Source organism: Actinoplanes cyaneus, assembly GCF_016862095.1.
GTDB lineage: Bacteria > Actinomycetota > Actinomycetes > Mycobacteriales > Micromonosporaceae > Actinoplanes > Actinoplanes cyaneus.
In genome coordinates this window covers 1-55,274 of the sequence record NZ_BOMH01000025.1, presented here as the reverse complement: position 1 = coordinate 55,274, position 55,274 = coordinate 1, and the positions used below count along the sequence as shown (strand labels likewise).

The following is a 55,274-nucleotide window of genomic DNA, read 5'->3' as shown; positions in this document are numbered from 1 at the left end:
GCCAGCCGGACGACCACGGCCGCGCCGTCGGCCGCGGTGCGGGTCAGGCCGGGGAACGCGGTGGTGAAGTCGGTCGCACATGGCCCCGGATCGGCGGCGTTGACCAGGATGTTGCGGCTGCGCAGTTCCTTGGCGTACTGCACGGTCAGCGAGTTGAGTGCGGTCTTGGACGGGGCATACGCGGCCAACGGGGGCCGGGTCGTGAAGTAGTCCTCGGGATCGGTCATCCGGGCGAGCAACTTCTCGTGGTGCCGAGTTCGCATCGCCTCGCGGGCCGTACCCGGGTCTGCCTGAACGACCTCGCCGGTGAGCCCCTGCCGCGCTGGCCGGACGCGTCCGAGGGTGGCTCACCCGGACCCGAGGTCCATGACCTCGGGCAGCTTCTCCACCTCGTCGCCTTACGACGGATGGTCGCCGTCCTCCCCTCCTCCATCCGCGACCAGCTCCGCGACGACCTGGTCGCTGTCCCGGTCGATGATGCCGAGCCCACCACGCTCGTTCTCGCCTGGCCCGAGCACGCCACCTCCCCAGCCCTGGCCGCCTTCGTCCGCGCGGCCGCCGCCGTGGCGGACAGGGCGACGGACCACGGCGGGTAGAGCGGGGGGACCCGAACCGATTACGCGGCCGGCAATCCGAGCCGAGCCACCAGCGAGCTGCCGATCATGGAGCTCGCGAGCCGCGGGCCCTCTCCTGTTCGACGAGGGCGTCGAGGTCGGCCAGCCGGTGCAGGCCCTGCAGCGGCCGGCGCATGCGGTGGTTGCCGGCGAGCGCCTGCTCGTGGCGGGCGAGGAAACTCCAATAGCCGGCGGTGTAGGGGCAGGCGCTCTCGCCCGTCCGGGCCTTCGGGTCGTAGCGGCAGCCGGGGCAGTAGTCGCTCATCCGGTTGATGTAGGCGCCGCCGGCCGCGTAGGGTTTCGTGCTCATGCGGCCGGCGTCGGCGTACTGACTCATGCCGATGACGTTCGCCGTCATCACCCACTCGTAGCCGTCGACGAACGAGCGGTGGAACCAGTCCGCGACCGCGCCCGGGCGCCAGCCGCGCTGCATCGCGTAGTTGCCCAGGACCATCAGCCGCGGGATGTGATGCATCCAGCCGCGGTCGCGGACACCGGCCAGCACGTCCGACAGGCAGCGGGCACCGACCGCGTCCGCGTCCAGCGCCGCGAACCAGGCCGGCAGCTCGCGGCGCGCCCCGAGTTCGTTCTCCGCCCGGTAGCCGGGCTCGAAGTACCAGTACAGATGCCAGATGAAATCGCGCCAGCCGAGGATCTGCCGGATGAATCCCTCAGCGCTCGACAGGGGGACCGAGCCTTCCCGGTACGCCTTCTCGACCCGCTCGACCACCTCCAGGGGGTCCAGCAGTCCGAGATTGATCGCCGGGCTGAGCATGCTGTGCGCCATCAGCGGGTCACCGGCGAGCATCGCGTCCTCGTGCGGACCGAACGCGGGCAGCCGGTGGGTGACGAAGTGCCGCAGTCGCGCGAGCGCCTCCTCCCGGGTCGCCGGGAACAGCCGCGGCCCGTCGTTGCCGACGAACGTGATCCCGTCCTCCCGCTCCCACTTGTCGAGATCGGCGCGCACCTGCTCGTCGATCTCGTCCTCGACGATCGCGGGCGGTGGCGGGACGTCGAGCCGGGCGGCGCCGCGCGGGGGTGGCTCGCGGTTGTCGGCGTCGAGGTTCCAGCGGCCACCGGCCGGCTCGGCGCCGTCCATCAGGATGTCGTGACGCTCACGGGCGTACCGGTAGAAATCCTCCAGCCGCAGGTGGTCGCGCCCGTGTGCCCACGCCACGAAGTCCGGCGGCGCGGTGATGAAACCGCGGGGCGGCAGCATCTCGACGTCCGGCAGGCGCCGGATCAGGCCGCGGGCCGCGCGGGAGGTGGGATGGCACACCGTGAGCGGTTCGCCGGCCGCCTGGGTGTACGTCTCGGCGCGCGCCAGCCGGACGTTCCCCTCCCGGGCGCGGTGACGCAGCGCGGAGAGCACGAGGTGCGCCTTCTGCCGGTGGAACGCGCGGCGCCGGAAGACCGCCTTCGACTCGACCAGGAGCACGGGCTGATCGGGCGCGTCCAGGAAGTGCGGCCCCAGTTGGTCGGCGAACAGCCAGCGACGGCGCATGCCACCCATCCTGCCGCCGCCGGCCGGTCAGTTCCGCGGTTCGGCGGGTTCGTCGCCCGGAGAGGGACGAACCCGCCACGGCGTCACGGGTGACTCGGCAGGCACCGGCCGGCTACGGGCTCGCGCAGGTATTGCCGTCGATCGTGCAGGCTTTCGGGGCGGCGTCGATCAGGGTCGCGCCGGTGACCCCGAAGCTGATCACCGCCGAGCCGCCGGCCGGGACCGCTGACGTGCTGCTGTCCGGGACGAACGTCCACGTCGAGCCGTCCTGCGTCGCGGTGGCGCCGTTGACCGAACTGACCATCAGCGTCGGCCGGGGCAGCGTCACGGTGAGGGCCCAGCCGTCCTTCGCCGCCGCGCCCGGATTGGCCACGGTCACGGTCATCTTGTAGCCGAGCAGCCCGCCGGTGACCGACGACGTCCGGTACGACGCGGTCAGCGGCGCCGCGGCTCCCTCGGTGACCGGGGCCGACGCCGCCGGCCTGGTGGCGGTGGCCGCCACGCCCAGGCTGGATCGCGCGGACACCTTCGCCGAAACCGAAACCGAAGCCGAGGCCGAGGCCGACGCCGACGGCGAGGGCGACGCCGAGGTCGCCGCGGACACCACCGGGGAGCCCGCCGCGGCGGGCGGCGCGGAGCGGCCCGGCAGCGCTGCCGCCGGGTCGGGCGGCGCGGCGGGGTCGCCGGAGCCGCGGACCAGGATCACGACCAGCAGCGCTGTCCCGGCGAGCGCGACGACCGCGGCGGTCACCAGGGCCCAGCGTCCGAAGGCGCGGCGGCGGCCGGGCTCACGGACCTTCGGGGTCGGCGTCGGCCCGGACTGCAGAATGCTGTAGAGCCGCAGCATCCCGTCGAGCACCACGACGGACAGCGACCGCCGCCCCCGCGTACCGGTGTCATTCATCAGTGTCTCCGTGAGTTCTCAGAGCGAGTTGAGCCCGCTGAGGAGCCGTTCCAGGACGTCCGGGGACGCGTCCCGGCGGTCCGCCTCGAGCAGGCCCGCGTCGCGCAGCTCGGCGAGCATGAGCCGGGCCGGGCCGAGCGGCAGCCCGAGTCGCGCCGCCACCTCGGAGAGCGCGATCGGCCGGCGGATCAGCCGCAGCGCTCTGCTCTGGTCGGGGGAGAGGTTGTCCGGCTCGGGAACGCCCGGCACCCGGTGCAGGACCACGCTCAGGTCGAGGCCGTCGCGCTGCGCCGCGGCCCGGGCGCCGACCCGCGCGTAGAGGCGGACGATCGGGCCGGCGTCCTCGTCGTACCAGGTCTCCTCGGTGGCGCCCATCAGCCGATCACCGGTTCCAGGTCGTCGAGCGTGGTCTCGTTGTCGCCGGCGAGCGGGCCGATCAGGGTGGTCGGCACCAGCACCTCGGCGACCAGGCCGCCGTCGAAGCCGTTGGCCAGCGTTACCGCGATGCCGTGGCGGGCGGCGAACCGGCCCGCCGCGTAGAGGCCCCACCACGTGCCGCCGGTCGGTGGCTCGGGCTCGGCCATCACGCGGGCCGCGGTCGCCAGGTCGTCGGCGGTCATGCCCGGCCCGACGTCGGTGACCGTGATCCGGTAACCGTCCGCCACGTGCTCGCCGGCCACCCGGACCGTGGTCTCGGCCGGGGCGAACGTCGCCGCGTTCTCGACCAGCTCGGCGAGCAGGTGCATCAGGTCGGTCACCGCGGGCCCGGCCAGCGTGACCGGGTCGAGCCGCGCGGTGGAGACCCGGTCGTACTCGCTGATCTCCGACGCGGCGGCCCGGACCACCTCGGCGAGCGGGACCGCCTGGTGCCAGCGCCGGGCCGGGGAGCCGCCGGTGAGCGTGATCGCCTTCTCCAGGTTGCGGCGCACCCGGTTGGCCAGGTGGTCCGCGCGAAACAGGTCACCGAGCGCGTCCTGGTCCGCCTCGCGCCGCGCCAGCGTGTCGAGCAGGCGCAACTGCCGGTGGACCAGGCCCTGGTTGCGCCTCTCCAGGTCGCGCAGCAGCGGGTCGAGACCGCCGAGCCGGGCCGGCGCGGCCGGGCGGGACGTCTGCCGCCGCGGGCGCTTCAGGCCGGTCCGGGAGCGCCAAGCCAGCAGCAGCATCGCCAGGACGGCGATCAGACCCACACCCCCGACGACCCCGGCGCGTACGACGGTGAGCACCGCGTCGTTCGTCCCGGCGCCGGCGGCCGCCGTCACCCCGGCGGTCTGCTGCTCCCACAGCGCGGTGTTGGCGGTGTTGTAGGCGGTCGACCACGCCGGGCCACCGGCCGCGCCCTCCGCCGCGGTGAGGGCGGTGCCGGCCGCGATCGGCAGCTCGGCGCCGGCCGCGGACAACAGCTCGCGCCGGGCGCCGGCGAGGTTCTGCAGACGTACCCGGTCGGCGTCCGTGATCTTGTCCTGGGTGGCGAACGCGGCGAGCAGCGCGTCCTCCTCGGCGAGCAGCTCACGGGCCCGGCTGAGCGCGGAGAGCGCGGCGGCGCGGCTGCCGGCCTGGTCGGCGAAGACGGTCGGGGTCTCCAGGCCGGACGGGTCGATCAGCGCGGTGTACGCGTCGGCCGCCTTCACCCCGCGCAACTGCCCGCCGTCGACCTGCCCGCGGATCTCGGTCAGCCGCGCGGTGCGGTCGAGCAGCGCGCCGGTCTGCCGGGTGGCGTCCGACCCGGACAGCCAGCCGCTCACCGCGTCCCGGGCGGTGGCCAGCTCCTGCCGGGCGTGGTCGGTGTGCACCCGCTGCGCGGCCGTCTCGCTCGCCGAGTCGCCGGCCACCGCGATCCGGCGCTCGGTCTCCAGGGCCAGGACCAGCGCGCCGGCCGGCCCGGCGAGGTCGGTGGCGGTGGTGCGCGCCGACAGCACGCGCCGGGCCTCACCCAGCGCGGGCACGGCGGCCGCCGCCCAGAGCGCGATCAGCAGCGCCAGGCCGGTGATCACTTTCGTACGGGTGCTCATGACTTGTCCTCCGGGTCGATCAGGTCACGCAGCCGGCTCAGCAGCTCCGGACGCCCGGTGACCCCGAGACGCTGGCGGATCCGGGCCACGTGGTGCTCCACGGTCTTCGCCGAGAGGTAGAGCCGCTCGGCGATCTGCTTGTAGGTGAGTCCGGAAAGGATCAGCGCGGCGACCTCACGTTCGCGGTCGCTGAGCAGACGTGGCGAGTCCGGCGCGGGCAACTCCCCGGCCGGCCCCCGCAAGCCGCGGGCACACTCCAGCAGCAGCGTCATCGCCTTGCGGTCAGTGGTGCGGATCGCCGCCTGGCCGACCAGCCGCGCGCCCTCGCCGACCAGGCCGAGCGCGCTCAGGCCGAGCGCCGCGTCGATCACCGTCTCCGGTGCGGACCGGTCGTCCAGCACGTCGAGCCAGCGCTCGGCGGCGGCCGCGACCGCCGTCGTGTACGGGCTGAAGTCGCGCATGCCGGTCAGCGCCGTCGCGTGCCGCCCGGCCGCGTCCCGGTCCTCGGCCAGGATCGCCGCGTGCAGCCGGCTCCAGTGCAGCGGGGCGCTCCACAGCGGAGGACCGCCGAGCGCACCGAGCAGCCGGTCGGCCTCGGCCAGGTGCCCGGCGACCCGGTGGTGCTCGCCCAGCCGCGCGGCGGCCACCGCCAGCTCGCCCAGCGGGAGCAGGGTGAACAGGTCGACCGGCTGGCCGAGCAGCGCGTGACAGGCGTCCGGCCAGCAGCTGCGCAGGGCGACCAGGTCACCGGCGCGGCGGGCGAGCCCGGCCCGCAGCGCCCCGGCGAACAGGCGGTCCCGCCCGGGGCGCCCCTCCGGTGCCTCGGTGCCCTGCCCGCGCTGCATCAGGATCCAGGCCCGCAGCAGCCGGTGCCGATCGGCCAGCAGGGCGCCGCCGGTGTTCGCGCGGACCGCCCGGTCCAGCAACGCGCCGGCGGTGCCGAGGTCGGCGCAGTGCAGGGCGATCGTGGCGCCCAGCGCGGCGGGCGAGTCCGGCAGCAGGACCGCCGGACCGGCCGGTCCGATCATCGCGGCGGCCTGGACCAGGGTGGAGAGCGCGACGGCGGGGGTGCCGCCGACGGACTCGGCCATGCCGCGCGCCATCAGGGCCGCGGCCGAGCTGAGCAGGGTGGGCGGCGCGTCGCCGGGGGCTGCGGGCGCCACGTCGGTCCGCTGACCGGTACCGATCAGCGCGATCGCGCCGAACGCGGCGGCGACCGGCGACGGCGACCACTGGAACAGGGCGGCGGCCTGCGCGGTCTGGCCCCGCTGGGTGAGCACGGCGGCAGCCACGTACGCCGCCTCGGCCCGCTGCTCCGGCGGCCCGGCCTCGAGCGCCTGGTCGGCCAGCCGGGACGCCTCGTCGAGGTCACCGGCGAGCGCCGTCGCCAGCGCACGCCGGGCAGCCGTGCCCCGGCCGGCGCCGGCCGCCGCCGCGAACAGCTCGGCGGCCAGCCGCGGATCGTCGCCGAGAGCCTCCTCGCCGGCCGCCTCGTAGACCGGGCCGAGCCCGCCGACCGCCCCCGGTGCCAGCCCGCCACCACCGTCCTTGAGCAGCGGTGCGACCAGCGGCAGCACCGGCCCGCCGCGAGCCAGTTGCAGGGCGGCGAGGCGCTGCCGCACGTCGATCCGGTGCCCGATCGGCCCGAGCGCCGCGATCGCCCGCCGGGCCAGTGGCACCAGCGTGCCGTCGGCGGCCAGCAGCCCGGTCGCGCGGCCCGCGTCGACCAGCTCGGCGACCGTACCGGCATCTCGGCCCAGCAGCGCCGCCAGCAGGTCGAACGAGAGCCCGGCCCCGGCCTCGGCGGCCAGCAGCAGCGTGCGCACGTCCGGCTCCAGATCGTCCAGCTCGGGCGCGAACCCGGCCAGGGCGTCGGCCGGAGTGCGCGCCTGCGCCATCCGCGCGACGTAGCGCGGCACCCCGCCGGTCTGCTCGGCGATCATCGTGACCAGCTCGGGGGAGGGGCCGGTCAGCCGCTCGCGGATCTGGTCGGTGCTGAGCGGGGGCAGGCGCACCGGCGGCCGGATCCGGCTCAGCAGGTCGACGAGCTCCGGCAGGCCCTCCGGGCGTGGCCACGGACGGCACGCGACGACGACCCGGGCCTCCGGCTTCTCGGCGTACGCCCGCAGCTCCTGGATCCTGATCGGATCGAGCCGGTGCGCGTCGTCGGCCAGGAGCACCCGCTCGTCCGCCGGGCCGTCGGCCTGCCACGGCGTCGTGATCGTCACGCCGGCCCGCTGCCACAGCGCGGCGAGCTCGTGCAGGAGCGCGGTCTTGCCGAAACCGCCGGGCGCGACGACCACGGCGCGCAGCGGGGCGTGCGGATCCGCGGCGACCTGGGCCAGCAGGCCGGCGGCGGAGGAGGCGCCGGAGGAGGCCGCGGACGCACCGGTCAGGACGGGCGCGCTCACCGGTCGCCCGTCCGCACGGCGGGGATGGCGACCGGCGGGCGCGGCGGCCGGGCACTCGTCACCTGCGGCCAGGCGTCCGTCGCCGTCTCGGGAGGATCGGCCGGCGCCGGGCCGAGCGGCTGCTGCCGCGCGGGCCGGTGTGCCCGCGGCCGGACGGCGAGCGCGGCGCCGGCCGCCACGGTCATCGGCGGATCCTGGTCGCGCAGCACCGGCACCGGGAAGGCCGCCGCGAGCAGATCAGACACATGCGGATATACGGATGCGGAGCCTCCGGCGATCAAGACCGCGGAAAGATCACCGGGCGCGACCCGGCAGTCGCTGACGGTCTGCTCGGCCAGGTCCACAGTGGGCGTCAGGACGGCCCGGGCATCGGCGGCCGTCGCACCCTCCACGTCGAAGCCGGCGACCTCGTCGAGCTCCGCGCTGCCGAGCAGCTCGAGCCGGCCCGGCCCGTGCGGCGCCGCCACCGTGACCTCGCAGGTGGAACCGCCGATCCGGAACGCCAGGAGCAGCCCGCCGACGGCCGGCACGCGCCCCGCCGCCTGGTGACACTCGACCACCGCGCGGGCCCGGGTGACCAGCGCGGTCTGCGCGAGATCGGCCTCGGCGAGCGCGGCGTGCACCAGGTGCAGCCGGCCGTTGCCCCAGCCCGACGGGTAGGCCAGCGCGATCCTCTCGGGTGGCTCGTCCAGCTGCTGCCAGACCCGGTCGACCACCCAGCGGGCCATCGCGGCGACCAGGCCGTGCGCCGGGAACCGGGACCCGCCGAACAGCATCGGCGAGCTGTCGCCGACGCGCCGCAGATAGCCGCCGACGGCCGTTTCGGCGGGCCGCCGGCCCAGGTCACCGGGGACGACGTCGCCCTCCGGGGTCATCGCCAGCGCCGAGGAGACCATCCGGCCGCGGGCGCCGAGCGGCACCGGCTGCGGCGGGCCCCAGCCACGGCCGGTCCCGCTGTCACGGCGGCACACGGCGGCACGGGTGTGGCCGGCTCCGATGTCGATCCCCAGCACGTACGGCACGGCGTCTCTCCTCCCTCACCGTTCGGGCAGGTGAGTCGAGACGTTAGTACCAGATGTCCGAGCTGTGATCTTCCCCCAAAAACATCCCCTGTGGAAAACCCTAACCCCCTAATCCCGTACGCCGGGATCGTCCACATCGGTTGGGGGACGCAGCCCGATGTCCGCGCACCGTCGCCGCCCTAGCTTGTGTTGCGGTGCCCGATGCGGCACGGAGAATCGAAGGAGCCTCATGGACTCGTTTCCGACGTTGCAGGAATTCGTGCTGAACCTGATCTACGACCCGTCCGCCCGGTCGGCGTTCGAGCTCGACCCCGAGCAGGCGCTGCACGCGGCCGGCCTGGGTGACATCACCGCCGCGGACGTGCAGCAGGTGATCCCGCTGGTGGTGGACTCGGCCCCGGTCACCGGCCTGCACGGCCTGACCGGGGTGGACGACCTGACGACCGGGGTGGCCGACCTCGACGTGGCCGGCGCGGTGTCGCACCTGCAGGCCATCACGGCGCAGGCCGACGTCCCGGCGGCGCATCTGAACGCCGAGGTCAACGGCAACCTGACGGTCAACGCCGCGGTGCTCGGCGTGGCCGGGGAGACCGGCATCGGCTCGTCGTTCCACGTGGGCGCCGACCCGGCCCGGCACCTGGACACCCACGGGGACGCCCACGTGGACACCCACCTGGACACGCAGGTCGTCCCGGCCGTCGATCACACGGTCACCACGGTGGAGACGGTGGTGCCGACGCTCGACAGCGGACTGGACACGATCCACCACCTTCCGTCATCGGCACCCCTCGATCACGTCCCGAGCCTTGACGGGGCCGGGCTCGGCGGGGCAACCTCTTCGATCGGATCGGTGATTACGCCGGATTTGGGGCATGTGCTGTCCCCGGACCCGGTCGACACCGTGCACGACGTGGTCACCGGGGTGACCGGAACCGTCAGCGGCGTCACCGGCACCACCGGTCACGTGCTGCACGGGATCACCGGGGTGACCGGAGCGGCGGGCGACACGGTCCAGGACACGACGCACGGGCTGCTGGGCGACCTGCACCTGTAGGACGAGAGACGGAGCGGTGCGCGAATGACGACTTGGGAGACCGGACCCACGGCCTATGCGGGTCCGGTCTCTCTCGCCCCGCAACCGCGGGCCGTCGGCGCCCTGCTCTGGCTCGACGTGCTCGACTCCACCATCCGGGCGTGCGGTGAGCACGGACGCTCCGAGCTGGCCGAGTGGCTGACGCGGCGCCGCGCCCAGCTGCTGCGCCCGGAGTTGCGGGTGCTGGTCGCCGGCGCTGCCCAGCAGGGCAAGAGTCAGCTTATCAACGCGCTGATCAACGCCGAGGTGTGTGCCGGCGCCGGTGTCCCGACCGTCGTCCGGCACGCCGCCTCGCCCACAGCGCAGCTGGTCCGGCGGGGCTCGCCGGACGCCGACTGGACCGACGAGGTCGGCCTCCAGGACCGGGTGCCGCTCGGGCTCGACACGCTCGGCGCCTCGATCGCCGAGAGCACGGCCCGGTTGCCGGCCGGCGCGCCGGTGCACGCCGAGGTGGCCGTGCCGCGGTCGCTGCTGGCCGGCGGGCTCGTCCTCATCGACACCCCGCCGCTGGCCGGGCTGCCCGGCGTGGCCGAGCGCGCGGGCGCCGACGTCGTGCTCTACGCCTGCGACGCCGATCGCGGGCTCGGCGACCCCGATCTCGCCGTGCTGCGGGACCTGGCCCGTTTCCAGCCGGGGCTGCTGGTGGTGTTCACCAAGACCGACTATGCCGCCGACTGGCGGCGGACCCTCGCCGACGGCCGCGCCCGGCTGGCCCGAGCCGGGGTGCCCGCCGCGACCACCGCCGTCTCCTCGGTGCTGCGGCTGCACGCGCTGAAGACCGGCGACACCGCGCTCAACGGCGAGTCCGGCTTCCCCGACCTGATCGTCCACCTGCAGCGCACGATCGCGGCCAAGCCCGACCGGCTGGCCCGGGACACCGTCGCCCGGCTGGCCCAGGTGGTGCTGGCAGAGCTCGCCGTCCCGCTGCGCGACGACCTGGCCGCCCAGCGCGACGCCGGCGTGCCCGACGCCGTGGCCCGCCTGCACGCCACCCAGCGCCGCCTCGACGACCTGCGCAAATGCGCGGTCCGCTGGCAGAACAGCCTGTCCGACGAGATCGGCGACCTGATGTCCGACGTCGAGCACGACCTGCGCGAGCGGACCAAGGCGGTGCTCGCCCAGGCGGAGGAGTTCTTCGCCGAGGCCGACCCGGCGAAGGCGTGGGACGAGTTCGAGCCGTGGCTGCGGCAGTCCCTGCAGGAGCTCGCCGAGACCAGCACCACCTGGCTCGCCGAACGCACCGAGTGGATGGCGCACCGGGTCGCCGGTTGCTTCCCGCCCGAGGCCGGCGAGGTGCTGCCGCCGCCCGCGCTGGCCTCGGCCGTCGACGACGGCGTGGACGAGCAGGTGCCCGGTCTGGACGCGCCGCCCGTCGCCCGATTCAGCCCGGGCCAGAAACTCTTCATCGGCCTGCGCGGCTCGTACGGCGGGGTGGTCATGTTCGGCCTGGTCACCAGCCTCGCCGGGATGTCGCTGATCAACCCGATCTCGATCGGCGGCGGCGCGATCTTCGGCGGCAAGACCATCCGCGACGAGAGCAAATCCCTGCTGAAGAAACGGCAGGCGGAGGCGAAGGCGATGGTGGCGCGCCACATCGACGACGTTTTCGTGCGGCTCAACAAAGAGGCCCGCGACAGCGTACGCCGGGTCCAGCGCGCCCTGCGCGACCACTTCACCGCGGTCACCGAGGACCTGCAGGAGATCGTCATGGACTCGCTGCGCAACGCGAAAGTGGCAGCCGACCAGGACGTCGCCGCCCGGGAACAGCACAGCAGGCGCATCCAGGAGGAGTTGGCCGCGCTCGCCCGGCTGCACTCCGAGGCGCTGGCCCTGACCGGCGTCCGCGCGTGATCGACGACGAGGAGCTGGAACAGCGCACGTACCGGCTGCTCAACGACGCGGCACACGTCTACCGGGCCGTCCCGCCCGCCGCCGCGCTGCTGCGCTCCACCCTCGACGGGCTCGCTGGCCCCCTGCGGATCGCCGTCGCCGGGCCGCCCGGGTCGGGCAAATCGACCCTGGTGAACGCGCTGATCGGTGAGGAACTGGCACCGGTCGGGCTGCCCGGTGAGGTGGTCTACCGGGACGGCACCGAGCCGCGGGCGTGGTGGCAGGACACCGAGATCCCGCTGATCCGCACCGCGACCGGCCTGCGGTTGACGCCGGACGCCCGGCACACCGCGGGCACCGGGGAACGAGCGGTGATCGCCTGGCCCAGCCGGGTGCTGCGGCGCACCGAGCTGATCGACGCGCGTCTCCCGGCCGCCGACGCCGACGCGATCCTCTACGTGACCCCGCAGCTCGGCGAGCCGGAACTGCGGACCCTGCGGGCGGCACGCGGGCGGCTGGCACCACCGGTGCACATCATGGTGGTGCTGTCCCGGGCCGACGCGACCGGCGGCGGGCGGATCGACGCGCTGCTGACCGCGCGACAGCTCGCCCGGCGGCGACGGCGCGAACCGCGTACGGCCATGGTCTGTCAGGATCTCTCAGCGGTGTCCCCGCTGATCGCGGCGGCCGCGCGAACCCTGGGCGACGACGAGTTCGCGGCGATCGCCGCGCTGGCCGCCCTGCCGAAGGACGAGGCCGAGCCGCACCTGCTCTCCACCGACCGGTTCACCGCGGCCGACGCGCTGCGGCCGGTCGACGCCCAGCGGCGGGTCCGGCTGCTGCAGCGGTTCGGGCTCGGCGGCATCCGGCTGGCGCTGACCCTCGTCCGGACCGGCAGCGACACTCCGGCCGCGCTCGCCGAACGCCTTCAGGAGCACAGTGGCCTCAAGGAACTGCAGGCCGCGATCGCGAGCCTCTTCACCGCGCGCCGGCCGGTGCTGCGCGCCCGATCCGCGCTGACCACCCTGGACAGGCTGCTGCGCACCCACCGCAACCCGGCCGCCGGGAACCTGCTCGGCCAGCTCGAGTTGCTCGTCGCCGACGCGCACGAGCTGCGGGAGTTGCGGCTGCTGTCGGCCCTGCGGTCGGGCCGCGTGACCCTGCCGCGCGAGGACGCGGCCGACGCCGGCCGGCTGCTGGGCGGCGCCGGCACCAGCGTCGGGGAACGGCTCGGCATGTCCCCGGACGCCACCGCGGCGCAGACGTGGGCCGCGGCGCGGGCGGCCGGCGAGCGGTGGCGCGCGCTGGCCCACGGCCGCACCCTGACCCCGGCCGCGCGCCGGGCCGCCGAAACCGTCCTGGCCAGCTGCGACCTGATCGTCAACCGCCTGGACCGCCTCGCCGCGCCGATCCCCTGATCCCTCCCGCGGTCGCCTCCACGTTGTCCACCTGCAGGCACTGCCCCGCCGGCCGGTACACGCTCATGCCGATGTGAGTGCGCTCGCGGCACTCTTCATCGAGCCTCGTCGCGGTAACGCAGCCACGTCGCGAACGTCCGCACCTCGGCCTCCTGGTCGGTCGTCAACCCGGATGTGGCGGCCGACAGGCTAGTGGTGACCTGCGGCGCGCTGACCCGGTACGGCCGGGCCGGCAGCTTCAACGCCGCACGTGCAGCCGCGTCTACCCGCTGGAGCGTGGCGCGGGCGTCGTCGTCCGGCAGGTCGAGGTGCTCGGCGAGCCGCTGCTGCGCGATGACCAGCGCCGGCAGCGCCGCGTCGTACACCGCGCGTCCCTGCTCCGTCAGTTCCACCAGCGTGCTGCGCCGGTCAGCGGCGTTGGGCGTGCGCGCCAGCTCGCCGCGCGCCTGGCAGCGGCGCAGCATGGCCGACAGCGTCGTGGGGGACATGCCGGTCCACTGGGACAGTTGCGTGGCTGTCACCGGGCCAAGGTCGCTGACCAGGCCGTAGAGCGCGAACTCGTCGACGGACAACGGACTGTCGGCGAGCTCCTCGGCGACGAGTGCGGTGGCCACCGAGGAGAGCAGCCAGATGTCGACGAGAACGTTCTTGGGGCCCGGCATGGGGAGCAGCATACCAATCAGTTATTGCATTATCGCAGTAACTAGTGCGAGACTGCATCAACTGATGCGCCTACCCTCTCGGAGGACTCACCGTGGTCACCACCGCACCCGTGCGGCTGTCATATCCCCTGCAGCGGCTCGCCGGCGTCGCCGGCCTGCTCGGCGCCACCGTGCTCGTGGTCAACGCGGCCAAACGCGCGCACCTCATTCCGACATCAGCTCTGACGCAGTTACTCGCACCGATGGCCGAGGTCTTCGCCCTCGCCCTGATCACCGCTCTTTACCTGCTGTGCGAGGGCCGGATCGGCTGGATCGGCCGGGTGACCTTCGCAGTGAACTACGTCGCGCTGGCTCTGCTCGTCGGCGTCGAGTTCGCCATCAACCTGGTGTTCTCGCGGCTGAGTACGGACCAGGTAGCCGACCTGCGCGCCGGCCCGCTGGGCGCGGCGCTGACCGTCGCGTCCGTCCTGTTCCTGCTGGGATCGGTGGGCTTCGCCGTCACCCTGGCCGCCACGGCCATCCCACCCCGAGGTGGCCTGGCGCTCTACGCCCTCGGGTCGGTGCCGGTGGCGCTGCGCGCCTTCGTGCCGGAAGTGGTCCTCGACGTGTCACTGGTCGTGCTGGCGCTCGGGGTGGTCTGGCTGTCGCTGTGGCTGGTCGGCACCCGTCACGCCGAGAACTGAAACCGGGGGCCACTGCTCTCTTGCCGCAACTGCTGACGCGGTCAGCCTGACAGCGCCGGTCACGGCCACCGGAGGCCGTGGCCGGCGCTTGGCACACCGGAGATCGGCTGACTGCGCTGGACGGGCTCGCCACCGGATCGCAGGGGCGGGCGCGCCGCGGTGACCGACCACGTGACCCTCCGGTGGTCGTCCCTTCGGCCGCGCTGTCGGCGCCGTTCGGTGCAAGTGAAAACTCTCTTGCAGGTGCACGTGCATTTGCTCTTGAATCTGCGCTGACGGCGCGGCAGGGTGACTGCAGTACACACGGGGAGGTCGCGGACGTGCGCAACTGGAGGATGCTGCCCAATCAGGGGCCCCGCCGGCCGGTGATGACCCTCGCCGAGCCGGACTACCGGCCCGGATCGGGTCCACTGCGCCTGGCTGTCCTCCATGTGCGGCGCAACCGGCCACACCGCGAGGGCGCGGAGGTCTGGTACGAGGTCGAGGGCATCGAGATCGGCGACGACGGCCGGGAGCGGGGGAGCCGGGCGGTGCTCGTCCGGGGCAGCCGCCTGCACGCCCTGCCCGACAACACCGGTCACCATCACTGACCAGGCTGATCGCGGCCCGGCCGGATGCCCAGCGGGGCGGGAGCGGTGGTCCGGGCGTCATCGCCGGTCGTGAGTGGGTTCCCCGTCGCCGTAGTCGACGAACCCGGCCGTCCGGTACGCGGCCGCCGTCGCGTCCGGGGCCGGCCCTCCGTAGCCGGGCACATAGGACGATCGCGCCGTTGCGGGGAGCCCGGCGGCGAGGGCGGCATGGGTTTGCGCCAACTGGGTCAGCACGCCCATCCACTGCACGTCTCCGGCATCGACGCCGTCGCCGCTCCTGCGGCGGCTGTCCAGCGTGGCGAAGAGCTGCTCGGCGTCGGCGGTGAGTTGTTCGGCACGGGCCCGGTGTCCATCGGTATCCATCGCTGCATGTTGGCATGTCGGCTGCGAGTTGTCTCCCGTGGCGCTCCGCATCCGCGCCGGTGGGAAAGCGCGCGCGGGCTCATCCGGGTGGTGGCGGCAGGGTGCCGTTCTTCAGGACGTGCGCGTAGACGCGTTCCAGCGAGTCCGCCAGCGCGGGCAGCTCGGCGCCCGGGAGGTCGCCGAAGAACAGGTTCTTGACGAGGGCGGCGTGGCCCGGTGCGGCGCTCCGCAGCACGCCGAGGCCGTGGTCGGTGAGGGTCACCTCGGTCACCCGGCGGTCGGTCTCGGCGGCCGCCATCGCGACCAGGCCGCGGGTCGCCATCCGCTTCACGTGGTGCGACACCCGGCTTCGCTCCCAGCCCAGATGGTTGGCGAGCGCGCTGATCGGGAGGCGACCGGCGGCACTCGCGCTCAGCCCGGCCAGCACGTCGTAGTCGGCCATCGACAGGGCGCTGTCCGCCTGCAGCTGACGATTGATCTCGTACGTCATGCGCAGCTGCAGGCGGATCCAGGCGAGCCAGACACGTTGTTGGCCGGCGTCCAGCCACGGGCTATCGGTCACCAGTTCTTTATAGTGGCCGCGGTCGCGGAGTCAGACCTGACGCTCGCCGCCGTCGACGTACAGCTCGGCGCCGGTCATGAAGCTCGACTGGCCGGACGCGAGGAACAGCACCGCGGCGGCGATCTCCTCGGGGCGGCCCAGGCGGTTCATCGGCACGTTCTCGCTCAGGCTCTTGAAGACCGCCTGGACCTGTGACGGGTCCGCGGCGAGCCCGGCCAGCCCGGGCGTCTCGGTCGGGCCGGGCACGATCGTGTTGACCCGGATGCCGCGGCCGACGAGCTCGGCGGCCCAGGTGCGGCCGAACGACCGGACCGCCGCCTTGCTCGCGGCGTACATGCCGAACGCCGGCGTGCCGCCGGCGGCCGCCGTGGATCCGGCCAGCACGATCGCCGCGCCCTGGTTCAGCAGCGGCAGGGCCTTCTGCACGGTGAAGATCGTGCCGGCCACGTTGCGGTGGAAGGTCTGCTCGTAGTGCTCCCACGTGGTGTCTTCGAGTGTCGCGAAGCCGCCGCCACCGGCGTTCGTGAACAGCACATCCAGCCCGTTGCCGCGTTCCGCGATCGCGGCGAACACCCGGTCCAGGTCGGCCGGGTCGCTCACATCGCCGCGGATCGCGACCAGGCCCCCGGCCGCCGCCGCGTCCAGTTTCGCCTGGTCGCGGCCGGTCACGAAGACCGTCGCGCCCTCGGCCGCCAGTCGTTGCGCGGAGGCCAGTCCGATGCCGCTGGTGCCACCGGTGATCAGTGCCGTCTTGCCGTCGAGCTGTCCCATGGTCGTCTCCCTCTCGTTTTGCGTGACATGTCATGTATAGCTCATGAGTCCATTGGATGACATGTCACGCTCGTCACGGTGACGGAGGCGCCCATCCCGTCGATCTGATAGGAGTAGACGATGAAGGTCTTGGTGGTTCGCGGGGGATGGGAAGGGCACCGGCCCGTCGAGGCGACGGAACTGTTCCTGCCGTTCCTCGCTGATCGTGGCTGCGAGGTGCGGATCTCCGACTCGGCGGCCATCTACGGTGACGCGTCGGTGATGGCGGAGACCGACCTGATCGTGCAGTGCGTCAGCATGGGGACCATCGAGCCCGGGGAGATCGCCGGCCTGCGGGCGGCCGTCGCCGCCGGGACCGGGTTCACCGGCTGGCACGGCGGCATCGCCGACTCGTTCCGGGCCTCGTCGGACTACCTGCAGCTGGTGGGCGGCCAGTTCGCGAGTCACCCCGGCAAGGAGCCGGGCGCCTGCGGTGGCGACGAGACGGACAACTTCCTGCCGTACGAGGTCACGCTGACGGCGCTGGGCAGAGAGCATCCGATCACCGCCGGTCTCGGCGACTTCGAGCTCACCACCGAGCAGTACTGGGTGCTGCACGACGACCTCATCGACGTGCTCGCCACCACCACCCACCCGGTACGACCGTGGCATCCGTGGCACCGGCCGATCGTCTCCCCGGCCGTCTGGACCCGGCAGTGGGGCGCCGGCCGGATCGTCGTCAGCACACCGGGGCACAGCCTCGACGTCCTGCGGAACCCCAGTGTGCGTACCGTCATCGAGAGGGGCATGTTGTGGGCCGCCCGCACCGGATCGGCGTCGTAGGAACCGGGTACATCTCCGCGGCGTACCTCTCGACCCTCGCCGGTCATCCCGGCGTGGCGGTCACGGCGGTCGCCGACCTCGACGCCGCCCGTGCCGCGTCGGTGGCCGCCGGCATCGACGGGTGCCGTGCCCTGCCGGTCGAGGAGTTGCTGCGGGACCCGCACGTCGACACGGTTCTCAACCTCACGGTGCCCGCGGCGCACGCCTCCGTCGCGCTGGGTGCCATCGACAATCACAAGCAGGTGTACGGCGAGAAGCCGCTCGCCGCCGGCCTGGCCGCCGCGCGGTCGGTGCTCGACCGGGCGGCCGCCGTGGGCGTGGCGGTGGGCTGCGCTCCCGACACCGTTCTCGGCACCGGCGTCCAGACCGCCCGGGCCGCCGTCGACGCCGGGCTGATCGGCCGCCCGCTGTCCGCGGTGGCCGTGATGGCGACCCCCGGCCACGAGCGCTGGCATCCCCACCCCGACTTCTACTACCTGCCCGGTGGCGGCCCGCTGCTGGACATGGGGCCCTACTACCTGTCCGCCCTCATCCACCTGCTCGGCCCGATCGTGGCGGTGACCGGCGCCGGCTCCCGCCTGCGCGGGTCCCGGGTGATCGGGACCGGTCCGCGTTCCGGTGAGCGGATCGGGGTCTCGGTCGACACCCACGTGACGGGCGTCCTGCACCACGCCGGCGGCGCCCTGTCGACGATCACCACCAGCTTCGACGCCGTCCGCACCACGGCGGCCCCCATCGAGGTCCACGGCGAGACCGGCACCCTGGTCGTCCCCGATCCCAACCGCTTCGACGGCGACGTGCGCCTCGCCGCGCTGGGCGCCGACGACTGGCGCACGCTCGAGCCGTTCGCCGGCTACCGGGAGGCGGCCCGCGGGATCGGCCTGCTCGACATGATCACCTCGGCGGAGCCGCGGGCCGGCGGAGCCCTGGCCCTGCACGTCCTCGACGCGATGACGGCCCTGCTCCGCTCGGCGGAACAGGGCCGCCGCGTCGACCTCACCACCACGGCCGAGCGGCCCGCCCCCGTCCCGCTCACCCCGCCGGAGGAGTGGCGCCTGCGCTGAGCCGGCCGGCTCGTGGTCCCCGGGCGGGCGATCAGCCTCCGGTGCAGGTGACCGTGGCCCCGCCGCCGGTCCCGGTGCCCTGGAAGCCGAAGGTGGTGCCCTGTCCGGCGGCCAGTCGTCCGTTGTAGCTCTGATTGGTGACGGTGACAGTGCCGCTGGAGCCGCTGGCGACGCCGTTCCACAGCGAGGTGACGGATGCTCCGGCCGGCAGGCCGAGGGAGACCCGCCAGCTGGTGAGCGCGGTGGACCCGGCGGTGACGCTGACGGAGGCGACGAAGCCGCCGTTCCACTGGTCCTGCACGGTGTAGACCGCGGAACAACCGGAACCGTGGTCGCTGGACGGCGAAGTGGACGGCGAACCGGACGGCGGGACCGGGGGCGTGCTCGGCGACGTGCCGCCGTCCAGGATCAGGTTCTTCTGCTGGACCTGCCATTGGCTGTGGCACAGGCCGCAATCGGCGCCGGCGAACGCGGTGCCGGCGGTGCGGTCGCCCTTCAGGCGCCACTTGAGCCAGAGCACCGCCACGCGGCCGAACTCGCCGCCGTTGACCTGGTCGTAGGTGCCGCCGTGCCCGACGTTCAGGTTGCCCATGAAGGCGGGCAGCCCGGACGGCAGTTTGCCCCAGTCGTCGATCGCGTTCGGATAGGCGATGTCGCCGGGGCCGCCGATGAAGTAGGCGATCGGCTTGGTCAGCCGCCGCAGTTGATAGTCGTCGGCGTCATTGAGCAGCCCGCTGCTGAAGATCGTCGTCGTGGTGACCCGCGGGTCACCGGAGACGGCGTAGGCCTCCAGGCCTCCGCACGACCAGCCCCCTGCCGCGACCTGGGTGACGTCGAGCCTGCCGTAGTACTTGCCGCCTTGCCGGGAGTTCTCCGCGACGGCCCAGTCGATGGACTGGGTGAGCATCTGGGACGTGGTCGAGCCGGAACCGTTCGGGGCTCCGCTGGCGATGACGAGGAAGCCGTGGGAGGAGATCTCCCGGAGGAAGTTGATCTGGCCGGTGCCGTTGGCCGCGCATCCCCCGTTGCCCCACACGAAGACGGGCAGGCGCTCGGAAGGGAGCGTCTGCGGCCGGTAGATGGTGTGGTTGGGCAGGGTGGCGGAGGTCTCGTAGTCGGCGGGGTAGGGCCCGGAGCCGCCGACAGCGGCATCGGCCGGGGTGGCGCCGACCGCGATGAGTCCGGCGGCGAGCGACACGACCGCGGCGGCCAGCCCCGCGCTGAGCCGCACTCTCCTTCGGGCCACCGGCGCCGGGGCGTCCGGCGCCGATCGGGGTCTCGTCATGGCTTCTTCTCCTGACACGAATGGCGGAGGGAATTCACGAGCGACAATGCCGAACGGGGACTGGGGGTGCCCTGTCAGCATGTTACGGGAGCGCTCCCAAATCGTCCAAGGAAGGAAAGGGCGCACGTGCCGACGCCCGGAGGACCGCCATTCGGGCACGGCCCGAGTGGTCATGACGCGGCGGCCGTCACCACCCGCGGGTCGAGGCGACCGTTCAGTGGGAGGTCGTCCAGATCTCGGCCGCCGAGCCGGAGGCGACGACGACCCGGGCGGGGGTGCCCTCCGGCAGGGCAACCGCGGTGATGTCCGACAGGCGGCTCGAGGTGATCGGTGGGGCGGCCTGGCGGCAGGATGCCGTCCGGCAGCGGCCCGGCTCCGGCGTGGGCGGCTACCAGATGGGCGAGCCAGTCCCCGACCACCATCGACACCAGGTAGAACGGTGGAAGTGTGAGTGTCACCACGACGGCCGCCGCGGCCGCGCCGGCGAGCGAGGAGCGCCGGTCGTGGACGAGGAAGCGCTGCGGGCTGGGCCGGGACGAGCGTTCCGGCGGGGCGCTGAGCCAGGCGTCCGCGGCCAGCCCGGCCGCGAGCACACAGCCGGCCGCGAGGATCGCCACCGCGCTGCCGATGAGAGTGTGGACCGACTCGTACGTCCAGTTGTCGATCAGTGGCTGGACGCCGATGATCGCGAGCAGCACCGCGGCGCCCGGCATGACCGGGATGGCGAACCCGACGAGCAGCGCCCGCTGGATCCGCCGCCACGATCCGGCGAACGACCAGGACAATCAGCCGGGCAGGCGCGTCGGTACGGCGTACCAGGTGAGAACGAACAGCACGGCGAACGCGCCGCCGGCGACGCCACCCGCGGCCAGCGATTCGTCGGTTCCGCCGTCGGTCTCGCCGAGCAACGCCGCCACCGGGGGCGTCAGGAGCGCGCCGAGGACCATCATCACCAGGCCGAGCAGGAGCGCGAACGCCGGCACCGCCAACCGGGGCAGCAGGCGCTCGCTCATCCGCCACCAGGCGAGGTCACGCTCGCGGTGCTGATGCAGGTAGGTGGCGAGGAACGTGAGGCGCGCGGCGGCGCGGCCGTCACCCCCGAACCGGACGATGACGGCGTGGTCGAGCAGATGGTCCTCGACGGTGTGCCGCGCCTCGGTGACCTCGGCGGCCAGCAGTTCCCCGGGGTGTGACCCGGGCTCGCCGTAGACAGCGGCGGCCAGTGAGATCATCATCGGCCGTTGTCCACCCGCCGGTACTCCTTGGCGATCTCCTCGGCGGCGGTGGTGAAGTCGCCGTTGAGCATGCCCATGCCGACCGTCTGCCACGGGTTGTCCGGCTGGTCCGCGTCGGCGACCTCGGAAACCTCGACATTCCAGGTCACCGGCAGGATGGCGGCGCTGCCCACGGAGCGGGCGGTCGCCTCGTCGAGCCACTGCTGCCGGATGTCGTCGCCGAGTTTGGCCGCCTCCGCCACGGCGGAGACCTTCGGCGCGGATGGCGTCTGCAGCAGCTGCATGATGCCGACGGCCAGCGAACCCGCGCCGATCAGCAGGCCCGCTGTCGCGGCGACGGTGTCGGAGAGGTCCGTGTCGGCGGTCGTCGTCCAGGCGATGAACCCGACGGACACGAGCGCCAGCACGGCGAGGACGCCGGTGCGCCACCGGGCTTTCGTAGGCATCCGCGCATTGTTCGGGCATCCCGGATCCGGGACTGTCGACGACCCGACTGAGCGTAAGTCGTTCGGGTGACCGGATCCGGCGGGGGAGTGACGGGCGCATCGAGTTGCGGGCCGGCCGTGTCGCCGCCTACGGTCGGGGTGGCCGGTTGAGAGGCGCTGCGACGGACGGGGTCCGCCACGCTCAGCCGGTTTCTCCGACCGAAGGGCGCCTCCTGACCAGGGAGGCGCAGATGACGCGTTCCACCACCGTGACCCGGGGCCGGTCGCTCACCGGGCTCCTCACGCTGACCGGGGCGGCGTTCCTGTCGGTCACCTACGAGATGCTGCCGACCGGGCTGCTGCCGGCGATCAGCGACAGTCTCGACGTGCCGGTGTCCCGGGCGGGTCTGCTCGTCACGGCGTACGCGCTGATGGTCGCTCTTCTCGCGGCGCCGCTGGGCGCCTGGACCGCCCGGTTCGCGCGCCGCCCGCTGCTCGTCGCGGCCCTCTGCGGCTACGCGGTGAGCGCCGCGATCAGCGCGCTGGCGGGTGACTTCGCGGTGGCGCTGGCCGCGCGGATCGCCGGCGGGGTCATGCACGGGCTGTTCTGGGCGATCGCGGTCGGCTACGCGGTGCGCCTCGTTCCGCCGGGCAGCACCGGTCGCGCGGCCACGTTCGTCTTCGGTGGTGGCACGATCGCGTTCGTGGCGGGTGTTCCGGCCGGCACGTCGCTGGGCGAGCTGGTCGGCTGGCGGCCCGCGTTCGGGCTGCTCGCCGGCCTGTTCGCGCTGCTGGCGGTGGCCGTGCGGTGGCTGCTGCCGGCGTTGCCGGGCACGCCCGCCGGGGTCTCGGCCGGTCTCGCCCGGGTGGTGCGCGCGCCCGGCGCGACGACGGTCGTCGCCGCGACCGTCGTGCTCTGCCTCGGGTTCTACGGGTTCTACACCTACGTCGCCACGTTCCTGCGCGACGCCGGGGTCCCGGAGGGCGCGATCGGGCCGTCGCTGCTGGTCTACGGCGTGACCAACGGCGCCGGGATCTTCCTCGGCGGGGTCCTCGCCGACCGCCGGCCGCGGGCGTCGATGCTGATCGCGACCGGTGGCCTGATCGCCGCGCTCGCCCTGGCGGCCGTTGCGAGCGGTGCGGTGCCGGCCGTGCTCGCCCTGGCGGCGTGCGGGCTGGCGTTCGGCACGATGCCGGTGTTCCTGCAGGCGGCGGCGTTGCGGGTGGCGCCCGAGGCGCCCGACGCGGCGTCCGGGCTGACCACGTCGGCGTTCAACATGGGCATCGGCGGTGGCGCGCTGTTCGGCGCGACCGTTCTTGATCACGCCGGGGTGAGTGCCGTCCCGGCCGCCGGCGCGGCTCTGGCCGCCTGCGGCCTGGCCGTCGTCCTGCTCGGCAGCCGGGCCGCTTTCCCCGCGGCACAGACCTCTTCCCGTACGGGGTGAGCCCGAAGCCGTGCGGGGACGCTGTATCGCCGGGCACAGATCGGGCCGGAGCATGGACGGGCCGGACAACGCGTCATATCGTTGACGTGTCAATCAGGGAGGCGTGCATGGCCGGGACACGGAAGCTGCCCACACGTGACGAGCTGCGGGTCTGGCGCGACTTCGTCGAGACGACCGAGGCGCTGCGCGGCAGCCTCGCCGGGCGCTTGCAGGGCGACACCGGCCTCTCCACCGGCGACTACACGGTGCTGCTCGCCCTCAGCGAGGCCGACGGCGGCCGCCTGCGCTCCTCCGATCTCGCGGTGCGCATCGGCTGGGAGCGCAGCCGCCTCTCGCACCACCTCGGGCGGATGGAGCGGCGCGGGCTGATCCGGCGCGAGGAGTGCGCCACCGACAGCCGCGGCGCCGAGGTCGTGCTCACCCCCGAGGGGAACGACGCCTTCCGCGCGGCGACCGTCCCGCACCTGCGGGCCGTGCGGGAGCTGTTCGTGGACGCGCTGACACCCGCACAGCTCGCCGCCGCCGGGGAGATCGCCGCCGCGCTGCGCGAACACCTCGGGCGGGCCTGATGCGCCGCGCGTCGGTGGTGGTGATCGGCGGCGGCCAGGCCGGGCTCTCCGCCGCCTACCACCTCAAGCGCCGCGGCTTCGCCGACGCCACCCAGAACCAGGATTCCGCGCGTACGTTCGTGGTCCTCGACGCGGCCCCGGCCGCCGGCGGCGCGTGGCGTCATCGGTGGGAGTCGCTGCGGATGGCGACCGTCAACGGGATCTTCGACCTGCCGCGGTTCCCGAAACCCGCGATCGACCCCGAGGAGCCCAGCCGGACGGCGGTGCCGCGCTACTTCGCCGGCTTCGAGCGCTCGGCGGGGCTGCCGATCCTGCGGCCGGTGACGGTTCACGCCGTACGGGAAGCGGGTCCTGATCTCGTCGTTGAATCGGACGCGGGGGAGTGGCTCACGCAGGCGGTGATCAACGCGACCGGCACGTGGACGAACCCGGTGCTGCCGCACTATCCCGGGCAGGAGACGTTCGCGGGGCGGCAGGTGCACACGCGCGACTACGTGTCGGCGTCGGAGTTCGCGGGCCGGCGCGTGGCCGTCGTCGGCGGCGGGATCTCCGCGGTGCAACTGCTCGAGGAGATCTCCCGGGTCGCCACGACGTTCTGGTACACGCGGCGCGAGCCGTTCTTCCGCACCGACGGGTTCGAGCCGGAGGTGGCCGGGCGCGAGACGATCGCCAAGGTCGTCGCGGATGTCGAGGCGGGCCGGCCGACCGGCAGCGTCGTCTCCTACACCGGTCTGGCGTGGACCCCCTACGCGATCGCGGCCAAGGAGCGCGGCGCGCTGGAGCGCCGGCCGATGTTCACCAGGATCGAGCCGGACGGGGTGCGCGAGGCGGACGGCTCGTTCACCCCGGTCGACGTGATCCTGTGGGCGACCGGCTTCAAGGCGGCGCTCGCCCACCTGGACCCGCTGCACCTGCGGAACGAGTCCGGCGGCATCCGGATGGCGGGCACCCAGGTCGCCGATGAGCCACGGGTGCATCTGATCGGTTTCGGTCCGTCCCAGTCGACGGTCGGCGCGAACCGCGCGGGGCGGGACGCGGTCGCGGCGCTGATCAAGCACCTCTCGGCGGAGCCGGCCGGGAATCGCCGGTGACCGGCCCGCGCCACCCCGTCGCCTGTCATTGATCCGTCACGGCTGCCAGCAGGGACGACGCGCCCCGCGACCGGACTGCCGACGCCGGATGGTGCGAGGACGGCAGGCCGGAGGAGGATGAGGCGATGCTCGCGTCAATGGAGGCCGTCCGGCGGCTGATGGATCTGCGGCACCGTGGCCGCGCCGAGGATCTGCCCGACGTGCTCGCGGCGGCCGCCCCGCTGTTCGACGCGGAATCGGCGACGGTGCTGCTCGTCGACTACGGACAGGTGGGGCTGCACCCGCTGCGGCCGGGCTCGGCGGCCTCACTGGTGGTGGAGGAGACGCCGGCCGGCCGCGCCTTCACCACCGCCCAGCCGCAGTGGAGCGACGGCCTGCTGTGGATTCCGCTGCTGCACGGGGCCGAGCGGCTCGGCGTCCTGGAGCTGCGGTTGAAGGCGTACCCGTCCGAGGAGGCGCTGCACGACCTCACGGTCATCGCCGCTCTCATCGCCGAGCTGATCGCGAGCCGGCGCTTCTACGGCGACGCGGTCGAGCACACCCGGCGGCGGATGCCCATGCAACTGGCCGCGGAGATCATCTGGAACCAGTTGCCGCCGCTCACGTTCGCCGTGGACGGGACGCTGGTGACCGCGGTGCTCGAGCCCTGCTACGAGGTCGGTGGCGACGCGTTCGACTACGCGTCCAACGGCGACCTGCTGCACGTCGCGCTCTTCGACACGGTCGGGCACGGGATCAGTGCCAGCGCACTCACGACCCTCGCGTTGAACACGTACCGTAATGCCCGCCGTTCCGGTCTGACGCTGCTCGACACGTGCCGGTCGATCGACAAGTGGATCCGCTCGCAGTACCCGGGGTCGTTCGTGACCGCGCTGCTGGCCGAGCTGGAGATGGACACCGGGGCGTACCGGCGGATCAGCGCAGGCCACCCCGCCGAGCTGTTCCTGCGCGACGGCCAGGCCCTGCCGCAACTGCCCACGCCGAACACGCTGCCGCTCGGCCTCGGGCACATGCTCTCCCGGCCGCCACGGATCATCGAGCAGCAGCTGGAGCCGGGGGACACGCTGGTCTTCTACACCGACGGGATCACCGAGGCGCGAGACGTTTCCGGCGCGCTGTTCGGTGTCGACCGGCTCAGCGAGTTCCTGCTCGGCGGCCTGCGCGAGGGCGCGCCCGCCCCGGAACTCATGCGCCGGCTGATCCAGGCGATCGTCTCCTACGAGGAGGGCGAGCTGCGCGACGACGCCACCGCCGCCATGCTGCAGTGGCGCCGTCACTGACCGTTGTCAGCGGGGCAGCAGGGAGGTGGCCAGCACCTCCCGCGCCACACCCCGGCCGATCGACTGGCCGGCCGCGTCGCTGAACGGGAAGTGCTGACCGCCGTACACCCGGGATCTGCCCGCCTCGTCGGCCGCGGCCGAGAAGCCCGGATAGGTCCGCGGCACCCCGCCCGGCGCGGAGTCCGTGGCGTGCGTGAACGTGATCCGGTCGGTCCGGAAGAAGCCGGCGAGCACGGTCGCGCCCGCCCGGCTGTATGCACTGTGCCCGGACACGTACTCGGGAGTGCCGCCGACGCTGCCGGCCCGCGCGGTCCACGCCGGATCCGGCCCGGTCGCCGGGTTGCCGTCGGTGTCCGCCTCCCGGATCGCGGTGGTCGGACGCCAGTGCCGGTACGTGTACTTGGCCGCCACCGTGGGAACACCGGTGTCGGCGAGCGCCATGGTCAGCAGCGCGGTGAGCCGGGCCTGCTCGCCGAGACCCAGTCGCCGGTCGGCGGCCACGGTCAGCGCGATCCGGAGCCACTCGCCGGGCGGCTGCACGGACCCGGCCGGCAACGACCAGAACTGGTAGGTGGCGAGCAGGTCGGGCGCCTCCACGCGGCCGTCACCGAGGCTTTTCACCTCGTCGAAGGCCCGCGCGTACGCCGTCGAAGTCAGCGCCGGGGGAGGACCGGGCACGTGGCCGGCCGGGTCGGCGACCGCGAACGGGCGCACCTGGCGGTACTGCGTGCCGGGCCACTCGGCGCGGAACACCCCGGGCCCGGCCCCGGCCGGCTGGGTCGTGACGGGTCGCGACCCGTCCCCGGCGCGGGCGTCGACGACGGCCGCGCCGACCCGCCCGCCCCACGCGGCGCCCCGGGCGACGGACGTGCCGGAGCCCAGCCGGGCGAGGTCGGCGGCGAGCCGCGCGTCGTAGGTCGCGGCACGGTCCGCGTCGGCGCGCACGAGCACCGCGTGCGCCGCGCCGGCCGCTGCGGCCTGCGGGTCGGCGCCGTGCGGCCCGGCGTCGCCGACCAAGGCGGGCGTGCGGCGCTCACGGCTCGGGCGCAGGCCGTTGACCGCGTCGAAGACGGCGACGCCGAGCATGGCGTAGAGGCGCGCGGCGTCGGCGTCGCTCGCCCGGGTCACGCGGACCGCGGAGAGCGCGAGCTCGTTCCAGCCGCGGACACTGTCGATGTCCGGTCGCGCCCCATGCGCGGCCGCCGGTGTGCCGGCTGTGATCCCGGCCAGCACCATGGTGGCGATGAGCAGCAGCTTCTTCACCGCCTCACGGTCGCGCACCCAGGCCGGACCGGCGCCGATGTGTAGTCAATCGGACCCAGACCGGTCGACCTCCCGGGCCGGCCGGTTCCCTCCGGATCAGCCGTTGGCGCCCTGGGCCTCTACCGAAACCGGCTGCCACGCGCGCCACTCGGCGAGCCGGGACTCGTAGTCGGCCGTCGCGATGCCGATCGGCGCGGTGCCGAAGAAGACCCGCAGCGGCGGGTTGTCGGCGTCCACGATCTTCAGGATTGCCGACCGCGTCGCCGCGGGATCACCCGGATTCGACGTACGGCCCTTGCGCGCCTCCGCGGCCTGCGCGCGCACCGCCTGGTACACCGGCAGCGCCGTCGCGTGACTGGCCGACGAGCCACCCCAGTCGGTGTCGTAGCCACCCGGCTCGACCAGCGTCACCTTGATGCCGAACGCGGCGACCTCCTGCGCGAGCGCCTGACTGAAACCTTCGAGGGCCCACTTGGAGGCGTTGTAGATGCCGATGTTGGCGAACGCCGAGATCCCGCCGATCGACGACACCTGGATGATGTTGCCGCCGCCGCTGTCCCGCAGGTAGGGCAGCGCCCCCTGAGTGATCCACAGCGCCCCGAAGACGTTCGTCTCGAACTGCGCGCGCGCCTCCTGCTCGCTGATCTCCTCGATCATCCCGAACTGGCCGTAGCCGGCGTTGTTGACGACCACGTCGAGACGACCGAAGTGCTCGTACGCCCGCTCGAGCGCGGCCAGGCCGGCGGCGCGGTCGGTCACGTCGAGGGCCAGCGGCAGCACGCGGTCGCCGTACTTGGCCGCGAGGTCGTCCAGCGAGGAGACGTCCCGCGCCGTCGCGGCGACGCGGTCCCCGCGGTCGAGGGCGGCTTCCGCCCATTCGCGGCCGAAACCACGTGACGTGCCGGTGATGAACCATGTCCTGGCCATGAGTTGTGCCCCTTCTCCGGTAGACATGCCTGCAGCCTTACCCGCATTCCGCCCCATGCCGACCCACTGAGTCGATCACCACTGACCCCGGCCCGGCTGTCCTGCTGCGCCGCCGCAGCGGATCGAACGGGCGACAGCCCGCCCGTGGCCGGTCACCACGGTGGTTGTCGCGACCGCGGCTGGTGATCAGGGGTGTATTTGAGGCTGGATACACCCCTGAGTTCCAGCTGCGGCGACTCGGCTGGTCTCCAGAGGTCCGTCAGCCGCTCGATACACCCGTGGACGCCAGCTGCGGCGACTCGGCTGGTGGCGCTCGTGGTGCGGCGGCTAGGAGACGATCATGGAGTCCGGTCCGGTGGTGCTCGCGGCGAGGTGGCGGACGGCGTCGGCGACCGGGATCGGCTCGGGCCGGCGCGGGTTCGCCTCCGCGTGCCGGAAGAAGTGACTGGCGTGCCCGGCCGCGATCGGCAACGTCGGATAGCGGCCGGCCACCAGGCGGTCGACCAGGCCGGTGCGGCGGGCGAAGGCGGCGACCGAGCGCCAGTGGGTCAGCGAGGCCAGGTGTTCGTGCGGCGTGCCGGGAGGTTCGGGCAGCACGCTGATCCGGTCGAAGGGGCGGCTGCCGGCCAGCCACAGTTCCGCGGCCAGGGCCGCTGCCCGGGACGAGGACTCGCACCAGTAGGGCACCAGACCGGCGTCGAGCACCTGCCACGGGTCGGTCATCCGGCCGGTGCCGACGACGGCGTGCGAGCCGCCGTGGGACTTCGCCTGCCGGCTGCGGTACAGGTCGGCCACGGCGGCGCTGAGCGCCTGAGGGTCGGTGTAGAGGACCCGGTGGGCGGTCGATCCGCTCTCCCCGGCGAGCTGGCGCAGTTGCGGCTCCAGGCCCGGTTCGCCGCTGGTCTCGGCGTAGTGCTCGAGCAGGTCCGCCCGGGGGTCGGTCCATTCCCGCGCGCCGATCGCGCGCAGCAACCGGCGGAAGGCCTCGTTGTCGCGGGAGTGTTCGGCCGGGCTCCAGCCGCTGGTCGGCGTGCCGATTTGGAAGCTGTATCCGGGCGGCCCGCTCAGGGCCGGCCAGGTGCGCAGGTCGCGCACCAGGACGGAGGCGCCCCCGGGGACCACACGGGAGCGCAGGAAGGCCCGGTACGCCTCGGGCAGGCTCCGCCAGCTCACGTGCAGGGAGACGGTCGTGCCGCACAGCGGGCCGCGCAGCACCGGGTCGTGCACCTGCCGCACGGTGACGCCGGGGTTGGCGGCCATGATGCGTCGTGCCAGCCGTGTTCCCCAGGCCATGGCCGCCGCCCAGTCGCCGGTGGCGCCGCCGGGCCACGGCGCGGTCACGGTGAACGTGGTGGGCAGCCAGGCCGCGCCGCACGCCGCGGCCAGCTGCACCGCGGCGCCGTGCGGCGAGCCGAGCACCACGGCCGGCCAGGTCGAGCCCGGGTGGTGCCCGACCATCCAGCGGGCGACGGCCTCGGCGTCGATGCGGTCGAGGTGGTCCAGCGGCACGGCTTCTTCGAGGGCGTCCGCGGCGAGGGCGGCCGGGCGCAGCGGCTCGGGCAGTTCGCCGCGGCGGCCGAGCAGCGGGACGCGGGAGAGCACGTCACCGCGGCGCTGGACCGGCGGCACCGCCATGGCCAGCAGCGCGCGGCCGAGGCTGTCGGGGCACACCACCCGGCCCGCGCGGGGCACCGGCGTGCGGGCGAGATCGAAGTTCGAGGTCATGCCGGGGCACCGCCGTAGGGAGGTCGGGATTCTGCGGCTACCCGTGTTCGCCGCCGGCAAACGAGCGTCAGTCGCCGTCATGCGCTACCCACCGGAATCGTCTCCAATCCGGCGTTCCGCGGTCCCGCCCCGCGGGGTCACGGGCCGGGCGCGCAGGCCGCCGCGGAGCAGCAGCACGCAGAGCACGATCAGGGCCGGCACGACAGCAAACCCGCTGGTCAGTCCATAGCTGTCGGCCAGGGTGCCGAGCAGGTACGGCGAGGCGGCCGCGGCCAGGCCGAGGATCAGCTGGGTGCGGGCGTTGGCTCGGTCCTCGCGGCCGCCGGACGCATCGAGGGTCAGCGCGAGCCCGAGCGGATAGAGGTTCGCGATGCCCGTCCCGCACAGGAACAGGCCGGCAACGGCGAGGACCGGGGAGTCCGAGAGCCAGAAGAGGGCGAAGCCCGCCGCGGTCACGGCCAGGGAGAGCGAAAGGATTGCCACGGTACGGCCTTCCGCGCGCATGATCCGTGCCCCGCCGAGCCGTCCGAGCAGGATGCCGAGGTAGTTCGCGCTCAGCGCGGTGCCCGCCGCGGTGGCCGTCATGCCGGTGTGCACCAGCAGCTGCGGCGCGAAGTAGACCAGGCAGAACTCGATCGCCGAGCTGACCGCGGTGAGCACCGCGAACAGCACACAGGCCAGGGGCAGCCGCCCGGCCCGGCCGGTCCCGGGCGGCTCGGGGGACGCGGCGGGGAGCGGCTGCCGCCGGTAGCGCAGGAAGAGCACCAGCAGTACGACGGCGGGTAGCGCGAACGTCGCCCGCCATCCGAGCACGGTGGCCGCGAGCGCCCCCAGCAGGAGCGGCGCGAGCACCGCTGACGCGCCCGCGCCGATGTTCGCCTCGGTCAGCGCACGGTCGCGCCGGCCGCCGTGCCGGTCGGACAGGACCGCCTGGACCACGGTGAGCAGCGTCGCCCCGGCCACCCCGAACAGCGCGGTCGCGACCAGGGTGCCCGGCACGGTCCGGACGAGGGTGAACAGTCCGGTGCCGGCGACCGTGGCCAGCGCCGAGGACCAGAGCAGGACGCCGCGGGACAGCCGCCTGGCGAACCACGCGAAGCTCGCCCCGGCCACCGCGGCACCCAGGGAGATCACCACCTGGTAGACGCCGAGCAGCGTGTACGAGAACCCCAGCTCGGCCCGGAGCAGCGTGACCGCGGGCCCGAACGCGTACAGCCAGAAGGAGAAGCAGCCCAGAGCCGCGTAGGACAGCACCGTCGGCGCGTCCCGGACGAAGGTTTTCTCTGTGTAACGGTACACAAGTAAAGTCTGTGCGTGACCCGCCCCGCCCGCAACCCGAAACCGCGGCCGACCATGCGCGAGGTGGCCCGCGCGGCCGGGGTGTCCCCGATGACCGTCTCGTACGCCTACTCCCAGCCCGACCGCGTGTCGGCCGAGGCCGCCGAGCGGGTCCGTGCCGCCGCCGAGCAGCTCGGTTACCCCGGCCCGCATCCGGCCGCCCGGTCGCTGCGCCGCGGCCGGATCGGCTCGCTCGGCGTGGTGCTCGGCGAACGGCTCAGCTACGCGTTCGACGACCCGCAGGCGGCGCGCTTCCTGGCCGGCGTCTCCGACGTCTGCGCCGCGCGGGGTGTCGGGCTGACCCTGCTGCCGATCACCGGCGGCCCCACCGACGCGCAGCGGGTGACGCAGGCCGCCGTCGACGGTTTCGTGGTCTGGACCACCAGTGACGACGACCCGGTGCTGGCCGCGGTCGCGGCGACCGGGCTGCCGGCGGTGGTCCACGCCGGCCCGGCGATCCCGGGCGTGCCGGTGATCGGCATCGACGACCGGGCCGCCGCCGCCGCGATCGGCGAGCTCGCCTTCGCCCGGGCCAGACGGCCGGTGGTGCTCGGCTTCCCGCTGGATCGCGGTCGCGCCCGCCGGCTGCTGACCGCCGCCGAGGAGCCGGAGATCAGGTTCCCGGTCACCCGGAACCGGTGGGCCGGGTTCCGCGACGCCTGGACCGGCACCGGGAACCTGGCCGCCGCGCTGCGCCTAGCCGTCTGCCCGGTCAACCACATCGCCGAGGGGGAGAGGTTCGCCGCCGAGCTGCTGCGCGGCCCCGGCGCCCCGGACGCGATCGCGGCGATGAGCGACGAGCTGGCCCTCGGCGCGCTGCGGGCAGCCGCGAACGCCGGGCTGCGGGTGCCGGCCGACCTCGCGGTCACCGGCTGGGACGACACCGACGCGGCCGGGCCCGCCGGGCTGACCACCCTGGCCCAGTCCCTGCGGGAGCAGGGGGCGGACTGTGCCCGTACGGCGCTCGGGTCTCCTGAGGTCTCGTCCGTGACACACCGGTGGCAGGTTGTCGAACGCAGGAGCACGAACCACGCCCGCGAAGCGGACGGGTGACCGATCATGCGAGAGTGACCCTTCTCAACCAGGTCCGGCTGGGCTCGCGGCTGGCGACCGCCTTCGCGGTGGTCGTGGCACTGCTGCTGGTCGTGATGGCGACCGCCCTGACCACCTCGCAGCACCAGGGGGACGCCGCCGACCGGATGGCCGCGGCACAGCGGTTCGTCGCGCTGACGAAGGACGCCAAGTTCAGCTCCGCCGACTTCAACGGCTGGCAGACGGCGTACGCCTTCGACGTCCACCGCGGGGTCGGCGACGCCGCCCAGGACACCGGCGACTCCCGCGCGTCCTTCCTCGCCTCGATGAAGACGTTCCGGGCCACCGTGGCCGACGCGTCCGCCGCCGCCACCAGCGCCGCGGAACGGGACGCCCTCGGACAGATCGGCACGCTCGCCGAGGACTTCCTCTCCGTCGACACACAGGTCGCCCAGCTCTACGGCACCGGCACACCGGCCGCGATCAAGCAGGCCGACGCTCTCGTGATCGGCCGGGAGATCGAGATCTTCGAGCAGATCGGCACCGCCCTCGACGGCCTCGTCACCACCGCCGTCGCCGACTTCACCACCGCCCGCGACAGCGCCGACCGTTCGCAGCGCAACGGCACCCTGCTGATCTGGATCGCCGGCTCGGCCGCGGCCGTCATCGCGATCCTGCTGGCGGTCGCCGTGACCCGCTCGGTGACCGGGCCGGTCGACCGGGTGCGCCGGCGCCTGGTCCTGCTCGCCGGTGGCGACCTGGCCACGCCGGTGGAGGTCACCGGGCGCGACGAGATCGCCGGGATGGCCACCGCGCTGCGCAAGAGCCTGGACTCGCTCGGCGCGGCGATGCACACCATCGACGACTCGGCCACGTCGCTGGCCGCGGCCGCCGAGCAGATGACGAACACGTCCGCGCAGATCGCCGCGTCCGCCGAGGAGTCCGCGGTCCAGGCGCAGGCGGTGGCCAGCGCGACCGGCCAGGTGTCGCTGAACGTGCAGACGGTCTCGGCCGGCAGCGAGCAGATGGGCGCGTCGATCCGCGAGATCTCGCACTCGACGACCGAGGCCAGCGCGGTGGTCGGCTCGGCGGTTGAGGCCGCGCGGGCCGCGAACACCACGATCGCGGCGCTGGGCCAGTCGTCGCGGGAGATCGGCGAGGTGGTCGAGGCGATCACGTCGATCGCCGAGCAGACCAACCTCCTGGCACTGAACGCGACGATCGAGGCGGCCCGGGCCGGTGAGCTCGGCAAGGGCTTCGCCGTGGTGGCCGGCGAGGTGAAGGAGCTCGCGCAGGAGACCGCCCGGGCCACCGAGGACGTCACCCGCCGCGTCGACGCGATCCGCGACGGTACCGGCAAGGCGGTCGCCGCGATCGGCGAGATCGCCGCGATCATCGCCCGGGTCAGCGACTACCAGACCACCATCGCGTCGGCGGTCGAGGAGCAGACCGCCACCACGGCCGAGATGAACCGCAGCATCTCCGACACCGCCGTCAACGCCGAGCAGATCGCGTCGAACGTCGCCACTGTCGCCCTCGCCGCGCAGCAGACGACGGAGGGCATCACCCAGGCGCAGGAGGCGACCGCCGAGCTGGCCCGCATGTCGAGCGACCTGCGCAACCTCGTCTCGCAGTTCCGCTACGTGGCGTGAGGCCGCGACCGCACGTCGTCGGGCCGGCGCTGGCTCGCGGCGGCGGCCGGCGGCGCGAGCGCTCGTGGACGCGTACGTCGCCGCGGCCCTGACATAGTTTCGGCCATCCGGGGAATGCGGGCGCCCATGACGACGACCGAGACTTCCCGGGCCAGGACGAGCGCGCGGACCGGGGCCGCCGACGAGGCGCTGATCGAGCTGGGCCAGGCCCTGCGCGACAGCGGATACCACTTCACGACGGTGACACCGGCGACGCACGCGCGGGTCAACGGCCGTACGGGCAACGAAGTCGCTCGGGATCTGCGGGACGTCTTCGGCTGGAGCCGCCCGTTCGCGGCGGACCTGCTGCCGCTGGGCTTCATGGCGCTGCTGGAGGTGGCGGACGCGCTCGAGCCCCGCGGTGACCTGTGGCGCAGCCGCGTGCGCTACTCGTCCTACGACGACGAGATCTTCGTGCACTCGGCGTTCCCGACGGACGCTCCCGACTCGGTCTTCTTCGGCCCGGACACCTACCGGATGGCCGACGCCGCGGTCGCGCACGTCCGGGGCCGCACGGATCAGGTCCGCCGGGCCGTCGACATCGGCTGCGGCACCGGCGCCGGCGCGATCGCGGTCGCCAAGCGGGTCCCGGGCGCCGAGGTTCTCGGGGTGGACATCAACGACAAGGCGCTGCGCTACACCCGGGTCAACGCGGTGCTGGCCGGCACCGATCGGGTCCGGCCGGTGCGCAGCGACCTGCTCGACGGCGCCGACGGCGAGTTCGACCTGATCGTCTCCAACCCGCCGTTCATGATCGATCCGGCCGGGCGCGCCTACCGCGACGGCGGCGGCCCGGACGGCAACGGCCTGTCCCTGCGGATCATCGACGCGGCAGCGAAGCGGCTGGCGCCGGGCGGCTCGCTGGTCCTGTTCAGCGGCACCGGCATCATCGACGGCCGGGACCCGCTGCGGCAGGCCGCCGAGCAGCGGCTGGCCGGGACCGGGCTGGCGTGGTCGTACCGGGAGGTCGACCCGGACGTCTACGACGAGGAGCTCGACGGCCCGGCGTACGGCAGGGCCGAGCGCATCGCCGTGGTGCTGCTGACCGCCTCCCGCTCCCGGTGACCGCCGGCCTGCCCGACCGGCTGACCGTCGGCGTCGAGGAGGAGTTCCTGCTACTCGAACCGGGCAGTGGGGAGAACGCGCCGGTCGCCGAGAAGACCCTGGCCGCGCTGCCGGAGGAGTTACGGCCGCGCAGCCGCCGCGAGTTCCGCCCGAGCATGATCGAGATGGTCTCGGACGTCTGCACCGACGCCGCGGATCTCGCCGGGCAGCTGCTGGCCAACCGTCGCGGGACGGCGGACGCGGCGTTCGCGGCCGGGGCGATGCTGGTCCCGGTCGGTGCGACGCCGGTCGCCGAGCGTTTCCCCGAGCCGGCCGACGACGCGCGGTTCCGGGCGATCGCCGCGCACTACGGGCCGATCGCGCGTGACCCCTCGGTCTGCGGCTGCCACGTGCACGTCGGGGTGCCCGGCGAGGAGCTGGCGGTCGCGGTCTGCACCCGGCTGCGCGGGGACCTGCCGGTCATCCAGGCGCTGGCCGCGAACTCGCCGATCTTCGAGGGCGCCGACACCGGGTTCGCCAGCTGGCGGTCGGCGCAGCTGGAGCGGTGGCCCAGCCTCGGGCCGTGGCCGCATCTCGACGGGCCGGCGGACTATCGCCGTACCACGCAAGCCTTGATCTCCTCGGGCGCGATGATGGACGCCTCGATGGTGCTGTGGTGGTCCCGGCCGTCGGCCACGTTCCCGACCGTGGAGATCCGGGTGGCCGACGTCTGCCCGCGCGTGGGGGACACCGTGCTGATCGCGGCGCTGGTCCGGGCCCTGGTGGACACCGCGGCACGGGAGGCCGTCGCCGGCCGCCCCGCGCCGGTGCTCCCGGACGTGCTGGTCCGTGCCGCCCACTGGAACGCCGCCCGTTCCGGACTGGACGGCGACCTGCTCGACCCCGGGACCGGCCGGGCGGTCCCGGCGTGGGACGTGGTCGCCGCGCTGCTCGACCGGGTCACCCCGGCACTGCGCCGCCACGACGACCTCGACCTGGTCACGGCCGGTCTGGACCGGATCCGGCGGGAGGGCACCGGCGCCCAGGTGCAGCGCCGGCTCCTCAGTTCCGCGACCGTCCCCTGGATGCTCGACCGGCTGGCCGCGCTCGCTAGAGAGTGACCTGCGCCGGCGTGCCGCGGTTGGTGGTCGTCCCGTCGCCGAGCTGGCCGTTCGCGTTGTTCCCCCAGCACCACAGGCTTGCGTCGGTACGGACGGCACAGGTGTGATATCCGGTCACGAGATCGCTGGTCCAGGTCGTCGCGGTGCCGACCCTGGTCGGGGTGCTCCGGTTGACGGTGGTGCCGTCGCCGAGCTGGCCGGTCAGGTTGTTGCCCCAGCACCACAGGCTGCCGTCGGTGCGTGACGCGCACACGGTGTTGAACCCGGCGTCGGCCCGCGTCCAGCTGGTCGCGGTCCCGACCTGCACCGGCGCGGTCTGGTAGGTGGTGCCGGTGCCGAGCTGACCGTACCCGTTGTCGCCCCAGCACCACAGCGAGCCGTCGGTGCGGGTGGCGCAGTTGAACGCGTAGCCGGCCGTCACCGAGGCCCAGGTGGTTCCGGTCCCGACCTGCGCGGGCGCGGTGGACGCCAGCCGGCTGCCGAGGCCGAGCTGCCCGTCGCCGTTGTCGCCCCAGCACCACAGCGTGCCGTTGGTGCGGGTGGCGCAGGTGTGCCCGAAGCCGGTGGAGACGCTCGCCCAGGTGGTGCCGGTGCCGACCTGTCGCGGGGCGGTGGCGGTGTAGACGGTGGACGGGTCGGTGCCGAGCTGCCCGAGCCGGTTGAAGCCCCAGCACCAGAGCGTGCCGTCGGTACGGGTGGCGCACGTGTGCGCGTCGCCGGTGCTCACGCCCGCCCAGGTGGTGCCGGTGCCGACCTGCGTCGGGGAGGTCTTCCTGGCCGTGGTGCCGTCGCCGAGCTGGCCGCGGCTGTTGGCGCCCCAGCACCACAGTGTCCCGTCGGTCCGGGTGGCGCAGGTGTAGCTGGTGCCCGCGTCGACGGCGGCCCAGGTGCTGACGTCGCCGATCCGGGCCGGCGTGGTGCGGCTGGTGGTGGTGCCGTCGCCGAGCTGGCCGCTCGCGTTGCCACCCCAGCACCACAGTGATCCGCTCCGGACCACGCAGGTGTGGGAGTAGCCGGCGCCCGACGCGGCGGAGGCGGGGCCGGTCATGCCGACCAGTGCCAGGGCGGCGGTGAGCGCCGCCAGGAGCAGAGCTTTCACGTGGCAAGTCCCCCTTCTCAGATGTGGGAGCGCTCCCACCCGCTCTTCCTATCATTGACGGCTGTAATTGGCTAGAAACATTCTTGTGTTGTAGCGTCAGTTGGGAGCGCTCCCAGTCCCGAAAGGAGCTCCCCCATGAGACGTTCGCTCCTCGTCCTCCTCCTCGCCCTCGTCAGCGGCCTCGTCGTCGCACAACCGGCCCGGGCCGACACCCGCATCTGCGAGCAGTACGGATCGACCACCGTCGGTGGCCGGTACGTGGTGATGAACAACCGCTGGGGCACCAGCGCCGAGCAGTGCATCAACGTCACCAGCAACGGCTTCTCGATCGTCAGCCAGCAGGGCGTCGGCAGCACCAGCGGCGCTCCGGTGTCCTACCCGGCGATCTTCTACGGCTGCCACTACACCAACTGCTCGCCCGGCACGAACCTGCCGATCCAGGTCAGCGCGATCAGCAGCGCCACGAGCAGCATCAGCTACAACTACGTCTCCGGCGCAACGTACGACGCGGCGTACGACATCTGGCTCGACCCGTCGCCCCGGAAGGACGGCGTCAACGCGCAGGAGATCATGATCTGGTTCAACCGGCAGGGATCGATCCAGCCGATCGGCTCGGTGGTCGGCACCACGACCATCGGCGGCCGCAGCTGGCAGGTGTGGCAGGGCAGCAACGGATCCAACGCCGTCGTCTCCTACGTCGCGCCGTCACCGATCACCAGCTGGAGCTTCAGCGTCCTCGATTTCATCAACGACGTGAAGAACCGCGGCGCGATCACCAACTCCTGGTACCTGACCAGCATCCAGGCCGGGTTCGAGCCGTGGATCGGCGGCACGGGACTGGCCGTGACCAGCTTCTCCGCCGCGGTCAACGGTGGCGGGACCACCACGCCGCCGGTTCCGTCGAGCTCCTGCAAGGTCACCTACGCGACCAACGTGTGGAACAACGGCTACACCGCGACGGTGACCGTCGCCAACACCGGGAGCAGCGCGATCAACGGCTGGGCGCTCGGCTTCACGCTGCCCGGCGGGCAGTCCGTGACCGGCTCGTGGAACACCACCCTGAGCGGCACGTCGGGCGCGATCACCGCGCGCGACGCCGGGCACAACGGCAGCATCCCGGCCGGCGGCAGCACGTCGTTCGGGTTCCAGGGCACGTACAGCGGCTCGTTCGCGAGCCCGTCCGCGTTCACCCTCAACGGCACGACCTGCACCCGCGCCTGACCGATTCGGCCGGCCGGTGTCGTGACGACCCGGCCGGCCCCGGCCTCCCCGGCCCGGCTTCCCGGGTGAACAGAAGGTGAACCCGATTTCAGAACCGGCCTCGGACCAGCGTATCGTCTCCGGCCGATATTGATCTAGGTCCGGGGGTTCTGTATGTCCATACCTGCACGCCTGCTGCGGGCTGCCGTGGCGCTCGGGGTCACCGTCTCGGCGGCGCTGGTCGCGGGCAGCCCGGCCCAGGCCGCCGCGGCGCCTACCGCGCTGAACGCCGGGCAGTTCACGCTCAGCGCCAACTACACCAAGTACAACGCGCTGAACACGGCGCTCGCCTCGAAGCTGCCCGCGGTGACGGTGTCCGACGTGATGGACAACGCCAACCACGATCGGCAGGCGATCACCGACTCGCTGAACCTGCCCGGGTACAGCACCGGGTTCCAGTTCGACGACACCGACGTGGGCGACTGCAAGAACTTCCCGCAGGGCATCACCACCAGCCGGGACGCCGTGGGCACCGCGAACAGCGGGAACTACGACGGGCACCAGCTCATCCTGGTCAGCTGGTACACCAAGGACGCCTGCGACGGGGACTCGACGCGCAGCCGGATCACGCTGGTCGACTGGGACGCCACGTACCCGAACAAGTACCGGAAGATCCTGCTGGTCGAGCCGACCGGAACCGCTGCCGCGCCCAGCTTCAAGGACGTGGTGGTGCACGCCGGCGGCGTCTCCTGGTACGGCGACTACCTCTACGTCGCCGACACCGGGCACGGCATGCGCGTGTTCAACATGGCGAAGATGCTGCAGACCAGCACCGGTGGCACCGCCGACCAGATCGGCCGGCAGAACGACACCACCTACTACGCGCACAACTACGCGTACGTGCTGCCGCAGGTCGGCACGATCACGGCGGCGACCACGTCGGGCACCTCGCTGGCCTGGTCGTCGATCTCGCTGGACCGGGCCGACCCGTCGATCGTGATGACCGAGTACACCTGCTCGTCCGGCTGCACGTCGTACCCGAACCGGGCGCCGCGGGCGGTCCGCTTCCCGTTCGCCTCGGGCCTCACCACGTTCGCGGCCAGCACGACGGCCACCGAGGCGCTGCAACTGCCCTGGTACAAGCTGAACGGGGTCGCCTCGCACAACAGCCGGTGGTGGTTCAACTCCTCCGGCGACAAGAAGCTGTACTACTGGACCCCGGCCGCGGGCCCCTCGTCCTACGCCTGGGTGAGCGGCGGCGAGAGCATCAGCTACTGGGAGGACACCGACGAACCGGACCTGCTGTGGTCGCTGCAGGAGCCGGTCGGTCACCGCAACGTCTTCGCGGTGAACCAGGCCAGCTACGACGGCTGACCTTTCCGGCGGGCGGGGTCGAGGCCCCGCCCGCACGGTCATCTCAGCCGGCCAGGCCGTTGTCGGCCAGCCACTGCGGATCCGGTGCGACCGCTTGCAGGACCTCCACCAGCAGCCCGTCCGGCCCGGCGACCTGGAACCGGCGCTGGCCCCACTTCTCGGTCACCAGCGGCATGACCACCCTGAGGCCGGCGGCGCTCAGCCGCTCGAACTCGGCGTCGACGTCGGCGACCAGGAACGCCAGCATCGTCCCGACGATGGTCCTGCCACGGGTCGCCTCCGGCCACGACTCGTGATCACGCTGCACGAAGTCCAGCGTGACGTTCTGGTGGCCGGCGTGCTGGGTGTTGACGTACCACCCCAGATCGATGTTGATGGTGAATCCGAAGTGCTCGGCGAACCAGGCCGCGGCGGTCGCCGGCTTCTCGGCGGCGACGGCCATCCCGATCAGTGCGAAATCCATACATCCCCCTCGTCGTCCGCGAAATCCTGCGCGATCGACGTGCCCGGATCAAGGGCCGTGTCCTCAACACGCCGTCACGGCGATTGCCGGGCGTCCGGCCGTCGTACGCCTAGATTGATTCTTGAGTTTTTAAATTCTGGGCTGTTCGGGTAAAGGTGCGGCATGCGAATCCTCCTGGCCGGCGCGTCCGGCTTCCTCGGCACGAGGCTGGCCGACCGTCTGACCGCGAGCGGCCATGACCTGACCCGCCTGGTGCGGCGCGCGCCCCGGAGCCCCGGCGAGATGTCCTGGCAGCCCGGCCGGGGCGAGCTGGACCCGGCCGTCGTCGCCGCGGCGGACATCGTGATCGATCTGGCCGGCGCCGGCGTAGGTGACCGGCGGTGGAACGCCGCCTACAAGGAGACGCTGCGCGCCAGCCGGATCGACAGCACCGGCACGATCGCCCGGACGATCGCCGCCCTGCCCGAAAGTGATCGGCCGCGCGCGTTGCTGCAGGCGTCCGCCGTCGGCTGGTACGGCGACACCGGCGACCGCGCCGTGACCGAGAACGAGCCGCCCGCCGACACGTTCCTGGCGCAGCTGTGCCGCGACTGGGAGGCGGCGGCCCGTCCCGCCGCGGACGCCGGCACCCGCGTCGTCCTGCTGCGCACCGGTCTGCCGCTGGCCCGCGACGGAGGTTTTCTTCAGCCACTGCTGCCGCTGTTCAAGCTCGGCGCCGGCGCGAAGCTCGGCTCGGGCCGCCAGTGGACCCCGTGGATCGCCCTCGCCGACTGGCTCGCCGCCGTCGAGTTCCTGATCGAGCACGAGGAGGTCGCCGGGCCGGTCAACCTGGTCGCGCCGAACCCGGTCACGAACGCCGAGCTCACCCGCGCCCTGGCCCGCACGCTGCACCGCCCCGCCCTGTTCGCGGTGCCGGGCTTCGCGCTCGACCTGGCGCTCGGCGAGTTCGGCGGCGAAGCCCGCGCCAGCCAGCGGGTCGTGCCCGCGGTGCTGGAGAAGGCCGGCTTCCGCTGGCAGTGCCCCGACGTGGAGTCCGGGCTGGCGTCGATCGCCTGACGGCCCGGCGCGGAGCCGGCGCTACCGTTGATCGTGTGACGGCGCGACGGATTCTGATCACCGGCTCCGCGGACGGGCTGGGCCGCCTCACGGCGGAGACCCTGCTGGCGCAGGGGCACGACGTCGTGGTGCACGCCCGCAACCAGGCGCGTGCCGCGGCCATCGATCAGCTGGTACGCCGTGGCGCGCACCTGGTCGTCGGCGACCTCGAGGACCGTGCCGCCGTCCTGCGGATCGCGGCCGAGCTCACCGGCGCGCCGCCGCTCGACGGGGTGATCCACAACGCCGGGGTGTACAGCGGCAGGGCGGTCATGCCGGTCAACGTCATCGCGCCGTACCTGCTCACCGCCCTGGTGCCCGCGCCGCGGCTGGTCTACCTGAGCAGCGGCATGCACCTGGGCGGGCGGCCGGTGATCCGGTGGGACGGCTCCTACTCCGACAGCAAGCTCTACGTCTCCACGCTCGCCGCGGCCGTCGCGCGCCTGCGTCCCGGCGTGCTCAGCAACTCCGTGGACCCGGGCTGGGTCCCGACCCGGATGGGCGGGCGCGGCGCCCCGGACGATCTGGAGCTGGGACACCATACCCAGGAATGGCTTGTCACCAGCGACGACGCCGACGCGCTGACCAGCGGCGGTTACTGGCACCACCGGCAGCGCCGCGAACCGCATCGCTCGGTGCACGACGAGAAGTTCCAGGATCTCCTCCTCCGATCGTTGAAGGAGGAGACCGGGGTCGAGCTTTAAGAGCCCGGCTTGCGACGGTACGGCGTTGTCGTGCCCAGCACCTCGAACCCGAGCCGCTGCAGGATCGGGCGGCTCTGATCCGACGCGTCGACCTGCAAGAACTCGTAGCCGAGGCCGGCGGCGATCCGGGCGCGATGCGCCACGAGCGCGCGATAGATCCCGCGGCCCTGCCACGCCGGCACCGTGCCGCCGCCCCACAGGCTCGCGAAGGCCGTGCCCCGGTTGAGCTCCATCCGCGCCCCGCACACCGGCTCGTCCCCGGCCATCGCCACGAACGCGCGGATGCTCTCCGGATCGTCGGTGAGCTGCGCCAGCACCTGAGCGCGCAGGTGGCCGCTCGGCTCCTCGAACGCCTGCTCACTGGCCCGGAACATCAGATCGACCCCGGCCTCGTCGGTCACCGGGACCAGTCGCACCCCCTCCGGCGGGGACACGGCGAGGTCGAGCTCGCCGATCTGCGCGACCATCAGCGTCTCCCGATCGTCCGGCACGAAACCGGCCTTGACCAGGCGCTCACCGAGGTCGGCAGGGCGGTCGTGGCCGTAGAGCTTCCACTCCACCTCGACCCCGAGCCCGTCGAAGAACCGCACCTGCTCGGCGATCACCGCGTCGGCGTCGGCCTCGTCCAGATCCGACCACAGGACGGCGTTCCAATCCTCCGCCGCGCCGACGTGCCGGACGACCCTTCCCTCCCGCTCGACGCGCGACGACGGGCCGCCGGCCCGGACGTCACGACGCATCTGCCGGTCGAACAGCGCAAGCACTTCTTCTCGATTCACGCGCCCACCCCAGCAGGCTCCGCCCGCACCGGCAACGGGTTTTCCGCCGCCCTCCGCCCCGGTCGCAGCCCTCCGCCCCGGTCGCCGCTCACCGCCGCCGATCACCATGCGTGCCGGCCACCACCGCGCGAGCCCTGCGCCCTGCGGCCGGTCGCTGTCCGCCATGTGGACGCCGGTCCCGGCATCCGGGCGTGTCTCGGCCCGGCTGGCGCTGAGGGTTGCATCAAGGCCGTTCAACACCCGTGAGCACCAGCCGGCGACCCCGCGCCCTGCCCGCGAGACCCGCCCCGGCCGGCCCGCCCGACCGGACGCGTCGGCGTCGAGCCGGCCAAGGGCCGAACGGCGCGGATCGGGCCGCAGCCGGACGACATCGCGGACGCGGTCGCCGGGCCGGCCGAGCGGATCCGGGCACCGCTCGGCGGCGAGCCCGGGCGCGATCGGTGCAGCGACTGCTGTCAGGGGCGGAACGTGACGAGTCGGCCCTTCGCGGAGACGTGCACCAGGCCGTGTGCGCCGGGCAGAAGCCGGTCGATCATCGCCCGCATCCTGATCAGCGGCCTGGTCTCCCCAGCACGATCCACGGCGATCACCGAGCCGTCCGCGAAGCCGAACAACGCGGTGCCGGACGTGCGAGTGGCGGCGCAGACCGGGCCGTTCCGCCGGTGATCGATCGTCGTGACGGCACCCCGGACGGTGTCGACGACCGCGATGCCCGCGTCGTCCACCAGCCACAACGTCCGTGCGTCGAACATGGGTGCCCGCGGGACGAGATCACGGTCGTGCCGCCAGAGGACCCGTGGACCGTCGCCGTCGCGCAACGCCATGACTATGCGCCGCCCGCTGAGAAAGGTGACCGACCCATCGTCGCCCGCGCTGAAACCGGGGCCGCCATCGGCGAAAGCGATCGGTTCGGGGAGCGGCCACTCGTCCAGCAAGGTCCCGGAGGCCGCCAGCAGCACGAGCGCCGGCCGGTCGGCGCCGGCGAGGAGCACCGCGCCTGACAGCAGCGGCATGGGCGCGGCGAGCGGGCCCAGCGGCACTCCGGCGAACGGCAGCGGCTCCCCGTCGGACAGGGAGAACCGGACCAGCGGGTGATAACCACGCCAGCCACCCACGAAGATGACGTCGCCGCAGACGCTGACGTGCCGCCGGAGCGGCAGACCGGGACGCGCCCACAACGGTTCCCCGGAGCCGAGCGCGAAACAGTGCAGCACGCCCGACTGGCTCAGGTAGAGGCACCGGTCACCGGCGAGGACCAGGGTGCCCCAGCAGTCCTCGACCTGCCGATCCCAGCGCTGCCCGCCGTCGTGGGCCCGCAAGGCGACCAAGCGCCGGTGGCGCTCGGCCACGACCACGGAACCGCCTGCCGCGGCGATCGCGGACGACCGGAGGTGCAACGAGCGCGCCCATTGAGTCAGCACGCCGCATGATCGCACGCGGATGTGGACGGCTTAGGCTTGGTGGATGCGGGTGGCGTTCGCGAGCGACGACGAGAACGAGACGACCCGGGCGGTGGTCGCGGCCCTGGTCGAGGACGGTCACGAGGTGATCCGGCCGGACACTGCGGAGAGCTGGCCGGACCTGGGCCGGTTCGTCGGGCAGGCGGTCGTGGACGGACGGGCCGACTACGGCGTGGTCATGTGCTGGACCGGCACGGGGACGGCGATCGCGGCCAACAAGGTGGTGGGTGTGCGGGCGGCGTTGGCCTGGGATCCGTGGATCGCCCGCGGCGCCCGCCTCTGGAACGACGCGAACGTGCTGGCCATGAGCCTCAAACGCCTCGCCCCGGACGTCGCCGTCGAGGTCCTGCGCGCCTTCCTGGACGTTGCCGAGCCGGACCCGGACGAGGCCGCCAACATCGCCGCACTCGAATGAGCCCGGCCGCCGGTGTCACCCTGGTCGCGCAATCCGCCCGAATCCGTAGAGTTGGCGCATGGGTATCGACTTCGCCCCATCGGTCAGATCGCGTCTAGGGATCGAGTGGGAGATAGCCTGTGTCGATCGGCGCAGCGGGGAACTGACCGCCGCGGCACCGGAACTGCTCGCCAAGCTCGGCGCCGCGGACGGCTTTCCGCACGTCACGAACGAGCTGCTGACCAACACCGTGGAAGTCGTCAGCGCGCCGCATCACCGGGCGCGCGACGCCGTGGCCGACCTGGTGCGGCTCGTCGAGCGGGTCGCCGCGGTCGCCGAGCCGATGGGGGTGGACCTGATCTCCTCCGGCACGCATCCGTTCAGCCAGTGGTTCCGGCAGCAGGTGACGCCGGACAAGCCGCGCTACGACACGCTGATCGACCGGACCCAGTGGTGGGGACGGCAGATGATGATCTGGGGCGTTCACGTGCACGTCGGGGTCGAGGACCGGCGCAAGGTGCTGCCGATCATCGACGGGCTGTTGACGTACCTGCCGCATTTCCAGGCGCTGAGCGCGTCGAGCCCGTTCTGGGCGGGGGAGCGGACCGGGTACGCCTCCAACCGCGCCCTGATGTTCCAGCAGCTCCCCACGGCGGGGCTGCCGCCGCAGCTCACCGAGTGGTCCGAGTACGAGTCGCTCGTGGCCGACCTGCAGCACATCGGCGTGATCGAGGAGCTGAACGAGCTGCGCTGGGACATCCGGCCGTCGCCGAAGTGGGGGACGATCGAGATCCGGACGTTCGACGGGATCTCCTCCCCGTGGGAGATCGGCGCGATCGCGGCGCTCGCGCAGTGCCTGGTCGAGCACTTCTCCCGCGAGCTGGACGCGGGGCGCGACGTGCCGCGGATGCAGCCGTGGTTCGTGCGGGAGAACAAGTGGCGGGCCGCGCGATACGGCCTCGACGCGATCATCATCCAGAACGCGGCCGGGGACGAGCGCCTGGTCACGCAGGATCTGGCCGAGCTGGTGCCGCGGCTCGCGCCGGTGGCCGAGGCGCTGGGCTGTGCGGCCGAGCTGGAGCGGCTGCGCGACATCGTCGACGGGGGAGCGAGCTACCAGCGCCAGCTCCAGGTCGCCGCCGCGCATCACGGCAGCCTGAAGGCGGTCGTCTCGTCCCTGGTCCGGGAGCTCCGGGACGGTTGCTGACGCGCGGTGATCCGCGAGTCGCGGTGAGGCGTGCTCATGGCCGTACGGGAGAATGAATGTGATCTTGAGGGGGTCGGATGGCCGACGGGGGCGCTGCCGACGAGGTGGTCGGGCTCGCGAGTGAGCTGATCGCGATCGACACCACCAACGCCAGCGACAGCGGCGGCCCGGGCACCGAGCGGCCGGCCGCCGACTACGTCGCCGGGAAACTGGCCGACGTGGGCTACGACGTCACCTACGTGGAGTCCGGCGCCAGGGGCCGCGGCAACGTGATCGCCAGGCTGACCGGATCCGATCAGTCACGCGGCGCCCTGCTCGTGCACGGGCATCTCGACGTCGTGCCGGCCGACGCGACCGAATGGTCGGTGCACCCGTTCTCCGGCGAGGTGCGCGACGGCTTCGTCTGGGGGCGCGGCGCGGTCGACATGAAGGGCACCCTCGCGACGACCCTGGCCGTGGCGCGGCAGCTCAAACGGGAGGGCGTCGTCCCGCCCAGGGACATCATCTTCGCGTACGTCGCCGACGAGGAAGCCGGCGGTTTCAACGGCGCCCGCTGGCTGACCGACAACCGGCCGGAGCTGTTCGAGGGCGCGACCGAGGCGATCAGCGAGGTCGGCGGCTTCTCCGTCACGACCGGCGACGGCGCCCGGGCGTACCTGGTGGAGACCGCCGAGAAGGGCGTCGCGTGGCTGCGGCTGACCGCGCGCGGGACGGCCGGGCACGGCTCGCTGCTGCACGACGACAACGCCGTGGCGAAACTCGCCGCCGCGATCACTCGACTCGATCGGCACCGGTTTCCGCTGGTGCTGACCGGTCCCGTGCGGGAGCTGCTGGAGGGGTTCGCCGAGCTGACCGGGATCCCGTTCGACCCGGACGACCCGGAGGCGGCCGTGGCCCGGCTCGGGCACCTGTCCCGGCTGGTCGGGGCGACGTTGCGGGACACCGCGACGGTGACCATGGTCGAGGCCGGTTACAAGGCGAATGTGGTGCCCTCCACCGCCCGGGCGACGATCGACGGGCGGATGCTGCCGGGGCGCGAAGCGCTGTTCGAGGCCGAGCTGGCGGAGGTGCTCGGGCCGGAGATCGAACGGGAGTACTTGTTCATGCCGGGGGTGGAGACTTCCTTCGACGGGTCACTGGTCGACGCCATGGCCGCGGCGATCGGGGCGGAGGATCCGGGGGCGCGACTGCTGCCCTACATGCTGTCGGCGAGCACCGACGCCAAGTCGTTCCAGCGGCTCGGGATCCGGCACTTCGGGTTCTCGCCGCTGCGGCTGCCGCCCGACCTCGACTTCACCTCGCTGTTCCACGGTGTGGACGAGCGCGTCCCGGTGGACGGACTGCGATTCGGTGCCCGGGTCCTGGATCGGCTGCTGCGCTCGGCATGATCCGGGCTCTATCCTGTGAGCGTCCTCCGTCTCAGCTGTCGTCAGACGCTGAGCTGCGTCAGCACAAATGTTAGCGTTCACACTCCCATCTCCCGTCCGCGCTTGAGGTAGAAACATGACCATGACGGAAACGCGTGCAGCGATCGAGCAGGGGCGCACCGCGCTCGGCATCGAGTTCGGATCGACCCGCATCAAGGCGGTGCTGATCGGGCCGGATCACGCGGCGATCGCCACCGGCGCCCACGACTGGGAGAACCAGTTCGTCGACCGCGTCTGGACCTACTCCCTCGACGCGGTCTGGGCCGGCGTGCAGGACTGCTTCGCGGCGCTCGCCGAGGATGTCCGGAAGCGTCACGGCGTCGAGCTGACCTCCGTCGGCGCGCTCGGCGTCTCCGCCATGATGCACGGCTACCTCGCGTTCGACGCCGCCGGCGAGCTGCTCACCCCGTTCCGCACCTGGCGCAACACCAACACCGGCGCCGCCTCCGAGCAGCTCAGCGAGCTCTTCGGCTACAACATCCCGCACCGCTGGAGCATCGCCCACCTCCACCAGGCCGTGCTCGACGGCGAGGAGCATGTCGCCCGCCTCGCCCACCTCACCACGCTCGCCGGTTACGTGCACTGGAAGCTCACCGGCCGGCAGGTCCTCGGTGTCGGCGACGCCAGCGGCATGTTCCCGATCGACGTCACCACCGGCTATTACGACGAGGGCATGCTCGACCGGTTCGACGAGCTCGCCGCCGGCCGCCTGCCCGTCAAGCTGGAGCAGCTGCTCCCGGCCGTGCTCCCGGCCGGCGAGTCCGGCGGCACGCTCACCGAGGCCGGCGCCAAGCTGCTCGACCCGAGCGGAAAGCTCCAGCCCGGCGCGGTCGTCTGCCCGCCCGAGGGCGACGCCGGCACCGGCATGGTCGCCACCAACTCCGTCGCCCGCCGCACCGGCAACGTCAGCGCCGGCACCAGCATCTTCGCCATGATCGTGCTGGACGGCCCGCTGAGCCGCATGCACCCCGAGGTCGACCTGGTCACCACCCCGGCCGGCGACCTGGTCGCGATGGTGCACTGCAACAACGGCGCCAGCGAGCTGAACTCGTGGGCCGGCCTGTTCGCCGAGTTCGCCACCGCGCTCGGCTCCACGGCGGACACCAACACCGTCTTCGAGACGCTGTTCCGCTCCGCGCTGAGCGGCGCTCCCGACGGTGGCGGCCTGATGGCGTTCAACTACCTGTCCGGCGAGCCGATCACGAAGCTGCACGAGGGCCGCCCGCTGTTCCTGCGCGAGCCCGGCAGCACGCTGAACCTCGCCACGTTCATGCGCGTCCAGCTCTACTCCGCGCTCGCCACGCTGCGCCTCGGCATGGACGTGCTCCAGAAGGCCGAGAACGTCCAGCTCGACCGCATGTTCGCGCACGGCGGCCTGTTCAAGACCAAGGGCGTCGCCCAGAACCTGCTGGCCGCCGCGATCAACACCCCGGTCTCGGTCGGCGACCTCGCCTCCGAGGGCGGCGCCTGGGGCATCGCGATCCTCGCCGCGTACCTCACCGGCAAGCAGCCCGGCCAGACCCTCGACGACTTCCTGACCAGCACGGTCTTCGCCGGCGCCGAGCTGGAGACGGCCACTCCCGACCCGGCCGACGTCGCCGGTTTCGACGCGTTCATCCAGCGCTACGTGGCGGCCCTGCCGGTCGAGCAGGCAGCGGTCGCCAACAGCTAAGAGCAAGATCTTCATTGCCCATCTCCGCTGTGGTCCGGATCGTCGCTCCCGCGGGGACCCTTCCGGGCTGAGCAGGGCCGTGACCGGCCCAGAACGCTCAGCCCGCAAGGGCGGCCTCCGCGGCGGGGCACGGTCAAGGCACAACCCCCGTCGTCCCACTCGAGCCGCTCGCACACGCCCACTTGCCGGAGCCCGCGACGAGTCGGACTCGAGTGGGCCGCACGCGCCCACCCGCCGGAGCCCGCGACGACGCCGGTGGTCCAGGTCGCGACGCGGCCCCAGGTCCCGGCTGGTCCTCATGGGCGTTATTCGTCCCTCATAACGCCCATGAGGACCAGCCGGGAAGGGCGAGTCGCGCGGCTGGCCGGGCCCGAGCGGAGTTCGCGGAGCATCACGCACGGCGGATGCCGCTAGTCAGGAGGCCTGTTTCAGCACGTGGTGAGGGCCGTCGGCGGTGCGGTCCCGGCCACCCTCCTTGGCGGCGTAGAGGTGCGTGTCGGCGAGCCGCAGCAGCGCCTCCTGCGTCCGGCAGCTCTCCGCCGACGTGGCCACGCCGATGCTCGCGGTCACCGGCACGGCCCCGGTGATCGGACGCCAGTCGTGCGACCGGATCGCGACGCGCAGCCGTTCCGCCCACGCGTACGCCGTGGACGGGTCCGCACCCGGCTGCACCAGCAGGAACTCCTCGCCGCCGAGCCGCGCCGCGAACGCGTCCCGCCCGCTCGCCGCCGAGTCGGTGAGCAGCTCCGCGACCCGCCGCAGCACCTCGTCGCCGACCTCGTGCGAACACGTGTCGTTGATCCGCTTGAAGTGGTCGAGATCCACGATCGCGACCGACAGCGGCGTGTGCGCCTCCAGGGCCTGACCGATCAGGACGGGCAGTTCGACATCGACGAAGCGGCGGTTGAACAGGCCGGTCAACGGGTCGCGCAGGGACAGCTCCTGGGCGCGTGCCCCGGCTCGGCGGGCCTCGTCCGCCTCGTACATCGCATGAAGGGTCTTCGCCCGGGCATCGCGCTCGCTGGAGGTCAGCGCCATCGCGGCGGCGTGGAACGCCTTGTACTCGTCGAGCGCCTCGGCGAACCGTCCCGCCGCGGCCCAGATCTCCGCCTGCTCGCGGCGGACGTCGACGGCGACCCCGAACAGGCGGCGGTCCTCGCAGAGCAGGCGGCAGCGGTCCACGGCGTCCTGCGCGCCCGTCAGGTCCCCGGCACGGCGGTGCACCTCGGAGAGCGTGACCAGGCACTGCGCGCGGGAGCCGACCTCCTCGTAGGCGATCGCGTACTCGTCGTCGAGCGCCGGCAGCAGCGTCGTGATCGCGTCCTGGTACCGCCCGGCGCCGAGCTGCACGTGCGCGACGGTGTCGAGCGTGTTGTAGTCGAGGGTCAGCCCGTGCTCGGCGGCGAGCTGCAGGATCCGCTCGACGGCATGCTCGGCCTGCGCGCTGTCCCCGACGTCGTGCTCGGTGAAGGCCAGGTTGTTGAAGACCCGGATCCGCGCCCGGATGTCACCGAGCGTGACCGACAGTTTGCCGGCCTCCGCATAACGCTGGCGGGCGCCCTCGATGTCCTCGACGTCGGCGAGCGCATCCGCGAGCGCCATCACACACCGCCATCGCAGGTACGGCGAAGCCGCGTCCCCCATCCGGGACAGCGCCTCGAGAGCGCCGAGCGCGTGCTCCAGCGCTGTCGGATAGTCGCCGAGCTGACCGAAGTACGGCGACAACCGCAGATGACTCAGCACCAGCAGCAGCTGATGCTCGTGATCGGTGGCCCACGCGTTCACCTGCCGGCAGATCTGCCCGCTGGTGATCACATCCCCGCGGCGCCCGACGATGTCCGCCCGCAGCAGCTGTGCCCGAAGCTCCAGGTCGGTGGCTCCGAGCTCGGCCGCGGCCTTCTCGAGGGCGGTGGCACGGGCGAACCACTCGTCCAGGTCCATGCCGTAACGCGGATGTTCCTCGAGCGCGGTGAGCTCCGCGTTCAGAGTCCTCGGATCCATGTACGCGCTCATCGTCCGATTGATCGTAGTCCTGAGTGGTCCTCGTGATCGGCATGGGTAAACTCCGCCCGATGCCGGCAGAGGGGGCACAAGTCGACATGAGCATGCCGTTACGTCCGGGCGACGAGACCCGGCTCGGCCGGTACGAACTGATCGGCAGGCTCGGCGAGGGCGGCATGGGAACGGTGTTCCAGGGCCGTGACCAGGACGGGCGCCTCGTGGCGATCAAGATGGTGCGGTCGGAGTTCGCCCACGAGTCCGAGTTCCGCGCCCGTTTCCGCAGCGAGGTGAACCGGGCCAAGCAGGTGCCGCCGTTCTCGACCGCCGAGGTGCTCGACGCCGACCCCGATCATGAGCCGCCGTACCTGGTGGTCGAGTTCGTCGACGGCCCGAGCCTGGCCGCCGAGGTGCGGGAGAACGGGCCGCTGTCCGGGGCGGCGCTGCACGGCGTGGCTGTCGGCATCGCGACAGCGCTGACCGCGATCCACGGCGCCGGCGTGATCCACCGCGACCTCAAGCCGGGGAACGTGCTGTTCGCGCGCGGCGGGATCAAGGTGATCGACTTCGGCATCGCGCGCGCGTTCGAGGCGACGAGTCAGCACACGCGGACCGATCAGATGGTCGGGACCGTGGCGTACATGGCGCCGGAGCGGTTCGACCCGGCCGGCGGGCGGCCGGTGACGCCGGCGGCGGACATCTTCGCGTGGGGTGCGGTGGTCGCTTACGCCGCGACCGGGCGGACGCCGTACGCGGCGGACTCGGCGGCCGCGACGGCGATGCGGATCCTGACCCAGCCGCCAGATCTGTCGGGGATACCGGAGCCGCTGCGCGGGGCTGTGGAACGGGCTCTGGACAAGGAGCCGGACGCGCGGCCGACCGCGCGGGAACTGCTCGACGTGCTGCTGGCGGGGTCGCCGGCCGCTCCGGTCTCGTCGCCGGCTCCGGCTCCGGTCGAGGCGGACACCATGCTGGTGCCGGCCGTGCCGAAGCGCCGCCGCTCACGACTGCTTCCGATCACCGCCGTCGCCGTCCTGCTCCTGGCCGCCGCCGGTGTCGCCCTCGCCAGATTCCTGCCGAAGGACGACGGCGCCGTCCCCGACGTGGCAATCAGCAGCGCGCCGGTCGTCGCGTCGTCGGCGCCGGCGGCGAAGGAGCCGTCACTGTCACCGGCCCAGAAACTGTCGTCGATCATGCTCGGCAACCGCCGCGCGCTGATCCACATCGCCGAGGCCGACCGTGACCTGGCCCTGGACGTCACCGACGCGGAGGTTCAGGGCGGTGACGGCACCGGCACAAAGTCGGAGTTCGTCCTGGACCCGGTCGGCGTCGAGTTCATGATCCGTTCCCTGCGTGACCCGGGCGCCAAGCGGCAGACCTGCCTCGGCGTGAAGATCGTGCTGGACGAGTCGGCGCGCCTGGTCCCGACGACGTGCGAGGCGACCAAGGCGACCCTCTTCTCGATCGAGCCCGCCGAGGGCACCGACGACAAGAAGCGCCCCACCTACTACATCTCCAACGAGACGTACGGCTTCGTGCAGTGGAGTCCCGGCGACAAGGTCCTCTTCGTCGAGGTGCTCGGCGACGCCCCGCCACTGTCCTCGTTCAGCTTCGTCGACCGGGGACCCCTTTAAGCCGGCCCTCGCCCGTTCGGTGTGCCGTTTGTGCGATATCCACTGCTTTCGCCTGCTGCAATGAGGTGCGGGCGCCCAGCCGGGGCGTGCGGACCAGGAGGGCGAATGAGACGAGCGGTCTGGCCGCCGTGGGTCTGGTACCTGATTGCCCTGGCGGTCGCGGTGGTCGCGTACTTCGGCACGCCCGACACCTGGCTGCAGACCATCAGCTACGACGCGATCGCGGTGTCCGGCGCGGTCGCCATGATCGTCGGCGTGCGCGGGAACAGGGCGGTCTCCGCGCGGTTGTGGGTGGCCTTCGCGGCCTGCCAGCTCCTCGTGGTCGCCGGGGACTTCACGTACGCCTGGTATGCGCGCCACCTGCACATCTCGGTCTACCCGGCGCCAGCCGACGTGGTCTACCTGAGCGCCGGCTTCCTGGAGGCCATGGTGCTGGTGCTGATCCTGCGGCGCCGGCTGCCCGCGCGCGACTCCGCCGGGGTCATCGAGGCGGTCATCCTCGCCGGGGCGTTCGCATTGATCGCCTGGGTGTACCTGATGAAGCCGGTCACCCGGTCCACCGAGCTCACCTCGGCCGGGAAGCTGGTCGCGATCAGCTATCCCGTGCTCGATCTGCTGCTGCTGGCGCTCCTGGCCCGCATGCTGGTCGGCGGCGGCGCCCGCAACGGCGCGTTCCGGCTGCTCGCCGCCGGGATGACCAGTTACCTGGCGGCGGACTACGCCTGGGCGCTGAGCGACCATTTCGAGTTCGAGGCCGGCACCTTCGTCAGCCATCTCATGGACGCCGGTTACCTGATCGCCTTCGGCCTGTTCGGCGCTGCCGGGCTGCACCCCGGTATCCGTGACCTGGCCGCGCCGGTGCAGGTCGTCGGCCGGCGCTTCTCGCGATGGCGGCTGGTGCTGCTCACCACCGCCACGATGATCGCGCCGCTGCTGCTCGCCGCGCAGGCCTGGCACGAGCACAACCACGTGGCCGACGCCCCGGCCATCGTGGTGGGCTGCGTCGGGATGTTCCTGCTGGTGGTCGCCCGCATGGCGGTCCTGATCCGGCAGGTCGAGGGGCAGGCGTCGGTGCTCGAACGCCAGGCCGAGGAGCTCACCGAGCTGGCCCAGCGCGACACGCTGACCGGCCTGGCCAACCGGCGCGCCTGGGAGCTGGCGTTGCCGCTGGCGCTGGACCACGCTCGCCGCGACGGGAAGTCGCTGGCCCTTGCCGTTCTCGACCTCGACCACTTCAAGCGGTTCAACGATCAGTACGGCCATCAGGCCGGCGACCGGCTCCTCAAGGAGGCCGCCGCGGCCTGGGCCGCCGGTCTGCGCTCCGGCGACCTGCTGGCCCGCTACGGCGGCGAGGAGTTCGCCCTGCTCATCCCGAACTGCGGGGGTGCCGCGGCAGCCGAACTCCTGGACCGGCTGCGCCCGCTGACACCGTCCGGGCAGACCTTCTCCGCGGGCATCGCGGTCTGGGACGGCCAGGAATCGTCGGTCGCGCTCTTCGCCCGTGCGGATGCCGCCCTCTACCAGGCCAAGGGCGCGGGCCGCGACCGCGTGGCGCTCGCCGCGGTGTGACGCCCCGTCTCAGACGGAGGCGAAGCGGGCGGCGAACGCCACCGCGCCCACGTCCCCCTCGCGCAGCCGTACGGCGATGTCGGTCTCCCCGATCGCCTCGAGGGTCCGCGCCGCCGAGTTGATCGCCGCCGGCTCGCGGCGCAGCAACTGCCGGGCCAGTCGTGACTGCGTCGAGCGCAGCGTCGCGAACGCGCACAGGTCCAGCGCGGCGACGAACTCATCGGTCAGGGTGCCGGCCACGGCGTGCTCGACGACCAGGTCACGCAGCCAGTCGGGCCAGTAGCCGTACTTACCGACGATCTTGCCAGCGTAGATGGCCTCGGACGGGGTGCGCCCGGCGTTCAGCAGGTGCGCGGTCACGTTCACGTCGAGCGCGGAGACCCGCAGCGCCGAGACGAAGATGCGCAGCAGCCGGACCGCGCCGACCCGGGGCTCGATCTCCGCGGCGGCCCGCGCGTAGTCGCCGTCGAGAATCCAGGACACCACCTCCGCCTCGGCGAGCGCGGCCGGGTCGACGTCGCGGTCCGCGAGGCGGGCGATCGTCTCCCGCAGCCGATGCCGGGCGCCGTTGTACCTGTCCAGCAGGCCCTCGCTGTTCGGCTTGTTCCGGTACAGGATCGCGATGTCGGCGGCGATGTCGGCCTCCCGCTGCAGCAGCTGCGAGGTGATCTTCGGCAGCAGCAGCTCGGTCAGGCCGGTGGTGACGATCGCCTCGTCGAACCGTTCGGTCGCGGTCTGGAACTGCCGCCACCAGTCGACGGGGTGAGCAGCGGTGCGCTCAGCCAGCATGAGGACCTCCCGGATCTCGATGCCACTCCATCGACCGGCGGACGGCGCGGTTGCGAATTCCGCTCAGTTCTCGTCGTCGCGCTGCTTCTTGTCGTGCTTCTCGGCCTCGCGCTCCATCGCCAGGTCCAGCGCGAGCACACTGCAGAGGATCAGGAGCGGATCAACCCCCGACTTCAGCTGTACGGCGTACGTGTCCCGCACGGTCAGCCAGCGCTTGGAGACCGCCGCCACCTCGTCGCCGTCGAGCTCGATCACGTACTCGTGATCCAGCAGATCACCCTTCATCGTCAGGTCGTCGTGACCCGGCACGTCGATGGTGAACTTGTCCCGGAACGGCGTGAACAGCTTCTTGCGCACCTCGGCGGCCTCCTCGCCACCGATCCGGATCTCGTACGTCGGCCGGAGCGCGACCAGGTGACGGTGCACGGTCGCCACCTCGTTCCCGTCCGGGTCCTCGATGACCAGCTTGTCCCGGACACTGAACGCCTTGCCGTCGACGCGGTAGACCTTGGTGCCGTTCTCGTCCAGCACATCGAAGTCGTCCCCGATGGCAAAGAACCGTTCCCTGATCAGATACATGATCCCCATTCTCCGCCACCACCCCCCCCACCCCCCCC

Annotated in this window: 52 protein-coding genes (1 of these 52 running past the window's edge); 26 read left to right on the top strand and 26 right to left on the bottom strand. The window is 72.8% G+C overall.

The window, feature by feature from the left end; translation table 11 throughout:
• Positions 1-263 carry the 5' portion of an SDR family NAD(P)-dependent oxidoreductase gene (locus tag Acy02nite_RS16405; RefSeq protein WP_203741474.1) on the bottom strand. The gene continues 64 nt to the left of window position 1, outside the view, so 263 of the gene's 327 nt are visible here — the first part of the coding sequence; the start codon lies at positions 261-263; its stop codon lies beyond the left edge, outside the window.
• Between Acy02nite_RS16405 and Acy02nite_RS16400 the strand changes: the two genes are divergently transcribed.
• The gene (locus Acy02nite_RS16400) at positions 249-596 is read left to right on the top strand and encodes a LysR substrate-binding domain-containing protein (RefSeq protein WP_203741472.1); all 348 of its coding nucleotides are present in this window, start codon (positions 249-251) and stop codon (positions 594-596) included. The two genes, Acy02nite_RS16405 and Acy02nite_RS16400, sit on opposite strands and share 15 nt — an antisense overlap.
• A 64-nt stretch (positions 597-660) precedes the next feature.
• Here Acy02nite_RS16400 and Acy02nite_RS16395 read toward each other — a convergent pair whose 3' ends face one another.
• From Acy02nite_RS16395 to Acy02nite_RS16370, 6 genes are all read right to left on the bottom strand, one after another.
• Positions 661-2,118, bottom strand: a complete 1,458-nt coding sequence (locus Acy02nite_RS16395) for a cryptochrome/photolyase family protein (protein WP_203741470.1) — start codon at positions 2,116-2,118, stop codon at positions 661-663.
• Between the two features lie 112 nt (positions 2,119-2,230).
• A complete protein-coding gene (locus tag Acy02nite_RS16390; protein ID WP_203741468.1) occupies positions 2,231-3,022 on the bottom strand; it encodes a cellulose binding domain-containing protein in 792 nt (263 codons plus the stop codon).
• An 18-nt stretch (positions 3,023-3,040) separates the two neighbouring features.
• Positions 3,041-3,397 carry a DUF742 domain-containing protein gene (locus Acy02nite_RS16385; RefSeq protein WP_203741466.1) on the bottom strand — a complete coding sequence of 119 codons (357 nt, stop codon included), beginning with the start codon at positions 3,395-3,397 and terminating at the stop codon, positions 3,041-3,043.
• The gene (locus Acy02nite_RS16380; protein WP_203741465.1) at positions 3,397-5,031 is read right to left on the bottom strand and encodes a sensor histidine kinase; all 1,635 of its coding nucleotides are present in this window, start codon (positions 5,029-5,031) and stop codon (positions 3,397-3,399) included. Before Acy02nite_RS16380 ends, Acy02nite_RS16385 begins: the two co-directional genes overlap by 1 nt.
• Positions 5,028-7,442, bottom strand: a complete 2,415-nt coding sequence (locus tag Acy02nite_RS16375) for a helix-turn-helix transcriptional regulator (RefSeq protein ID WP_203741464.1) — start codon at positions 7,440-7,442, stop codon at positions 5,028-5,030. Before Acy02nite_RS16375 ends, Acy02nite_RS16380 begins: the two co-directional genes overlap by 4 nt.
• Positions 7,439-8,464 (bottom strand): Hsp70 family protein, encoded by a 1,026-nt coding sequence (locus Acy02nite_RS16370; protein ID WP_203741463.1) that lies wholly within the window; start codon positions 8,462-8,464, stop codon positions 7,439-7,441. Before Acy02nite_RS16370 ends, Acy02nite_RS16375 begins: the two co-directional genes overlap by 4 nt.
• Before the next feature lie 229 nt (positions 8,465-8,693).
• On the opposite strand from Acy02nite_RS16370, the gene Acy02nite_RS16365 reads away from it, so the two are divergent.
• The 3 genes from Acy02nite_RS16365 to Acy02nite_RS16355 are packed head-to-tail and all read left to right on the top strand — an operon-like array spanning position 8,694 to position 12,805.
• Positions 8,694-9,518, top strand: a complete 825-nt coding sequence (locus tag Acy02nite_RS16365; RefSeq protein ID WP_203741462.1) for an IniB N-terminal domain-containing protein — start codon at positions 8,694-8,696, stop codon at positions 9,516-9,518.
• Between the two features lie 24 nt (positions 9,519-9,542).
• Positions 9,543-11,408: a dynamin family protein gene (locus Acy02nite_RS16360; RefSeq protein ID WP_203741461.1), complete on the top strand. Its 1,866-nt coding sequence runs from the start codon at positions 9,543-9,545 to the stop codon at positions 11,406-11,408.
• Positions 11,405-12,805 (top strand): P-loop NTPase family protein, encoded by a 1,401-nt coding sequence (locus tag Acy02nite_RS16355; protein WP_203741460.1) that lies wholly within the window; start codon positions 11,405-11,407, stop codon positions 12,803-12,805. The genes Acy02nite_RS16360 and Acy02nite_RS16355 overlap by 4 nt, the downstream gene beginning before the upstream one ends.
• 95 nt (positions 12,806-12,900) lie before the next feature.
• Here the strand turns inward: Acy02nite_RS16355 and Acy02nite_RS16350 are convergent, their stop codons facing one another.
• Positions 12,901-13,467, bottom strand: coding sequence for a MarR family winged helix-turn-helix transcriptional regulator (locus tag Acy02nite_RS16350; RefSeq protein ID WP_203741459.1), 567 nt, complete (start codon positions 13,465-13,467; stop codon positions 12,901-12,903).
• Between the two features lie 92 nt (positions 13,468-13,559).
• Between Acy02nite_RS16350 and Acy02nite_RS16345 the strand changes: the two genes are divergently transcribed.
• Together Acy02nite_RS16345 and Acy02nite_RS16340 are read left to right on the top strand one after the other, a co-directional pair.
• Positions 13,560-14,150 carry a hypothetical protein gene (locus tag Acy02nite_RS16345; RefSeq protein ID WP_203741457.1) on the top strand — a complete coding sequence of 197 codons (591 nt, stop codon included), beginning with the start codon at positions 13,560-13,562 and terminating at the stop codon, positions 14,148-14,150.
• A gap of 320 nt (positions 14,151-14,470) precedes the next feature.
• Positions 14,471-14,740, top strand: coding sequence for a hypothetical protein (locus tag Acy02nite_RS16340; protein WP_203741455.1), 270 nt, complete (start codon positions 14,471-14,473; stop codon positions 14,738-14,740).
• A 57-nt stretch (positions 14,741-14,797) separates the two neighbouring features.
• Here Acy02nite_RS16340 and Acy02nite_RS16335 read toward each other — a convergent pair whose 3' ends face one another.
• The 3 genes from Acy02nite_RS16335 to Acy02nite_RS16325 all read right to left on the bottom strand — a co-directional run bounded on the left by Acy02nite_RS16335 (position 14,798) and on the right by Acy02nite_RS16325 (position 16,436).
• Complete coding sequence (locus tag Acy02nite_RS16335; RefSeq protein WP_203741453.1) at positions 14,798-15,103, bottom strand: hypothetical protein; 306 nt, start codon at positions 15,101-15,103, stop codon at positions 14,798-14,800.
• 79 nt (positions 15,104-15,182) lie between these two features.
• Positions 15,183-15,665, bottom strand: coding sequence for a MarR family winged helix-turn-helix transcriptional regulator (locus tag Acy02nite_RS16330; protein WP_239174916.1), 483 nt, complete (start codon positions 15,663-15,665; stop codon positions 15,183-15,185).
• 30 nt (positions 15,666-15,695) lie between these two features.
• Positions 15,696-16,436 (bottom strand): SDR family NAD(P)-dependent oxidoreductase, encoded by a 741-nt coding sequence (locus Acy02nite_RS16325; protein ID WP_203741451.1) that lies wholly within the window; start codon positions 16,434-16,436, stop codon positions 15,696-15,698.
• Positions 16,437-16,556: 120 nt separating this feature from the next.
• Here Acy02nite_RS16325 and Acy02nite_RS16320 point away from each other — a divergent pair, with 120 nt between their 5' ends.
• Positions 16,557-17,258 (top strand): ThuA domain-containing protein, encoded by a 702-nt coding sequence (locus Acy02nite_RS16320; RefSeq protein WP_203741448.1) that lies wholly within the window; start codon positions 16,557-16,559, stop codon positions 17,256-17,258.
• Positions 17,228-18,322, top strand: a complete 1,095-nt coding sequence (locus tag Acy02nite_RS16315) for a Gfo/Idh/MocA family protein (RefSeq protein ID WP_203741446.1) — start codon at positions 17,228-17,230, stop codon at positions 18,320-18,322. The genes Acy02nite_RS16320 and Acy02nite_RS16315 overlap by 31 nt, the downstream gene beginning before the upstream one ends.
• Before the next feature lie 31 nt (positions 18,323-18,353).
• Here the strand turns inward: Acy02nite_RS16315 and Acy02nite_RS16310 are convergent, their stop codons facing one another.
• The 4 genes from Acy02nite_RS16310 to Acy02nite_RS16295 all read right to left on the bottom strand — a co-directional run bounded on the left by Acy02nite_RS16310 (position 18,354) and on the right by Acy02nite_RS16295 (position 21,288).
• Entirely contained in the window at positions 18,354-19,607 is a 1,254-nt protein-coding gene (locus Acy02nite_RS16310) for a cellulose binding domain-containing protein (RefSeq protein WP_203741444.1), read from the bottom strand.
• Between the two features lie 170 nt (positions 19,608-19,777).
• On the bottom strand, positions 19,778-20,392 hold the full coding sequence (locus Acy02nite_RS16305; protein WP_203741442.1) for a hypothetical protein: 615 nt from the start codon (positions 20,390-20,392) through the stop codon (positions 19,778-19,780).
• A complete protein-coding gene (locus Acy02nite_RS16300; RefSeq protein ID WP_203741440.1) occupies positions 20,393-20,842 on the bottom strand; it encodes a hypothetical protein in 450 nt (149 codons plus the stop codon).
• Positions 20,839-21,288, bottom strand: coding sequence for a hypothetical protein (locus tag Acy02nite_RS16295; protein ID WP_203741438.1), 450 nt, complete (start codon positions 21,286-21,288; stop codon positions 20,839-20,841). Before Acy02nite_RS16295 ends, Acy02nite_RS16300 begins: the two co-directional genes overlap by 4 nt.
• 230 nt (positions 21,289-21,518) lie before the next feature.
• Between Acy02nite_RS16295 and Acy02nite_RS16290 the strand changes: the two genes are divergently transcribed.
• The 4 genes from Acy02nite_RS16290 to Acy02nite_RS16275 all read left to right on the top strand — a co-directional run bounded on the left by Acy02nite_RS16290 (position 21,519) and on the right by Acy02nite_RS16275 (position 25,652).
• The gene (locus Acy02nite_RS16290) at positions 21,519-22,712 is read left to right on the top strand and encodes an MFS transporter (protein ID WP_203741436.1); all 1,194 of its coding nucleotides are present in this window, start codon (positions 21,519-21,521) and stop codon (positions 22,710-22,712) included.
• A gap of 107 nt (positions 22,713-22,819) precedes the next feature.
• On the top strand, positions 22,820-23,281 hold the full coding sequence (locus Acy02nite_RS16285) for a MarR family winged helix-turn-helix transcriptional regulator (protein ID WP_203741434.1): 462 nt from the start codon (positions 22,820-22,822) through the stop codon (positions 23,279-23,281).
• The gene (locus Acy02nite_RS16280) at positions 23,281-24,372 is read left to right on the top strand and encodes a flavin-containing monooxygenase (protein ID WP_203741433.1); all 1,092 of its coding nucleotides are present in this window, start codon (positions 23,281-23,283) and stop codon (positions 24,370-24,372) included. The genes Acy02nite_RS16285 and Acy02nite_RS16280 overlap by 1 nt, the downstream gene beginning before the upstream one ends.
• Before the next feature lie 125 nt (positions 24,373-24,497).
• On the top strand, positions 24,498-25,652 hold the full coding sequence (locus Acy02nite_RS16275; RefSeq protein WP_203741431.1) for a PP2C family protein-serine/threonine phosphatase: 1,155 nt from the start codon (positions 24,498-24,500) through the stop codon (positions 25,650-25,652).
• A gap of 6 nt (positions 25,653-25,658) precedes the next feature.
• Here the strand turns inward: Acy02nite_RS16275 and Acy02nite_RS16270 are convergent, their stop codons facing one another.
• The 4 genes from Acy02nite_RS16270 to Acy02nite_RS16255 all read right to left on the bottom strand — a co-directional run bounded on the left by Acy02nite_RS16270 (position 25,659) and on the right by Acy02nite_RS16255 (position 30,866).
• On the bottom strand, positions 25,659-26,915 hold the full coding sequence (locus Acy02nite_RS16270; RefSeq protein WP_239174914.1) for a vanadium-dependent haloperoxidase: 1,257 nt from the start codon (positions 26,913-26,915) through the stop codon (positions 25,659-25,661).
• A 96-nt stretch (positions 26,916-27,011) separates the two neighbouring features.
• Entirely contained in the window at positions 27,012-27,842 is an 831-nt protein-coding gene (locus tag Acy02nite_RS16265; RefSeq protein ID WP_203741429.1) for an SDR family oxidoreductase, read from the bottom strand.
• Positions 27,843-28,169: 327 nt separating this feature from the next.
• Positions 28,170-29,567 (bottom strand): hypothetical protein, encoded by a 1,398-nt coding sequence (locus Acy02nite_RS16260; protein WP_203741426.1) that lies wholly within the window; start codon positions 29,565-29,567, stop codon positions 28,170-28,172.
• A gap of 84 nt (positions 29,568-29,651) precedes the next feature.
• Complete coding sequence (locus tag Acy02nite_RS16255; protein ID WP_203741424.1) at positions 29,652-30,866, bottom strand: MFS transporter; 1,215 nt, start codon at positions 30,864-30,866, stop codon at positions 29,652-29,654.
• Between the two features lie 15 nt (positions 30,867-30,881).
• Between Acy02nite_RS16255 and Acy02nite_RS16250 the strand changes: the two genes are divergently transcribed.
• The 4 genes from Acy02nite_RS16250 to Acy02nite_RS16235 all read left to right on the top strand — a co-directional run bounded on the left by Acy02nite_RS16250 (position 30,882) and on the right by Acy02nite_RS16235 (position 35,793).
• Entirely contained in the window at positions 30,882-31,958 is a 1,077-nt protein-coding gene (locus tag Acy02nite_RS16250) for a LacI family DNA-binding transcriptional regulator (protein WP_203741422.1), read from the top strand.
• 14 nt (positions 31,959-31,972) lie between these two features.
• A complete protein-coding gene (locus tag Acy02nite_RS16245) occupies positions 31,973-33,589 on the top strand; it encodes a methyl-accepting chemotaxis protein (protein ID WP_203741420.1) in 1,617 nt (538 codons plus the stop codon).
• 126 nt (positions 33,590-33,715) lie between these two features.
• The gene (locus tag Acy02nite_RS16240) at positions 33,716-34,693 is read left to right on the top strand and encodes a methyltransferase (protein ID WP_203741418.1); all 978 of its coding nucleotides are present in this window, start codon (positions 33,716-33,718) and stop codon (positions 34,691-34,693) included.
• Entirely contained in the window at positions 34,690-35,793 is a 1,104-nt protein-coding gene (locus Acy02nite_RS16235) for a carboxylate-amine ligase (protein ID WP_203741416.1), read from the top strand. The genes Acy02nite_RS16240 and Acy02nite_RS16235 overlap by 4 nt, the downstream gene beginning before the upstream one ends.
• On the opposite strand, the gene Acy02nite_RS16230 is transcribed toward Acy02nite_RS16235, so the two are convergent.
• Positions 35,783-36,841, bottom strand: coding sequence for an RCC1 domain-containing protein (locus Acy02nite_RS16230; protein WP_203741616.1), 1,059 nt, complete (start codon positions 36,839-36,841; stop codon positions 35,783-35,785). The two genes, Acy02nite_RS16235 and Acy02nite_RS16230, sit on opposite strands and share 11 nt — an antisense overlap.
• A 186-nt stretch (positions 36,842-37,027) precedes the next feature.
• Between Acy02nite_RS16230 and Acy02nite_RS16225 the strand changes: the two genes are divergently transcribed.
• Positions 37,028-38,113, top strand: a complete 1,086-nt coding sequence (locus tag Acy02nite_RS16225) for a glycoside hydrolase family 12 protein (RefSeq protein WP_203741414.1) — start codon at positions 37,028-37,030, stop codon at positions 38,111-38,113.
• A gap of 153 nt (positions 38,114-38,266) precedes the next feature.
• Positions 38,267-39,466 (top strand): hypothetical protein, encoded by a 1,200-nt coding sequence (locus tag Acy02nite_RS16220; RefSeq protein ID WP_203741412.1) that lies wholly within the window; start codon positions 38,267-38,269, stop codon positions 39,464-39,466.
• A 43-nt stretch (positions 39,467-39,509) separates the two neighbouring features.
• Here Acy02nite_RS16220 and Acy02nite_RS16215 read toward each other — a convergent pair whose 3' ends face one another.
• A complete protein-coding gene (locus tag Acy02nite_RS16215; RefSeq protein WP_203741410.1) occupies positions 39,510-39,929 on the bottom strand; it encodes a VOC family protein in 420 nt (139 codons plus the stop codon).
• Between the two features lie 162 nt (positions 39,930-40,091).
• Between Acy02nite_RS16215 and Acy02nite_RS16210 the strand changes: the two genes are divergently transcribed.
• Positions 40,092-40,985: a TIGR01777 family oxidoreductase gene (locus Acy02nite_RS16210; RefSeq protein ID WP_203741408.1), complete on the top strand. Its 894-nt coding sequence runs from the start codon at positions 40,092-40,094 to the stop codon at positions 40,983-40,985.
• Positions 40,986-41,020: 35 nt separating this feature from the next.
• Entirely contained in the window at positions 41,021-41,728 is a 708-nt protein-coding gene (locus Acy02nite_RS16205; RefSeq protein WP_203741406.1) for an SDR family NAD(P)-dependent oxidoreductase, read from the top strand.
• Here the strand turns inward: Acy02nite_RS16205 and Acy02nite_RS16200 are convergent.
• Both Acy02nite_RS16200 and Acy02nite_RS16195 read right to left on the bottom strand, forming a co-directional pair.
• Positions 41,725-42,507: a GNAT family N-acetyltransferase gene (locus tag Acy02nite_RS16200; RefSeq protein ID WP_239174912.1), complete on the bottom strand. Its 783-nt coding sequence runs from the start codon at positions 42,505-42,507 to the stop codon at positions 41,725-41,727. The two genes, Acy02nite_RS16205 and Acy02nite_RS16200, sit on opposite strands and share 4 nt — an antisense overlap.
• Before the next feature lie 455 nt (positions 42,508-42,962).
• Positions 42,963-43,928 (bottom strand): outer membrane protein assembly factor BamB family protein, encoded by a 966-nt coding sequence (locus Acy02nite_RS16195; RefSeq protein WP_203741404.1) that lies wholly within the window; start codon positions 43,926-43,928, stop codon positions 42,963-42,965.
• A 43-nt stretch (positions 43,929-43,971) separates the two neighbouring features.
• Between Acy02nite_RS16195 and Acy02nite_RS16190 the strand changes: the two genes are divergently transcribed.
• The 4 genes from Acy02nite_RS16190 to Acy02nite_RS16175 all read left to right on the top strand — a co-directional run bounded on the left by Acy02nite_RS16190 (position 43,972) and on the right by Acy02nite_RS16175 (position 48,667).
• Positions 43,972-44,382, top strand: a complete 411-nt coding sequence (locus Acy02nite_RS16190) for an RpiB/LacA/LacB family sugar-phosphate isomerase (RefSeq protein WP_203741402.1) — start codon at positions 43,972-43,974, stop codon at positions 44,380-44,382.
• A gap of 58 nt (positions 44,383-44,440) precedes the next feature.
• Positions 44,441-45,568, top strand: coding sequence for a glutamate--cysteine ligase (locus Acy02nite_RS16185; RefSeq protein ID WP_203741400.1), 1,128 nt, complete (start codon positions 44,441-44,443; stop codon positions 45,566-45,568).
• Between the two features lie 77 nt (positions 45,569-45,645).
• Positions 45,646-46,956, top strand: coding sequence for a M20/M25/M40 family metallo-hydrolase (locus Acy02nite_RS16180; RefSeq protein WP_203741398.1), 1,311 nt, complete (start codon positions 45,646-45,648; stop codon positions 46,954-46,956).
• A 121-nt stretch (positions 46,957-47,077) separates the two neighbouring features.
• Positions 47,078-48,667: a xylulokinase gene (locus Acy02nite_RS16175; protein ID WP_239174909.1), complete on the top strand. Its 1,590-nt coding sequence runs from the start codon at positions 47,078-47,080 to the stop codon at positions 48,665-48,667.
• Between the two features lie 414 nt (positions 48,668-49,081).
• On the opposite strand, the gene Acy02nite_RS16170 is transcribed toward Acy02nite_RS16175, so the two are convergent.
• The gene (locus Acy02nite_RS16170; RefSeq protein WP_203741394.1) at positions 49,082-50,668 is read right to left on the bottom strand and encodes a GGDEF domain-containing protein; all 1,587 of its coding nucleotides are present in this window, start codon (positions 50,666-50,668) and stop codon (positions 49,082-49,084) included.
• A gap of 71 nt (positions 50,669-50,739) precedes the next feature.
• Between Acy02nite_RS16170 and Acy02nite_RS16165 the strand changes: the two genes are divergently transcribed.
• Entirely contained in the window at positions 50,740-52,299 is a 1,560-nt protein-coding gene (locus tag Acy02nite_RS16165) for a serine/threonine protein kinase (RefSeq protein WP_239174906.1), read from the top strand.
• Between the two features lie 105 nt (positions 52,300-52,404).
• Positions 52,405-53,868: a GGDEF domain-containing protein gene (locus Acy02nite_RS16160; protein ID WP_203741391.1), complete on the top strand. Its 1,464-nt coding sequence runs from the start codon at positions 52,405-52,407 to the stop codon at positions 53,866-53,868.
• 9 nt (positions 53,869-53,877) lie between these two features.
• Here Acy02nite_RS16160 and Acy02nite_RS16155 read toward each other — a convergent pair whose 3' ends face one another.
• Positions 53,878-54,657 carry a hypothetical protein gene (locus tag Acy02nite_RS16155; RefSeq protein ID WP_203741390.1) on the bottom strand — a complete coding sequence of 260 codons (780 nt, stop codon included), beginning with the start codon at positions 54,655-54,657 and terminating at the stop codon, positions 53,878-53,880.
• 63 nt (positions 54,658-54,720) lie between these two features.
• Positions 54,721-55,236, bottom strand: coding sequence for an LURP-one-related/scramblase family protein (locus Acy02nite_RS16150; protein WP_203741389.1), 516 nt, complete (start codon positions 55,234-55,236; stop codon positions 54,721-54,723).
• Positions 55,237-55,274 lie beyond the last annotated feature (38 nt).

What these genes read in the sequence shown, in the direction of transcription:
- Acy02nite_RS16395 (WP_203741470.1), bottom strand. Translation starts at nt 2,118, where the DNA reads ATGCGCCGTCGCTGGCTGTTCGCCGACCAACTGGGGCCGCACTTCCTG.
- Acy02nite_RS16390 (WP_203741468.1), bottom strand. Translation starts at nt 3,022, where the DNA reads ATGAATGACACCGGTACGCGGGGGCGGCGGTCGCTGTCCGTCGTGGTG.
- Acy02nite_RS16385 (WP_203741466.1), bottom strand. Translation starts at nt 3,397, where the DNA reads ATGGGCGCCACCGAGGAGACCTGGTACGACGAGGACGCCGGCCCGATC.
- Acy02nite_RS16380 (WP_203741465.1), bottom strand. Translation starts at nt 5,031, where the DNA reads ATGAGCACCCGTACGAAAGTGATCACCGGCCTGGCGCTGCTGATCGCG.
- Acy02nite_RS16365 (WP_203741462.1), top strand. Translation starts at nt 8,694, where the DNA reads ATGGACTCGTTTCCGACGTTGCAGGAATTCGTGCTGAACCTGATCTAC.
- Acy02nite_RS16360 (WP_203741461.1), top strand. Translation starts at nt 9,543, where the DNA reads ATGACGACTTGGGAGACCGGACCCACGGCCTATGCGGGTCCGGTCTCT.
- Acy02nite_RS16350 (WP_203741459.1), bottom strand. Translation starts at nt 13,467, where the DNA reads ATGCCGGGCCCCAAGAACGTTCTCGTCGACATCTGGCTGCTCTCCTCG.
- Acy02nite_RS16335 (WP_203741453.1), bottom strand. Translation starts at nt 15,103, where the DNA reads ATGGATACCGATGGACACCGGGCCCGTGCCGAACAACTCACCGCCGAC.
- Acy02nite_RS16325 (WP_203741451.1), bottom strand. Translation starts at nt 16,436, where the DNA reads ATGGGACAGCTCGACGGCAAGACGGCACTGATCACCGGTGGCACCAGC.
- Acy02nite_RS16320 (WP_203741448.1), top strand. Translation starts at nt 16,557, where the DNA reads ATGAAGGTCTTGGTGGTTCGCGGGGGATGGGAAGGGCACCGGCCCGTC.
- Acy02nite_RS16310 (WP_203741444.1), bottom strand. Translation starts at nt 19,607, where the DNA reads ATGACGAGACCCCGATCGGCGCCGGACGCCCCGGCGCCGGTGGCCCGA.
- Acy02nite_RS16300 (WP_203741440.1), bottom strand. Translation starts at nt 20,842, where the DNA reads ATGATGATCTCACTGGCCGCCGCTGTCTACGGCGAGCCCGGGTCACAC.
- Acy02nite_RS16295 (WP_203741438.1), bottom strand. Translation starts at nt 21,288, where the DNA reads ATGCCTACGAAAGCCCGGTGGCGCACCGGCGTCCTCGCCGTGCTGGCG.
- Acy02nite_RS16290 (WP_203741436.1), top strand. Translation starts at nt 21,519, where the DNA reads ATGACGCGTTCCACCACCGTGACCCGGGGCCGGTCGCTCACCGGGCTC.
- Acy02nite_RS16285 (WP_203741434.1), top strand. Translation starts at nt 22,820, where the DNA reads ATGGCCGGGACACGGAAGCTGCCCACACGTGACGAGCTGCGGGTCTGG.
- Acy02nite_RS16280 (WP_203741433.1), top strand. Translation starts at nt 23,281, where the DNA reads ATGCGCCGCGCGTCGGTGGTGGTGATCGGCGGCGGCCAGGCCGGGCTC.
- Acy02nite_RS16275 (WP_203741431.1), top strand. Translation starts at nt 24,498, where the DNA reads ATGCTCGCGTCAATGGAGGCCGTCCGGCGGCTGATGGATCTGCGGCAC.
- Acy02nite_RS16265 (WP_203741429.1), bottom strand. Translation starts at nt 27,842, where the DNA reads ATGGCCAGGACATGGTTCATCACCGGCACGTCACGTGGTTTCGGCCGC.
- Acy02nite_RS16260 (WP_203741426.1), bottom strand. Translation starts at nt 29,567, where the DNA reads ATGACCTCGAACTTCGATCTCGCCCGCACGCCGGTGCCCCGCGCGGGC.
- Acy02nite_RS16240 (WP_203741418.1), top strand. Translation starts at nt 33,716, where the DNA reads ATGACGACGACCGAGACTTCCCGGGCCAGGACGAGCGCGCGGACCGGG.
- Acy02nite_RS16230 (WP_203741616.1), bottom strand. Translation starts at nt 36,841, where the DNA reads ATGACCGGCCCCGCCTCCGCCGCGTCGGGCGCCGGCTACTCCCACACC.
- Acy02nite_RS16225 (WP_203741414.1), top strand. Translation starts at nt 37,028, where the DNA reads ATGAGACGTTCGCTCCTCGTCCTCCTCCTCGCCCTCGTCAGCGGCCTC.
- Acy02nite_RS16220 (WP_203741412.1), top strand. Translation starts at nt 38,267, where the DNA reads ATGTCCATACCTGCACGCCTGCTGCGGGCTGCCGTGGCGCTCGGGGTC.
- Acy02nite_RS16215 (WP_203741410.1), bottom strand. Translation starts at nt 39,929, where the DNA reads ATGGATTTCGCACTGATCGGGATGGCCGTCGCCGCCGAGAAGCCGGCG.
- Acy02nite_RS16210 (WP_203741408.1), top strand. Translation starts at nt 40,092, where the DNA reads ATGCGAATCCTCCTGGCCGGCGCGTCCGGCTTCCTCGGCACGAGGCTG.
- Acy02nite_RS16190 (WP_203741402.1), top strand. Translation starts at nt 43,972, where the DNA reads ATGCGGGTGGCGTTCGCGAGCGACGACGAGAACGAGACGACCCGGGCG.
- Acy02nite_RS16185 (WP_203741400.1), top strand. Translation starts at nt 44,441, where the DNA reads ATGGGTATCGACTTCGCCCCATCGGTCAGATCGCGTCTAGGGATCGAG.
- Acy02nite_RS16180 (WP_203741398.1), top strand. Translation starts at nt 45,646, where the DNA reads ATGGCCGACGGGGGCGCTGCCGACGAGGTGGTCGGGCTCGCGAGTGAG.
- Acy02nite_RS16175 (WP_239174909.1), top strand. Translation starts at nt 47,078, where the DNA reads ATGACGGAAACGCGTGCAGCGATCGAGCAGGGGCGCACCGCGCTCGGC.
- Acy02nite_RS16170 (WP_203741394.1), bottom strand. Translation starts at nt 50,668, where the DNA reads ATGGATCCGAGGACTCTGAACGCGGAGCTCACCGCGCTCGAGGAACAT.
- Acy02nite_RS16165 (WP_239174906.1), top strand. Translation starts at nt 50,740, where the DNA reads ATGCCGGCAGAGGGGGCACAAGTCGACATGAGCATGCCGTTACGTCCG.
- Acy02nite_RS16160 (WP_203741391.1), top strand. Translation starts at nt 52,405, where the DNA reads ATGAGACGAGCGGTCTGGCCGCCGTGGGTCTGGTACCTGATTGCCCTG.
- Acy02nite_RS16155 (WP_203741390.1), bottom strand. Translation starts at nt 54,657, where the DNA reads ATGCTGGCTGAGCGCACCGCTGCTCACCCCGTCGACTGGTGGCGGCAG.
- Acy02nite_RS16150 (WP_203741389.1), bottom strand. Translation starts at nt 55,236, where the DNA reads ATGTATCTGATCAGGGAACGGTTCTTTGCCATCGGGGACGACTTCGAT.